Genomic DNA, 57671 nt, shown 5'->3' with positions numbered 1-57671 from the left:
CCAGTCTGGCGTCGTCGAGGGCTTGATCCACGAATACTCGCTGTCCAGCCAGGAAGGCGTGGCGCTGATGTGCCTGGCCGAAGCGCTGCTGCGCATCCCTGATCGCGCCACGCGCGATGCGCTGATCCGCGACAAGATCGGCATCGGCGATTGGGAGGCGCATCTGGGGCACAGCCGTTCGATGTTCGTCAATGCCGCCACCTGGGGCCTGCTGATCACCGGCCGCCTGACAGCGACCAGCAGCGGCAGGTCGCTGTCGGGTGCACTGACCAAGCTGATCGCCAAAGGCGGTGAGCCGCTGATCCGCAAGGGCGTCGATATCGCCATGCGCATGATGGGCGAGCAGTTCGTGTCGGGCCAGACCATTGCCGAAGCGCTGGCTAATAGCCGGAAGTGGGAAGCGCAGGGTTTCCGGTATTCCTACGACATGCTGGGCGAGGCGGCGACCACAGCCGCGGATGCCCAACGTTATTACGTTGATTACGAACAGGCGATCCATGCCATCGGCAAGGCTGCGGCCAGGCGCGGTATCTATGAAGGCCCCGGTATTTCGGTGAAGCTTTCGGCGCTGCATCCGCGTTACAACCGCGCCAATCTGGAGCGCGTGAAGGCCGAGTTGCTGCCACGCCTTAAGGCGCTCACTCTGCTGGCGCGGCGCTATGATATCGGCCTCAATATCGATGCCGAGGAGGCAGATCGTCTCGAAATCTCGCTCGACCTGCTGGAAAGCCTGTGCTTCGACCCGGATCTGGCCGGCTGGAACGGCATCGGCTTTGTCGTGCAGGCCTATCAGAAGCGCGCACCCTTCGTACTCGACTGGATCATCGATCTAGCCCGCCGCAGTGATCATCGCCTGATGGTGCGTCTGGTGAAGGGTGCCTATTGGGACAGCGAGATCAAGCGCGCCCAAGTCGATGGCCTGGAAGGATTCCCGGTCTATACGCGGAAAGTCCATACCGATGTGTCGTATCTGGCCTGTGCCCGCAAGCTGCTGGCGGTACCCGATGCGGTCTATCCGCAATTCGCCACCCATAATGCGCAGACACTCAGCACTATCCATGCGATGGCGGGCGAGAACTATTATACCGGCCAGTATGAGTTTCAGTGCCTGCATGGCATGGGCGAACCGCTGTATGAAGAGGTCGTCGGTCGCGAAAAACTGAATCGACCCTGCCGCATCTACGCCCCGGTCGGCACGCATGAAACCCTGCTGGCCTATCTGGTACGTCGCCTGCTGGAAAACGGTGCCAACACCTCCTTCGTCAACCAGATCGCCGATCAGGCGATTTCTCTCGACAGCCTGATTGCGGACCCGGTCGAAACGGCCATGGCGATCCAGCCGCTGGGCGCGCCACATCCGAAAATCTCCCTGCCGCGCGACATGCTGGGCAAGCGCCGCAACTCTGCCGGCATCGATCTTTCCAACGAACAGCGTCTCGCATCATTGTCTGCCGCGCTGCTGTCGAGTGCCGATCACAGCTGGCGTGCGGTGCCACTGCTGGCGGACGGTGCCGCGGAAGAGGGGGATGCGCAGGTGGTGCGCAATCCGGCCAACCGCAGCGATATCGTCGGGTATGTGATCCCGGCCAGCAATACGCTGGTGACACTGGCAGTGGATGGCGCTGTGGCCGCGGCACCGATCTGGCATGCCACGCCGCCGGCCGAACGCGCGCAATGCCTGTTGCGTGCCGCCGATCTGCTGGAAGCGCGTATGCCACAGCTGCTCGGCCTGATCGTGCGTGAAGCCGGCAAGTCGCTGCCCAATGCCATCGGCGAGGTGCGCGAAGCCATCGACTTCCTGCGCTACTATGCCGAAAGCGTGGCGCATGATTTTTCCAATGACACGCACCGCCCACTCGGGCCTGTGGTTTGCATCAGCCCGTGGAATTTCCCGCTGGCGATCTTCACAGGCCAGGTGGCGGCGGCGCTGGCCGCGGGCAATGTCGTGCTGGCCAAGCCGGCGGAAGAAACGCCGCTGATCGCTGCCCAGGCCGTGCAAATCCTGCGTGAGGCAGGGATACCGGCCGGTGCCGTGCAGCTGCTGCCCGGTGATGGCCGCGTGGGTGCCGCATTGGTGGGGGATACTCGTATCCGTGGCGTGCTGTTCACCGGTTCCACCGAAGTGGCGCGCCTGATCCAGAAACAGCTGGCGTCACGGCTCACGCCCGATGGCAAGCCGATCCCGCTGATTGCCGAAACCGGCGGTCTCAATGCCATGATCGTCGACTCTTCTGCGCTGCCTGAGCAGGTGGTGGCTGATGTGCTGGCCTCGGCTTTCGACTCTGCCGGTCAGCGTTGCTCGGCTTTGCGCATTCTGTGCCTACAGGACGATATCGCCGACCATGTGCTGACCATGCTGAAGGGCGCCATGGCCGAACTCGCCATTGGTTCGCCGGATCGCCTCTCGGTCGATGTCGGCCCGGTGATCACCGCTGCTGCGCAGCAGTCGATACTGGGTCATATCGAGACGATGCGTGGTCGCAAATGCCGCATCGAACAGCTCGCCCTGCCGCCGCAGGCCCGTCATGGCACTTTCGTCCCGCCGACCCTGATCGAGCTGGCCAAGGTTTCCGACCTGAAAGCGGAAGTCTTCGGTCCGGTGCTGCATGTTGTGCGCTATCGCCGCGAGGATCTCGACGCGCTGATCGGCCAGATCAATGCCTCGGGTTACGGCCTGACCTTCGGCCTGCACAGCCGTATCGACGAAACCATCGCCCATGTCACCCAGACGGTCGAAGCGGGCAACCTTTATGTGAACCGCAATATCATCGGCGCCGTGGTGGGCGTGCAGCCCTTCGGCGGTCATGGCCTTTCGGGTACTGGGCCCAAGGCCGGCGGCCCGTTGTATCTGCGTCGCCTCCTGGCGGCGGCGCCCGCCGTGACCGGACTGGCAGGTAAGAGCATGAAGGATTCTGCTGACAACCAGGGTGCGGCCGGGTATCTCGCCTGGCTGATCGGCAAGGGCTATGCGGATGAGGCGCGTCGTTGCCAGGAGTATGTCGCCCGCAGTCCATTTGGCTTTGCCCGCGAACTACCTGGCTCGGTGGGTGAGCGCAATGTCTATGCGCTGTTGCCGCGCGGTGGCGTGCGCTGTGTGGCGCGGTCGTTGTCTGGCCTGCTGCAGCAGGTGGGTGCCGCTTTCGCCACCGGCAATAATGTCCTTCTGACCGAAGGCACGCCCTTTGCCGATATCTTCGATAGCCTGCCTGACGATCTGCGTGCACGGATCAGCATCGATAACAGCAACACCGATGTTGCAGTCGTGTTGTTCGAAGGCGATGGCGATGCCTTGAGCCGGCTGGCGCAGACTCTGGCCGGACATGCGTCGCCGCTGCTGCCGATCTTCAGCGTGTCGGGCAGTTCGGTTTCGACCAACGACGATTATCCGCTCGAATGGCTGGTAACCGAACGCACGGTCAGCACCAACACCACCGCGGCGGGTGGTAATGCCAGCCTGATGAGCGTGGGGTGATATTCTAACGCTTCACGTTTCATGATTAATATTCATTAAAAATCGAATTCATATCATTTGATTCAGGTATCGATCTTTTCGCATCCTGCCTCTCCAGGTAGGAACGCCGATGACAGTCCATCCAACAATCGCGCCGCCGCATCCCGATCCGCGGCTGCCCGCGTTTCGTCTGCCGTCCGGCAGTTGCGACACCCATTGCCATATCTTCGGGCCCAACAGCCTGTACCCTTATGTGCCGGAGCGGCCCTACACGCCGCCCGATGCGCCGCTGGCGATGTTCAAGGCGCTGCATGCCAGGCTGGGCGTCGAGCGTGCCGTCATCGTCAATGCGACGCCGCATGGGCGCGACAACCGTGTCGTCACCGATGCGATCGCACAGAGCAACGGCCGCTACAAGGGCATCGCCAATGTCGATGAAAGCTTCAGCGATGCAGAACTGGCGGCACTGAACACCGCTGGTATCAAGGGCTGCCGCTTCACCTTTTTGCCGCGTCTCGGCGCCTTGCCCGACATGGATGCCTTCGGCCGCATCCTGCGCCGCATCGCGCCGCTGGACTGGCATGTCGATCTCTATCTGCCGGTGACGGGACTGGAACCCTTCCTGCCGATCCTGGCCGACCTGCCGGTGTCTTACGTGATCGATCATATGGGCGTGCCCGATGCGGCGGCCGGCCTTGACCAGTCGGGGTTCCAGACATTGCTGCGGCTGTTCGAACGCGACCGGAAATGCTGGGTCAAACTGACCTGCCCCGAGCGGGTTACCGCCACCGGCGCGCCGTTCCACGATGCCGCGCCGTTTGCGCGCCGCCTGATCGAGATCGATGCGGATCGCGTGCTCTGGGGCACCGACTGGCCGCATCCCAATGTGACGCTGATGCCCGACGACGGCGACCTGGTCGATCTGGTGCCGCTGTTCGCGCCGACAGCGGAGCTGCAGCGCAAGCTGCTGGTCGACAACCCGACGCGGCTGTTCGGCTTCACGGTCTGACTCATAAAAAAACATCGGAGCGAAACGCATGATCCGGAAAGCGGCTGTCATCCTCGGGTTACTCGCCACCGCCATCGGTGCGGCACAGGCGGAAACCTATCCCAGCCGTCCGATCCGCGTGACGGTACCGTTTGGCGCTGGCGGTGTGGCCGATATCACCGTGCGGCTTGTCACCGAGAAGATGGGTGACAAGCTGGGCCAGCGTTTTGTCATTGAGAACCTGCCTGGCGCCGGCGGCGGCCTGGCCGCCCAGCGTGCGCTGGCGGCGCCGGCCGATGGCTATACGCTGGCACTGTTCAGCAACGGCACGGCGGTCAGCGTGCCGCTATTCAAGAGCCTGCCTTTCGATCCGGTGAAGGATTTCGTGCCGATCTCCACCATGGGCACCTTCGATTTCGTACTGGCCGGCAATGGCGCGGCGGCCTATCGCGGCTTAGGCGATTTCATCAAGGCGGCGCAGGCCAAGCCGGGCACCCTGAATATTGGCACCATCAATGTCGGCAGCACGCAGCATCTCTCTGGCCTGCTGTTCGCCAGCGAGGCCAAGATCAAGGTGGTGATGGTGCCCTTCCGCGCCACGCCTGATGCCCTGGTCGGTCTGCTGCGCAACGATGTCGATCTGGTGATCGACTCCTATGCCTCATTGAAATCTGGGTTGGACGACAAGCGCCTGATTGCGTTGGCCACCTCGGGTGCCGCGCGGTCCGAGCTGCTGCCGCAGACGGCTACCGTGGCCGAGCAGGGCGTGCGCGGCTACGACGTCACGTCTTGGAATGCTTTGTTCGCTCGCGCTGGAACGCCGGCCGAGGGGGTGGCGCTGCTGAACAGGACCATGCGCGAGGTTCTGACCGACGATGGGCTGAAGAAGCGTCTGCTGGAACTGGGCATCGAGGCCAAGGCCAGTACGCCAGAGGAACTGGGCAAGCGGCTGAAGGATGATATCGCGCGGTGGTCTGTGGTGATCGACTCAGCCGGTGTGCCGAAACAGTAACGTGGAAGAGGAGTGGGCGATGCAGGATAGCATCCGCTGCATGATGATGCGGGGCGGCACCTCGAAGGGGGCCTATTTTCTCGCCGAGGACCTGCCGGCCGATATCGCAGTACGCGATCGCATCCTGCTGCAGGTGATGGGCTCGCCCGATGCGCGCCAGGTCGATGGCATCGGTGGCGCCCATCCGCTGACCAGCAAGGTGGCGATCGTATCGCGCTCCAGTGACCCGGCCTGCGACATCGATTTTCTGTTCTGCCAGGTCAGTGTGAGCGAGCCGGTGGTGGATACGACGCCGAACTGCGGTAACATCCTGGCCGGCGTGGCGCCCTTTGCCATTGAGCGCGGCCTGATCAAGGCCGGCAGTCCGGAAACCCGGGTCAAAGTGAAGACCATCAACACCGGTACGATTGCCGATATCCTGGTGCAGACGCCGGATGGCAGCGTTGTTTATGGCGGCGATGCGCACATCGACGGGGTGCCCGGCACGGCGGCGCCGGTTGCCATAGATTTCCTGGATGCAGCAGGCTCGGTTTGCGGCAGCTTGCTGCCAACCGGCAACACGGTAGACCGCGTTGCCGGCGTGGATGTCACATTGATCGACAATGGCATGCCGGTCATTGTGCTGCGCGCCGATGCGGTGGGTCGCACCGGCTACGAGCCGCGCGACCAGCTCGACAAGGACGTGACGCTGAAGGCACGGCTGGAGGAGATTCGCCTTGCCGCCGGACCCTTGATGAACCTGGGTGATGTGTCGAAACGCGTGGTGCCCAAGATTGCGTTGGTGGCGCCACCGCAGATGGCTGGTGGCCATCTGTGCACCCGCAGCTTCATCCCGCATGAGTGCCACGCCTCGATCGGTGTTTTCGCCGCCGTGACAGTGGCCACCGCCTGCGTGCTGCCTGGCTCGCCGGCGGCCAGTGTCGCGCGGATTCCCGTCGGCCCGGTAAAGGTGATGTCGGTAGAGCATCCGACCGGCGAATTCACCGTGCGGCTCGAAGTGGATGAGAGCGGCAACCAGCCGGTGATTACCCGCGCCGGCCTGCTGCGCACGGCGCGCGCCCTGTTCGACGGCCGCGTCTTCCTGCGCGGCGCCGCGTAAATCAAGCAGTGAGGAGAGTATTGCATGGCTGAGAAAACAGGTCTCGTCGTCACGGCCCATCCGGGCGATTTCGTCTGGCGCGCCGGCGGCGCCATCGCACTGCATGTGAAGCAGGGCTATCGCGTCAAGATTGTCTGCCTGGCCTATGGCGAGCGCGGCGAGAGCCAGTGGGCCTGGAAGAAGGCCGGGGTGAAGCTGGAGGACGTGAAGGCGCAGCGCCGCGAGGAATCGCAGAAGGCCGCCGAGGTTCTGGGTGCTGAGATCGAATTCTTCGATGCCGGCGATTATCCGCTGCGCCAGACCGACGAGATGCTGGATCGGCTGGTCGATATCTACCGCGAAGTGAAGCCGAAATTCGTGCTGACCCATGCGCTGGAGGATCCATATAACTTCGACCATCCGCTGGCCGCGCATATCGCGCAGGAGGCCCGCATCATCGCCCAGGCTGCCGGCCACAAGCCCGATCCCGAGCGTGCCTATACCGCGCCGCCGGTCTTCCTGTTCGAGCCGCACCAGCCCGAGCAGTGCAATTTCAAACCGCAGGTAATCCTGAATATCGATGAGGTCTGGGAGACCAAATACAAGGCCTTCCAGATTCTCGCCGCGCAGAAGCACCTGTGGGAATACTACTCGCGCGTCGCGCTCAACCGCGGCATGCAGGGCGGCCGCAATGCCGGCATCGCTATGACCTATGGCGAGGCCTATCAGCGGCTGTTCCCCGCCGTCGTGAGTACGCTGTCATGAAACCGGTCGTCGTCCGCAACATTCCGCGCGTCGATCAGGCCACGGTGGATGTGCTGGCCGGGCTGGGTGTTTCCACCAGCCACGAGGCCTCGAGCCGTTCTCCCAACCTGATGAAGACCTATATGCGACCGATCTGGCCGGGCGCGCAGGTGGCCGGCAATGCGGTCACCGTGCTGGCGCAGCCAGGCGACAACTGGATGCTGCATGTGGCCGTCGAGCAGTGCCAGAAGGGTGACATCCTTGTGGTGGCCTGCACGACGGAGAACAGCGACGGCATGTTCGGCGACCTGCTGGCGACGTCGCTCAAGGCCAGGGGCGTGGTCGGCCTCGTGATCGATGCCGGCTGCCGCGATGTGAAGACGCTGCGCGAGATGGGTTTCCCGGTCTGGTCAAAGGCGATCAATGCGCGCGGCACCGTCAAGGCGACGCTGGGTAGCGTGAATGTGCCGGTGGTCTGCGCCGGGGCCCCGGTCAATCCCGGTGATGTCGTCGTGGCCGATGACGACGGCGTGGCGGTCATCCCGGCCGCCGATGCCGCGACGGTCGCCAAGGCCGGTCAGGCCCGCGAAGCCAACGAAGGCGAAAAGCGCGCAAAACTGGCCTCGGGCGTGCTGGGCCTCGATATGTACAAGATGCGCGAGGGACTGGCGGCTGCCGGACTGGTCTATGTCGATCATCCCTACAAGGGGAACTGACGTCATGACCAATCATCCACGTATTGCCTTCATCGGTTTCGGCGAGGCCGCGCAGGCTTTCACCAGGGGGTGGCGCAATGAGGCGATGCCCTGTTCGGTCACGGCCTACGATCTGTTGCTAGACGATCCGGCCCGGGCCGAGGGTAAGCGGCGCGAGTGTGCAGTGCTGGGCGTGACGGTGGCCGTAAGCGCCACGGCTGCAGCGGAATCCGCCGATATCGTGATCTCGGCCGTGACCGCCGACCAGGTGATGCAGGCGGCCGCCAGCATTCTGCCCGCAATACGGCCCGGCCTGCTGTTTCTCGACATCAATTCGGCCGCCCCGTTCCGTAAGACGGCGGCCGCCCTGTCGTTGGCCGAAGGCGGTGTCGAAACAGTTGATGTCGCGGTGATGGCGCCGGTTTATCCGAAACTGCACAAGACGCCGCTGCTGCTCAGCGGCGCGGGTGCGGCCAGGGTGGCGCCGATTCTGACCGCGCTGGGCATGGACCTGGAAGTGGTGTCAGATGAGCCGGGCGATGCCTCCACCGTGAAGATGGTGCGCAGTATTGCAATCAAGGGCATCGAAAGTGTTGTGATGGAATGCATGGTTGCCGCCGTAAAGCTCGGCGTCGAGGGCCGCGTGGTGCCGTCAATCAGCGATTATCTGTCGAAAAAGGATTTCGCCGCGCTGGCCAATCATGTCATGGAGCGTGTGGTGGTGCATGGGAAACGTCGCGCCGCCGAGATGCGCGAGGTGGTCGATACGCTGGAAGCTGCTGGTCTGAGTCATTTCATGCCGGCGGCGACAGCGGCGCATCAACAGTGGGTTGCCGATCTCGACCTTGCCTCACGCTTTGCCGGTCCAGTGCCAAAAGACGGACGCGCCATCGCTGCTGCCCTGCTGGTGCGGCAGACGGCACAGTCTTAAACTCTTCGCTGTTCCTTTTATCAACGGTTCCACGCCATGGCCCGCATCATCGGCTCGATCGCTACCTCGCACACGCCCACCATCGGATTCGCGCATGACTGGAAAACGAAGGATGATCCGGTCTGGGGTCCGATTTTCACGGCCTATGAACCGATCCGCGACTGGATCGCCGACCGGAAGCCCGATGTGTTCTTCGTGATCTACAACGATCACATCACGTCCTTCTTTTTTGACCATTATTCGGCCTTCGCACTCGGCATCGGCAACGAATACAAGGTTGCCGATGAAGGCGGCGGTTCCCGTGACCTGCCACCGGTCGGCGGCCATGCGGCGCTGGCGCAACATATCGGCGCTTCGCTAATGGCCGATGAATTCGATATGTCGTTTTTCCAGAACCGCGCGCTGGACCACGGCTGCTTCTCGCCGCTGTCCATGCTGATGGAGCACAAGACCGGCTGGCCGGTGCCGATCATCCCGCTGCAGGTTGGCGTGCTGCAGTTCCCCATTCCGAGCGCGCTGCGCTGCTGGAAGCTGGGGCAGGCGCTGCGTCGCGCTATTGAGAGCTATCCGGAAGACCTGAAGGTCGCGATCCTGGCTACCGGTGGGCTGTCGCATCAGGTGCATGGCGAACGTGCCGGCTTCAACAACATCGACTGGGATATGGAATTCCTGGAATTGTTCGAGAAGAATCCGCAGAAACTGACGCAGATGACCCATGCCGAATATGCCACCCTGGGCGGCATGGAAGGCTCGGAAGTGATCATGTGGCTTATCATGCGTGGCGCCATGAACGAGAAGGTCAGAAAGCTGCACCAGACCCATTACCTGCCGTCCATGACGAGCATTGCCACGGCGATCTACGAGAACGCGGAAGATATCATACCGTCGCAGGAGGCCGTCGCCGCCCAGCGCACCCATATCGATCGCCAGATGGCGGGTGCAGAAAAGCTGGAAGGCACTTACCCCTACACATTACAGCGCAGCGTGAAGGCGCATCGCATCAACCGGTTTTTGCACGACCTGATCATCCCGGCCCATCGCGAGGCTTTTCTGGCCGATGCCGATGCGGCTTTTGAAAAGGCGGGCCTGTCGGTGGAGGAGCGTGACTTGATCCGGCGACGCGACTGGCGTGGCCTGATCCACTATGGCGCAATTTTCTTTGTGCTGGAAAAGCTCGGTGCGGTGACGGGCATCTCTAATCTGCATATCTATGCCGCCATGCGCGGCGAGACGCTTGAGGATTTCCAGAAGACCCGCAATGCGCCGGGTGCCCTATATTCTGTTGCCGGCAAGAGCGCTGGGGCGCAGAGCTGGGACAAGCCGGCCAAGACATAAGCGCCCGGCGATGCTAAACAGGATGCCATACGGGGCAATGAGACGCCTGAAGCGGAACGCCGATGCGGATTGATTTTCTGGGCCTTGAGGCCTTTCTTAGCATTGCCGATCACGGGAGCTTCCATCGTGCTGCCGCGAATCTGAATCTTTCGCAGACAGCCCTCAGCCATCGCATGAAAAAGCTGGAGGATGATCTCGGCGTCAAACTGCTGACCCGCACCACGCGGCATGTGGCGCTTACCCCGGCAGGTGTCGAACTCTTGCCCAATGCCCGTCGCCTGATGGCAGATATCTCTGCGTCTTTCGATGAACTCCGGCAGCAGGGGCGGGCGAGGCAGGAAAAGCTGGTGATCGGTTGCCTGCCCACCATTGCGGTGCATTATCTGCCGCCGTTACTGGGCCAGCTACGCAAGACCTTTCCCGACCTGAATATTCGCGTGCTCGACAACTCCAAGTCGGAGATCGCGGAGAAGGTGCATAGCGGCGAGGCTGAATTTGGCATCACGATTGTCGCCGCCGACCGTTGGGACCTCGAAATCACGCCGCTGATGAAGGAGCCCTTTATGTTGATCTGCGCCACCGCTCATCCACTGGCGACGCAGAAATCGGTTAGCTGGTCATCCCTGCAGGGCGAACCGCTGGTCAGGGTCAGTACCCAGACCGGCAATCGCCAGCTGATCGACGACGCGTTGGGCGCCCGGCGTGAGGAAATGACCTGGCGGTATGAGGTCCAGCATGTGGTCAGTGCCATTGGACTGGTGCGTGCCGGCCTGGGTCTGGCGGTGGTGCCGCAACTGGCCGTCAATGTAGCGGATTCGCCCGGCGTGGTCGCCGTACCGCTGCGGAATCCCACCATTTCGCGCACGCTGGGTGTCGTGGCGCGTCGCGGTGTGCCGCTGTCACCCGCCGCTGATACTCTGCTCGCGCTGCTGCGCAAGCATGTCAAAGCTACGGCATAACTTCGGCATTTCGATTCGGCCGGTTCGGTCGATGACCGCAACGAAACCTCTGTCCGCTTCCATATCCCATTCCTGAAACGTACCGATGAGGAGCGATGCCGTCTAAGGCATCACGCTGCCTGCGGCTTGACCGCTGGCTCCGCTCAGCATGCTTCATCTTTGACCATAATGCGGCGCAGCATGAGACTGTCGGCCCTGTGGACAAGAAATCTGTTGACCATCCTGCAATCCCCCTATTGTATTATCAATGTAACAATTGAGGGATTCGGGCCGCGTGCCGATGATCGCCATCCGGGATGTCAGTAAAGTCTTCGTGGCTCGCGGCTGCGAAGTGTCGGCATTGCTGCCAACCTCGCTGGATATCGAAGCTGGTTCCTTCGTTTCCTTTGTCGGCCCAAGTGGTTGCGGCAAGTCAACCCTGCTCAATATGATCGCCGGCATTGTTGAGCCGACGGGCGGAAACCTGATCCATGACGGTCGGGCTGTCAGCGGCATCAACACCCATGTTGGCTACATGACCCAGGCCGACAGTCTGCTGCCCTGGCGCACGGCAGAGGAAAATGTTGCTTTTCCCCTGCATCTGCGCGGCTTCTCGAAGGCGGAGGCCGAAGCCAGAGTCACGAAGATGCTGGATATGGTCGGTCTCGACGGTTTCCGCAGGCATTTCCCGTCGGAACTGTCGGGCGGCATGCGCAAGCGTGTCGCGCTTGCCCAGGTGCTGGCCTATGACCCCGGCACGCTGCTGATGGACGAACCCTTCGGGGCGCTCGATGCGCAGTTGAAGCTGGTGATGCAGGGCGAGTTGAGCCGAATCTGGGAAGAAACCCGCAAAACCATTGTCTTTGTAACGCACGATCTTGCCGAGGCCATTGCGCTGTCGGATCGGGTGGTGATTTTCAGTGGCCGCCCCGGGCGTATTAAGGCGATCAAGTCCATCGACCTGCCCCGGCCGCGGGATGTGTTCAAGCTGCAGTTCGATCCGGATTTCCGCGCGCTTTACAACGAATTGTGGGACGCGCTGGCGCCCGAAATTGTCGCGGCGGGTCGCGCATGAGCAGCGATACGGCCAACAAGCCATTCGATGCCGGCGAAATCCGCAAGGCACCCGGACATTCTGCGCCCGGGTATTTCGTCCGTGCCGCCGAACGGGCAGAGCGCGCGCGGCGATGGGGCATACGGATCGGTCAGGTTGCCGTTGGCATTGCCATCCTGGCGCTCTGGCAGTTTGCATCCGGCCGGCTGATCGATCCCTTTTTCATATCTTCGCCGTTGGAAGTTGCCGTGAAGCTATGGCTTTGGCTGCGCAACGGAACACTGGCCAATGCCTTCTCCTACACCATGCAGGCCATGGCAGCCGGTTTCGTCATCGGCAGCACAACCGGCTTCTTCATCGGGTTTCTGCTCGGGCGATCGGATACCACCGCGCGGCTTTTTGACCCTTATATCACGGCGATCTACTGCCTGCCCAAGATTGCGCTGGCGCCGCTTTTGATCATGTGGTTCGGCATCGGCATCGAAAGCAAGATCGCGATGTCGGCTCTGATCGTATTCTTCCTGGTTTTTCTCAATACCTTCGCCGGCGTACGCGATGTCAGTTCGATTCATATCAATGCCGCGCGCATCATGGGCGCCAACAGCTGGCAACTCTTGCGCCATGTGATTTTCCCTTCGGCGGCCGCCTGGGTTCTCACCGGCCTGAAGGTCTCGGTGCCCTATGCCCTGATCGGCGCGGTGGTGGGCGAATTGATTTCTTCCAATCGCGGCATCGGCTTCCTGATCGGGCAGGCGTCCGGACTTTTCGATACGGCGGGAGTTTTTGCCGGTCTGGTGGTTCTGGCGGTAACCGGCATTGCCCTGAATAGTGGCCTCAAGGCCTTGGAAAACCATCTGCTGCGCTGGCGTGAAGCGAAATGACGGCCATGGTTTTATCTGAAGAGGACCGGAATGGCGTATGACCTGAAGATTGTTGGCGGCACGATTATCGATGGCACCGGGGCGCCGGGCTACCGCGGCGATGTCGGGATCAAGGATGGTCGTGTTGTTGCCCTGGGCGATGCGCCTGATGCGGCCAACCGTACGATCGATGCCGACGGTTTGGTGGTCTCTCCCGGGTTTGTCGACATTCACACGCATTATGACGCCCAGGTCTTCTGGGATCCGATGCTGACGATTTCCCCCTGGCACGGCGTTACCAGTGTGGTGATGGGAAGCTGCGGGTTCGGCATTGCACCGACGCGCCCCAAGGATCGGAGCCTGATCCTGCGCACGCTTGAGCGCGTCGAGGCAATGCCTCTGGATGCTCTTGAAGCCGCGCTGGGCGATGACTGGCCGTTTGTGACCTTCCCGGAGTATCTCACAGCGCTTGAGCAGCGCGGCACGGCAATCAATGTCGGCGTCATGATCGGACACACCCCGACCCGCCTTTATGTGATGGGCGAGGAAGCCGTGGAACGCGCGGCTACCCCCGACGAGATTCGGCAGATGCAGGATATCGTACGGGAAGGGATGCAGGCCGGCGCCATTGCCTTCGCCACGTCGGTCTCGCGTATCCATATCGGCTTCGACGGCAAGCCAATTCCCAGTCGTCTGGCTGAATTCGATGAACTGAAGGCCCTGGCGCGTGCCGTTGGCGAAGCCGGCAGCGGCGTGATTCACTTCAACGGCGCGCGTGAACCGTTGTTCGACCAGTATCTGGCCATGCATGAAGAAAGTGGCCGCCCGGTCTGCTGGACAGCCCTGTTGTCGGGGCAACTCGGTCCCGGACGGCATCGCGAAAGCCTGGCGCGCACCAGTCAGTTGCTGGCCGAAGGCAAGCCAATCTATCCCCAGGTCGCCTGCCGGCCGATTGTCAGTGAGTTCGACTTCCGCTCGCCGGTGGTTTTCGACACCTGGAGCCTGTTCAAGCCGGTGCGCGTCGCCAAAAGCGAGGCCGAGCTGCTGGCCATTTATAAGGATGCGGCCTTCCGCCACCAGTTTCGTGAAGAGGTGGCGGGCCGCGGCGGCCGGGATAGCGATTTCTCCGGCGGCAAGGACGAAGGCGAGATGCGCCGCGCTTCCTGGAAACTGACCGAGATCAGTTTTTGCGAAGAACATCCTGAACTGGTCGGCCGCAAGCTGGAGGATGTTGCCGCTGAGAAGGGGGTATCCCCTGTCGATCTGATTCTCGACCTGGCCGTGGACAGCAATCTGCGCACCCGTTTCCGTATGCCGCTGGTCAATTTCCAGGAAGACGAAGTGGAAGAACTGCTACGCGATCCCAACACCGTGGTGGGACTCGGCGATGGCGGCGCGCATCTCTCGCAGCTCTGCGATGCCTGTTATGCGACGCATCTGCTCGGCCACTGGGTGCGGGAGAAGAAGTCGTTCAGCCTGGAGCGTGGTGTGCATATGCTGACCGGGCGCACCGCGGCGATTTTTGGTATCACCGATCGTGGCCTGCTCGCCGTCGGGAAGCCGGCCGATGTTGTGGTCTTCGATCCAGCGACCATCGGTGCCGGCCCGCTTGAGCGCGTTTATGACCTGCCTGCCGGCGCAGATCGACTGATATCCCGGGCCTCAGGCATTCATACCGTCATTGTCAACGGCACGGTGCTGCCGCCGCCAGGGGAAGACATGCCGGCTGGCGTCAGGCTGCCGGGCCAGGTGCTGCGCAGCGCACCGGCCGTCAGTTGAATCGGATTTAACGGAGGAGGGGATCATGGAAGGTATCGAGCGTAGGGCGTTTCTGCAGGGCGTTGCGTCGGTCGGCTTCATCGGCAGCCTCGGTATGCCGGCTTTCGGTCAGACCGGCCTGGCGGCATCGAGCTTGCGCTCGAATGCCAAATCCTTCCTCTGGGGCGCGGAAGATTTCGCGCAGGGGACCGGCCTGTTCAGCAAGGCCGGCCTGAAGCTCGAACTGGCGGCAACCAATCGTGGCGTCAATCAGGATGCGCTGATCGGCGGCGCCGCCGATATCCTGCTGGGTGCGCCGACGCAGAATATGCGTGTCCAGATCCGGCGCCAGCCGGTCAAAATGATCTGTGGCTGGGTCAATAAATTTGCCTCCAACGTCGTGATCAAGAAAGAGATTGCCGACAAGGCCGGCATCACCGAAGCTTCGCCGCCGGAAAAGAAGGCTGCGGTTCTGCGTGGCCTGAAAATCGGCACCACGGGTGCGGGCGGCGGGCCGGATCAGCTGGCCCGCTATTTCCTGCGCCTGGCCAAGATCGATGCGGATCGGGACGCAACTCTGGTTCCGATCCAGGGCGGTGTTTCGCCAACCCTGGCCGCGTTCGAACGCGGCACCATTGATGGCTTTGTGCTGTCGTCACCCGCTTCCGATATGGCGGTATCGAAGTTCGGTGCCGTCTATCTGTTTAATATGGTGACCAATCCGCCGCCGGAATTGAAGGACTACCTCTACATCACGGCCAGCGTCAGCGAGAAGACGATCAAGGACAAGCCGAACGAGCTTACGGCCTACTGCAAGGGCATCGCCATGGCGCTGAAGGGTGTCGACAGCGATCCGGCAGGTTTCAAGGCCTTTGCCAAGGAATACTTCGCCGATATGGATCCGGCCCTGTTTGAAGTGGCCTTTGCCAACAATGTCGGCATGTACATGAAAACGCCGGTTCCGACCAAAGCCCAGTTCGATCTGAATCTGGACTTCCTGGACAACGAGCTGAAGACGCTGAGTCAGCCTGGCATTCCCGCGGGCTTCAAGTTCGAGGATTCCTACGATCTGCGGTTTGTCGAATCCGCGATGCGCGGGCTCTGAAGCGAACCCGGGCAAAGGGCGAGGCAATCGGCATGAGCAGGAAAAATACGGTGATGGTGGATGAGCGGCTGCCGACGCCGCTCTACCACCAGATATTCCTGATTCTGCGTGGCCAGATTGTTGAAGGCCGGCTGTCGGCCGGCATGCAGGTGCCGGGCGAAGAGGAGCTGGCGCGGCAGTTCAACGTGTCGCGCATCACGGCGCGACGCGCTCTGGCCGAATTGGCCGCCGAGGGGCTGGTTACCCGCGGTCGCGGTCGGGGCACCCATGTCATGGCGCGCAAGAATGAACCGCCACCGGTCCATGGCGGCGTTGAAGGTCTGATCGAGAATCTGATGGCTATGGGTCTCAAGACCCAGGTGGCTTTGCTCGATTTCGGCTATGAACCGGCGGCCCCGGATGTCGCCGCCGCACTGCAGGTCGCGCCTGGCGAGGAAGTACAGCGCGCGGTGCGCGTGCGTTCGCTGGCCGATGGCCCATTCTCGCATCTCACCACTTATGTGCCGGCTGATATCGGTCGGAAATTCGGCCGCAAGGAAATGGCACGGGAGCCGCTTCTGGCCCTGCTGGAGCGCTCGGGCGTGGTGATCGGCAGTGCGGACCAGACATTGTCAGCCACTCTGGCCGATACCCGGGTGGCGCCGCTGCTCAAGACCTCGATCGGCGCGCCGTTGCTGCGCATCAACCGCATCGTGCATGACAGTCATGGGCGCCCGGTCGAATACATCATCGGATTGTATCGTCCGGATCGCTATCAGTTTCGCATGAGCCTCGACCGCGTGCGCGGCGAGGATCGCAATACTTGGTCGGCCAGCGTGGCGCCGGCGACCGGGGAAACCAGGTCTGCGCCACGATCCAGAAACAGGGAGAAGAAGTCATGATCAAGACACCACGCGTATCCCGCCGTCTGTTCCTCGCCGGAACGGCTGCAACCGCCGGCATCGCCGGCTTTCCTGCCATCTTGAAAGCGCAACCGCGCACCCTGAAGGTTGGTGTTCTGCATCCCGTCACCGGCCCACTGGCTCCCTCGGGTCAGCAGTGCCGTCTCGGGGCCAAGCTGGCGATCGACACGATCAATGCCAACGGCGGCATTGCCTCGCTGGGCGGCGCCAAGATCGAACCGATCTATGCCGACGCCCAGTCCCAGGCGGCTGTCGGCGCCGCTGAAGTCGAGAAGCTGAACGAAATGGGCGTGGCGGCGATTATCGGCCCGTTCGCCTCGGGTATCGCGCTGACCACGACCCAGGCTGCGGCCAAGCACAATATTCCCCACATCGTCGATGTCGGCGTGGTTGACCAGGTGGTCACGCGCGGCCTGACCAATACCTTCCGCTTCGGCCCCGGCCTGAGCAAGATCGTCGACAGTGCCATGGAAAATCTGGTCGCCATGAACAACCAGGCCGGCAAGCCGGCCAAGACGGTGATGATCGTCCATGAGGAATCGGCCTTCGGCGCTGGCATGGCCAAGACCCTGAACGACAAGTTGCCGGGTATGGGTTTCGAGGTGCTCGAGACCATCGCCCACGCCAATCCGACGCGCGACTTCAACAACATCGCTCTGAAGATCAAGGGCCGTAACCCAGACCTGCTGATTCCCTCGAATTACTACAACGAATTCGTGCTGCTGGCCCGCACGCTGCGTCAGCAGAAGGTGCGGCCGAAGGCGATCTACTCGATTCTCGGCGGCGCGGCCTCGCAGTACCGGTTCGTGCAGGAATTCCCGGAAGCGGCCGAGTTCATCATGGACTGCAATCACTGGTTCGATCCGCGTAACCCAGTGGCTTTGGAACTGAAGAAGAAGGTCGAGGCGGAGAAGCAGTTCTTCTCCTATGAAGTCTTCCTCAACCACGAATGCATACGCCTTCTGGTCGATGCGGTCGAGCGGGCGGCTTCCACCGACCGCGCCGCCATCACCCAGGCGCTGGCGGCTTCGGGCTGGTCGAACCATTTCATGCCTTACGGGCCGACCAAGTTCGTCAACGGCCAGAACGAAGGCGCGGCCCCGGTCAACACCCAGATCCTGCAGAAGGATATCAAGGTGATCTTCCCCAAGGACTTCGCCAACGCCAAGCCGGTCTTCCCGGCGCCGAAGCTCTAATCGTCCATCCGATGCGGGGCCGGTTCGCCGGCCCCGCATATTCTCCTGCGTGACTTTATGCTTGAAATCTCGATTCTGCTGCCGGCAATCCTGAACGGCCTCACCACCGGTGCGGTATACGCTCTGATCGCGCTCGGCCTCACGCTGATCTACGGCGTGCTGCATATCATCAATTTCGCTCATGGCGCCTTGCTGATGCTTGCCATGTATGGCGTCTTTTTCCTGCACGCGGCGCTGGGTATCGATCCCTATCTGGCGTTACCGGTGATGGCACTGGCTTTGTTCGGCATCGGCTATGGCCTACAGCGGTTTGTCATCGGTCGCGCCAGTCACGGTAAGGACGAGAATATCCTGCTGGTGACCCTTGGCCTGTCGGTCGTGATCGAGAATCTGGCCCTGTATTTCTGGACATCCGATACAAGGACCATCGAGACGCCATATTCCTTCGAGGTGATCGATTTCGGTATCGCCTTTATTTCGGTGCCAAAGGCCGTGGCCCTGCTCGGTGCCCTGGTGGTGGGGGCGCTGTTGTGGCTGCTGATCACCCGCACTGACCTGGGACGGGCTATCCGTGCGATCGCCAAAGAACGTCAGGGCGCACGTCTGGTCGGCGTCAATGTCGACCATATCTTTGCCATGTCGTTCGGCATCGGTTGTGCCTGCCTGGGTGTTGCGGCCTGCCTGCTGCTGCCCAGCTTCTATGTCAGTCCGCAGGTCGGCCATGCCTTCGTGCTGGTTGCCTTCACGGTTGTGGTGCTGGGTGGCATGGGCAGTTTCGTCGGCGCGCTGCTGGGCGGGCTGATCATCGGCGTGACGGAAAGCCTGGGCGGTCTGTTCCTTGGCGAAAGCCTGGGACAGCTTGGTATTTTCCTCATCTTCATCATCGTGCTGCTGTTCCGGCCTAACGGCCTGCTCGGGCAGAAGGCATAACCCATGCGCAGCCTGACCATTATCATTCTCTTCCTTGTCATCCTGCTGCCGCTGCCGCTGGTCGTGAAATCCGATTTCTGGATCACCTGGGTGACGCTGGCATTGTTCTATGCCTGGCTCGGCCAGGCCTGGAACCTGCTTGGCGGTTATGGCGGTCAGTTCTCCTTCGGCCATGCGCTGTTCTTTGGCACCGGCGCCTATTGCACGGCCGTGCTGCAGATTCAGTTCGGACTGAATGCCTGGGTCGGCTTTACCTTTGCCGCGGTCACGGCCGGAATCGTCGGTGCCGCGACCGGCTGGCTGGTTTTCCGTTACGGTTTACGTGGCTCGTATTTCGCGTTGGTCACACTGGCCTTCGCCGAAGTCTTCCGCATTCTGGCCAACACCTTCGCTTTCACTGGCGCGGGTGTTGGCCTGCTGGTGCCGCTCAAGCCCGGTTTCGCCAGTCTGCAGTTCGATACCAAGGCTGGATTCTTCTGGCTGCTGCTGGCCCTGGTCGGGATCGGCCTGCTGATTACCTGGTGGCTGGAGCATTCCCGCTTCGGTGCCCGGCTGATCGCGGTGCGGGAAAACGAGGATGCGGCCCGCGCGGTCGGTGTCGATCCGTTCACGACCAAGCTGCTGGCGATCATGCTGTCCGGTGCCATGGCCGGTATCGGCGGCGCCGTCTATGTCCAGCTGTTCCTCTATATCGATCCCAATATCGCCTATGGGCCCGCCATGTCGGTCGAGGCATTGCTGGTGCCGATCATCGGGGGGCTGGGCACCGTATTCGGGCCTGTTCTGGGCGCTTTCGGTCTGCACGCCATTGCTGAAATCGGTCGTGGTGCTTTCGGCGATGCACCCGGGCTCAATCTGGTGCTCTATGGCGTATTGCTGGTGCTGATGGTGCTCTTCCTGCCCAATGGCCTGTTCGGCCTCGGCCGGATCAGCCTGCGTCGCCTGTTCAAGCGGGGCACCCATGCTTGAGATTACGCATCTGTCCAAGCGGTTCGGCGGCCTGGTTGCCACCAACGATGTCAGCTTCACGGTGCCTGCCGGTTCCATCACGGCGCTGATCGGCCCGAATGGGGCCGGCAAAACCACGATCTTTGCCCAGATATCGGGTTTTCACCGCCCCGATGCCGGTGAAATCCGGTTTGAGGGCCAGTCGTTGCTGGGGCTGACACCGGAACGGATCTGCAGTCTTGGCGTGACCCGCACGTTTCAGATCGTCCAGCCCTTCGCCGGGCTCAATGTGCGGGAGAATATTGCGGTTGGTGCGCATCTGCATCGACCCCGTCGGCGCGATGCGCTGGATCATGCCGAGGCAATTGCGCAGCAGGTGGGACTGGCCGAGCAGATCGATAAGCCGGCTGCCGCGCTCACTATTGCCGGCCGCAAGCGGCTGGAACTGGCCAAAGCTCTGGCCACAGACCCGAAGCTGCTGCTGCTGGACGAAGTGATGGCCGGTCTGAACCCTGCCGAGATCGACGCTATCCTGCCGGTGATCCGGCGTATCCGCGATGCCGGCGTTACCATCCTGTTGATCGAGCATGTGATGCGGGCCGTCATGAACCTGTCGGATCGGGCTTTTGTGCTCAACAACGGGGTCCTGATTGCCGAAGGATCTCCGGCCGAGGTTGCCGCCGATCCGAAGGTGATCGAGGCTTATCTCGGTCACGGTGCAGCAGCGCGCATCGCCGCGCAGCAGGCGGAGACGCATCATGCTTGAGATCAGGGATGTGCATGCCGGTTATGGCGAGGTTGAGGTCCTGCGCGGCATCAATCTTTCCGTCCAGCGCGGCGAGATCGTGGCCTTGCTGGGCGCCAACGGCGTCGGCAAATCCACGCTGAACAACAACCTGTCCGGTATCTACCGGCCCAGCGCCGGGCAGATCCGTTTCCTCGATCGTAACATTGCCGGTGCCGGGTCGGATGATATTGTCGCCGCGGGCCTGATCCAGGTGCCGGAAGGCCGCCGTGTCTTCCCGAACCTGACCGTGCGCGAGAATCTTGAACTCGGCAGCTACCGTCGCGGCAAGGCACGGCGGACACAGAATCTGGAACGCGTCTATCAGGTCTTTCCCCGCCTGCGCGAACGCATGGGGCAGGCGGCCGGCACCCTGTCGGGCGGCGAGCAGCAGATGCTGGCGATCGGCCGTGGCCTGATGGCGGAACCGGAACTGCTGATCCTGGACGAGCCATCGCTTGGCCTGTCGCCGCTGCTGGTGGAAGAGATGTTTGCCCTGATTCAGCAACTGAATGGTGAGGGGCTGACCATCCTGCTCGTCGAGCAGAATGTGGTGCAGTCTCTGGCCATCGCGCATCGGGCTTTTGTTCTGGAGCATGGCGTCATCGCCCTGTCCGGCGCTGCCGCCGACCTGTTGAACGATCCGGGGCTGAAAGCCTCGTATCTGGGAATTTAGGATATGAGAAATCCCGCTCTATCGACTGTCCAGATTCATATTTCAGAGGAGGCGCGCGCATGAGCAGTTTGCGCGAACGTCTGCGGCGTGGCGATATCGTTGTCGCCCCCGGCGTCTATGACGGGCTCAGTGCCCTGGTGGCCACGCAGGCCGGCTTCGACACCCTGTATCTCTCCGGTGCCAGTATCGCCTATACGCGCTTCGGCCGCTCCGATATCGGCCTGGTCTCGATGACCGAGGTCGCCGATACCCTCGGGGCGATCTGCGAGCGGGTGGAGACCGCTATCATGGTCGATGCCGATACCGGCTTCGGCAATGCGCTCAACGTGCAGCGGACTGTGAAGCTGTTCGAGCGCAACGGCGCCAGCGCCATCCAGCTTGAGGACCAGGCCGCACCGAAGCGCTGTGGTCACCTCGATGGCAAGACACTGGTTTCGGCTTCCGAGATGGTCGGCAAGATCAAGGCGGCACTCGATGCGCGTGTCTCGGACCAGACTCTGATTGCGGCCCGTACCGATGCCATCGCGGTGGAAGGATTCGATGCGGCGATGGAGCGTGCCAGCCGGTATATCGAGGCCGGCTGTGACATCCTGTTCATCGAAGCGCCGCAGAACACCGCAGAGATGCGCAGCATCACCAGCCGCTATGGCAACAGCGTGCCGCTGATGGCGAATATGGTGGAAGGCGGCAAGACGCCGCTGCTCAGTTCTGCCGAACTGGCCGAGATCGGCTATCGCCTGGCGATTTTCCCCGGTGGCCTGACGCGTGCGCTCGCTCATTGCATGACGGCGTATTTCGCCTCGCTGAAACAGCATGGCACAACGGCGCCATTCCGGGATCGCATGCTGGATTTCAATGCGCTGAACACCCTGATCGGCACCCCGGAACTGCTGGCGCAGGGCCAGACCTACGACGCCGTCAATTTCGAGAAGCGGAAGTGAGCGTCCAACCCACAGCCGGTATGGCTTTTCCTGTTTCCGTGACGGTCCTGGTGATCGGTGCGGGTGCCTGTGGCCTGACCGCGGCGCTGGCGGCGCATGATGCCGGTGCAGAGGTTCTGGTGCTCGAGCGCGACCCATCGCCCAGCGGCTCGACGGCGATGTCGTCGGGGATGATCCCGGCTGCCGGCACGCGCCTGCAGGCCGCGCGCGGCGTGCCGGATACGCCTGCCATCATGGCGGCCGATGTCCAGAAGAAGGCGCATGGCGAAAACGATCCCGCCATGGTGCAGGAGATCTGCGCAGCCTCCGGTCCCACGGTGGACTGGTTGATCGATACGCATAAGGTGCCGCTGACCCTGGTGGAAGGCTTTCTCTATCCCGGTCACAGCCACACCCGCATGCATGCGCCGGCTTCGCGCAGTGGCGCCGATCTGGTCGGCGGTCTGCTGGCAGCGGCTAATGCTGCTGGGATCGATGTGGTCTGCGATGCCACAGTGACCACACTCTATGCCGATCCCGATGGCCGCGTGCGTGGCGTGGCCTTTGCGCGGCCCGATGGTGCGGTAGAAACCATCGGCTGCGACACGCTGGTGCTGGCCTGCTCGGGCTTCGGCGGCAATGGCGAGCTGCTGCAGCGGCATATCCCGGAGATCGCTGCGGCACAGTATTACGGTCATACCGGCAATCGTGGCGATGCCCTGCACTGGGGCGAGCAGCTGGGTGCGGCGACGAAGAATCTGGGTGCCTATCAGGGCCATGGGTCGCTGGCGATGCCGCATGCGATCCTGATCACCTGGGCGCTGATGATGGAAGGCGGCTTCCAGGTCAACGCCGAAGGCCGGCGCTTTTCCAGCGAGCATGACGGCTATTCCGAACAGGCGATGCGCGTGATCGCGCAGCCCGGCGGCTTCGCCTGGAATATCTACGATGCCCGCCTGCACAGACTTGGACAGGATTTTGAGGATTACCGCGATGCCGTCAGCGGCGGTGCGGTGAAAAGCGCCGATGACATCGGCGGCCTGGCGGCGGCCTGCAGCCTGCCGGCGGATGCGCTGGCGGCCACGCTGGACGAGACCCGGGCACTGGCACGCGGCGAGGGCCAGGATTCCTTCGGTCGCGATTTTAGCGGCAAGCCTGCGCTGGCCGCACCTTTCTATGCGGTCAAGGTGACCGGTGCGCTGTTCCACACCCAGGGCGGCCTTGCCATCGACACGGCCGCGCGGGTGCTGCGTGCTGATGGGTCGTTCCTGCCAAACCTGTTCGCCGGCGGCGGTGCTGCCTGCGGCATCTCGGGGCAGGGACGCGACGGCTATCTCTCCGGCAACGGCCTGCTCGCTGCCGTTATCCTCGGCGCCAAGGCGGGTGCCGGTGCCGCGGCATTGTCCAAGGAGTCCTGATCATGCCTGTCGTCCGCGTCACCCTGATCGAAGGCTACAGCGATGATGTGCGTGGCCGGCTGCTGCAGGGTTACAGCGAGGTCACGCGCACGGTGCTGGAGGCCATCCCCGATGGCATCACCACCTTTGTCGAAGAGGTGAAGCAGACCAGTTATCGTCGCGGCAACCAGGAAAAGCACCCGAAGGCACCACCGCCGCCGCCCGAACAGATCGTGCGCAGCTTTCTGTCAGCCATGGAACAGCGCGATCTTGCTGCAGCCACGGCCTTGCTGGCCGATGGGTTTTCCATGGTGTTCCCCGGCGATAAGCGCTTCGGCAGGCTGGATGAGTTGCTGGCCTGGGCCGCGCCGCGTTATCGCCGCATCGCCAAGGTCTATACGCGCTTCGATACCGTGCCGGGCATGGAGAATGCCGTTGTCTATTGCTACGGCACGCTCGAGGGCGAGCGGCCCGATGGCAAACCGTTCAGCGGTGTGCGCTTCATCGATCGTTTCACGGTGAAGGCCGGCCGTCTGGTGGATCAGCAGGTCTGGAACGATCTGGCCGAGACTGGCGGCTGAGCGCAATTCCGGGCATGTCTCGGAATGCATGGATTGCTTCGTCTATATTCTGGGGAGCGCGGGAAAGGGCGGACCGCGCACCTATGTGGGCTGGACCACCGGTCTCGACCAGCGGCTGGCCCGTCATAACGCCGGCACCGGCGCTCGCTCGACGCGGGGCCGGGTCTGGCTGCTGTTGTATGCCGAGCGCCACGATACCCGCAACGCCGCCATGAGCCGGGAATGGCATCTCAAGCGCGACCGTGTCTTCCGTCGCCAGCTGCTGCAGGACTGCGTCGGGCTTCTGAACCTTTAAGCGGTTGATTTTAGTGGAAATAATAATATTGCGGAAAGAACAAAATAGGAATATTATTAGGATAATTATCTCTACAGAGGGTGTCGATGCTGGCCTGCCATGACAGTTGCCTGCCCACGGCGGTGCAACAGGAGGTTTATGACCACCTGATGCAGCCGGGCTGGCAGTTCGGCTGGAAATCCGATCCGGTCTCCGACCGCTTCTCGTTCTGGCACAAGCATTTTGCCGGTGCCCTGATACCAGGGGACGAGGCTGCCGGACCAGGACTGGCCGAACGCGACTGCGCGGGTGATCTGGCCATTACCGCACCGCCGCTGCATCGACTCTGGCTGACGCTGGCTGCCACCATTCTGAATGGACACAGGCTGGTGCGGTGCTACGCCAATGGCCATGCCTTCGGCAGCGAGGGGACAGTACATATCGACACCCGATCCGAAACCGGACGAACCTCGATTTACTATCCGCATCTCGCCTGGGAGCCGAACTGGGGCGGCGAGACCGTATTCTTCAATGCCGATCGCAGCGATATCATTGCGGCGGTTTATCCCCGGCCCAATCGCCTGCTCACCTTTGCCGGCGCCATTCCCCATGTGGCGCGGGGCGTCAGCCGCTTGTGCCCGCAGATGCGCGTGACGCTCATGTTCAAGACCGAACAGATCGTCGCGTCTGGCATCAATACTGCATAGAAACAGGGGAGACGGCAGGAGATAGTCTGATGGTGCTGTATACGCCGCCGGTTGCGGTCCGTGAGTTGCCGGTTATCGATCTTGGAAACGCGTCGGAGGAGGCTGCGCGGATTGCGCAGCAGATTCGTCGCGCCTGCTGCGACACAGGATTTTTCTATATTGCCGGCCATGGCATACCGCAGGGCCTGGTCGAATCCCAGTTTTCCCGCGCTCGGCAGTTCTTTGCTTTGCCTGCGGAAGAAAAGGCAGCACTGCACATGTCGCGCTCGCGCAGTTTTGCCGGTTACGAGCCGATGGCGGGACAGACGCTCGATGCGGAGTCGCCCCCGGATCTGAAGGAAGGCTTTTACTACACGGCCGAACTGCCGCCCGATGATCCTTATGTCCAGGCCGGTATCCGCGGGTATGGTGGCAACCAGTGGCCACAGGCGACAGCGGGTTTCGAAGCCGATGCATTCCGCGCGCAGATGCTGGCCTATCACGCGGCAATGCGTGATCTTGGCGACCGCCTGCTGGGTCTGCTGGCGCTCTCGCTCGATTTGCCGGCGGACTATTTCATGCCGATGTATCGCCGTGCCAATGCGGTCGTCCGTCTGCTGCATTACCCGCCGCAGCCAGAAACCGCACGACGCAACCAGCTTGGCGCAGGTGCCCATACCGATTGGGGCGGCACCACGCTGCTGCTGCAGGATAATGCCGGCGGTCTGGAGGTGCAGAATGCGGCCGGCGACTGGATCATGGCGCCGCCGATCTCCGGCACATTTGTCGTCAATCTGGGTGATCTGGTACAGCGCTGGACCAACGATCTGTATCGCTCGAACATGCATCGCGTGCTGAATCGGCGCAGCGACGGGCCGTCGCGGGATCGCTATTCGGTGCCGTTCTTCTACACGCCGGATCATTATGCCCGCATCGAATGTCTGCCGGGCTGCAGCGACGCCGGGCGTCCGCCGAAGCACCCACCCTGCCTGGCCGGCGAGCATATGATGGAGATGTTCAATCGCAGCTACGGTCGTAAGGCGGGATGAGCATGGCTGTCGCGCGCCTGTCCTATATCAATCTGTTTGCCCGCGACATTGTCGCGCTCTCGGCCTTTTATGCAGAGCTGTTCGGCTTCACCGAGATCGCGGCCCATCGCTCGCCGATTTATCGCTGCCTGGATGCCAACGGGCTGGAGCTGGGCTTCAATGCCCATGAGGCTTATGCGCTGCTGAATCTGTCGGATCGCCAGCCGGCGACGGCAGACGCGGTGCCGCTGGGGGCCTATTTCACGGTCGAGCTTGCATCCGCTGATGCAGTCGATGCCGCCGCTGCGGAGTGTCTGCGTCTGGGTGGCGCCGTGCTCAAGTCACCGTATCTGACCTATTATAATGCCCGTCAGGCGGTGCTTGCCGATCCGGAAGGCAATGTGTTCCGCATCAATCACCGCATCGGGCCACGCACGCCCTATGACGATCTGCCGGTGGAGCAGCGGCCGGTCAAACGCTGAGTCTCGCTGCGCTGGCCACGGATTTGTCGTGGCTTTGTCGCGGCCGCGCCACGCTTGCAACCCCATATGGATGTGGTCCGGCCGGTATGCCGGCTGGTGCACGTATAACACGAATGATGGAGAGGAACCCATGAAGCGCATATTCGCTACAGCGTCCGCCATGGCATTCGCCCTTGCGGTTCCGGGTCTGGTCCTGGCTCAGGAGAAAACACCCGGGACTCTCATGGATACGGAGCCGGTAAAGCCGGCCGCATCCGACACGATGGCGCCGATCCCCGGCACCGGCACAGCTGAGGTAAAGGGCAACAAGTTGATCGGCGCCGATGTGAAGAACGGCGCCAATGAAAAGATCGGTGACGTCAACGAAGTGCTCGTGACCACCGATGGCAAGGTCAATGCCGTGATCGTTTCGATTGGTGGCTTTCTTGGCATCGGCGACCGCAAGGTCGTGATGCCATGGGAGCAGTTGCGATTCAGCAGCGAAGGGAGTCAGCTCGTGGTCGTGACCAACGCGACCAAGGAAACGCTGAAGACCATGCCGGAATACCAGGATCCGGCGCGCGCCTCGTCGCAGCAGCCGGCGCGCGTACCCATGGGTAGCGGAGCAGGCGGCAGCGGTACGACGGGTACCGGTGGCGGCGGCATTGGCGGGATGGGCGGCGACACCTCGCGGCCGATCCGTCCGGCGCCCAGTACGTCGGACTAAAGTCTGGAAAAGAAAGCCCGTCCGGCGGCTGGCCGGACGGGCAAGTGGTACTGGCGGGGGGAAAGACGTCAGCAGGTTTCGTTGTTGAACAGCGAAACGGCCTGCCGGGCAGCGTAATTGGTGGTCAGCGCCGTCATGGCGCCGGTGCGGCCATAACCGCTGCCAAGCTGGCTCTGCTTGGTCGCGCCGCGGATAATGGCATCGAGCAGCTTCTTGTTGGCGTCGCGGGCGGTGCGCACCACGATCTCGTTGCGATAGCCGACCTTCTGCATGTCGGCCAACAGGTTTTCCAGCTTCTTGCGCTCGGCTTCGGGCGCATTGCGCAGGGCTTCGGGATTCTGGTTCAGCACCTTCTGCTTTTCACGCAGCAGGCCGGCGATGACGCGTTTCTGTTCGCTGGTGCGGTCCAACTGGTCATAGGCAAACCGCTCAAGCATGGCGGTCTCTTCCTGCATGACGTCTTTCAGTTGGATGACCAGGTCGCTGAGTTCGGCAATGGTGGGCAGGACGGCGCCGTCACCCTGATTGTCGACCACCCGGGGTGCCGTTGAAATACCCAGGCGCTGGGCAGCGCGGTCGCTCAAAGGCTGGGGGCGGCGTGGCGGTTGCGGCGGCTGCTTGTTGATCATGACTGGGCCTCCTGCATCTTCAGCATCTGGCCATACACCATATCGGCGATGCCGATGCCGCGGCCCTTGGCCATGGCGCGACCGTACTGGTCGTTCAGGAAGGACTTCCAGGTGCCTTCGGCACTGCCGCCACCGGTCAGGGTGTCGGTCTTCACGCCGGCCGACATGGATTCGAAGACCTGGGTGAGGAAGAAGGCTTCGAAATCTTCCGCAGTCTTGCGGACGTCGGCCTTGGTCTTGGACTTGAAGTTGTCGCTGCCCACACGATCGGCGCGGGCCTGGTCGATGGCGAAATTGTTGATGGCGGGCGAGGCGGAGATGCTGGACATGTCACATCACCTGGATTTCGGCCTGCAGCGCGCCAGCGGCCTTGATCGCCTGCAGGATGGTGATCATGTCGCGCGGGCCGACGCCAAGGGCATTGAGACCGTCGACCAGTTCCTGCAGCGATACGCCGCGCTTCAGGATGCCGAGGCGGCGATCCGCCTGTTCGTCGACCTGGATGTCTGTGCGCGGCACCACCACGGTGGAGGCGCCGCCGCCGATCTGGCCGGCCTGGCCGGCCGTGCCGGTGCCGGGAACGGCCTGGGTGATGGTGTCGAACACGAAGTTGCCATTGGCATCGCGCACCGGTTCGCCGTTCGGGCCGATGCGCGGCACCTGCACGGTGCCGGTGGCGGCCGAGGTGCCGGCGATGCCGGCGACGCTGGTCGGACCAGGCGCAAAGGGATTGGGCTGCGATACCTGCGCGGTCTCGGTGATGCGGACGGTGAGCGAGCCCTGGGCGATGGCAACGGTATCGATGCGCACATTCGGACCCATCACGATGGTGCCGGAGCGCTCGTCGATGATGACGCGGGCCATCTGGTCGGTTTCGACCTGCAGCTGCTCGACCTCGGTCATGAAGCCGATGATGTCGCGGCGGAAGCGATCCGGGATGTCGATATGCACGGTGGTCGGATCCAGCGCGCGGGCGGTCGGCACGCCGGCCAGCGTCGAAACGGCCTGGCTGATGCGGCGGGCGGTGGTGAGATCGGGGTTCTTCAGTGCCAGGCGCAGCACCGGCAGCGAGGCGAGCTCGAAGCCGACCTCGCGCTCCACGATGGCGCCATTGGCGATGCGGCCGGCGGTGGGCACGCCGCGGGTGATCTGGGCGGCGGCGCCCTGGGCCTTGAAACCGGAAACGGCAATCGCGCCCTGGGCCACACCGTAGACTTCGCCATCGGCGCCGAGCAGCGGGGTGACCAGCAGCGTACCGCCCTGCAGGCTCTTGGCATCGCCCATGGTCGAGACAGTGACGTCGATGCGGCTGCCATGGCGGGCGAACGGCGGCAGCGAGGCGGTGACCATCACGGCGGCCAGGTTGTTGGTGCGGTAGGTGCCGGCGTCGCGGATGTTGACGCCGAAACGCTCCAGCATCGCCGCCAGGCTCTGCTTGGTGAAGGGGGCGTTGGTCAGGCTGTCGCCGGTGCCGTCCAGGCCGACCACCAGGCCGTAACCGACCAGCATATTGTCGCGGATGCCTTCGAAATCGGCGATATCCTTGATACGCGAGCCGGCCTGGGCCTGAGTGGCCACGATCAGCATCATCAGGGGCAGCGCCAGCGCCAGCCGCAGCATGGTGCGCAGGGTCAGGGGGCGGGTCTTCTTGGCAGCGAAGCGGATCATCTCGCGTCTTCCTCAACTCGTGACCGGTCGCCGGGACCGGTTCTCTCGTGCCGAATAATGCGATTGTCGTGCCAAGGGTAATGGCATTGATTTTATTTGGATTTTCGGCCAGGTTCGGGTGCCATGCGGCAAAAAATGCCGGCTTTACCCGGCCAGTCTTATCGGGCACCATGGCGCGAGTTAAGAGATTGCAATTCCATGAGCATCGATAAAGTCAAAGGCCCGGGCGGCATCGCGCCGGGCGGCCCTAAGCGTTCGACCGGCACCAGTGCGGCCGGAGGGCCCAGTTTTGCCAGCATGCTGAAGGGGGCGGAGAAGCCCGCCGGTCAGGTCGGGCAGGCGGCTCCGGTGACGGCCCTCGACGCCATGCTGACCATCCAGGCAGTCGACGAACAGGGCGGCGGGCGGCAGAACCGCCAGCGCGCCTTCCGGCGCGGCTCGACCCTGCTGGAAAAACTCGACGAAATCCGCCATGGCCTGCTCACCGGCAGCATCCCGGCCGCCCGTCTCCAGACGCTGGCACAGACCCTGCGGGCCGAGAAGATGAGCGTCGAAGACCCTCAGCTGGCCGAAGTCCTGGCCGAGATCGAGCTGCGCTGCGAGGTCGAATTGGCCAAGTTGGGCCTGTAGAAATCAGTCCGGACTCGGACGTTTCATAATTATTTCAAGAAATCAAAGGCTTCTGGCTTTTTCGACAGCCTTGCTCCCGGGCGGGCCGATTCATATACTCCCGCGCGCCGCGGCTTAGGGTATCGGAGTCGCTGCGGCGCCTGGAGGGTCTCTTACATGGGTATCCAATTGAAGGCGAATTATAAGCCGACCGAGAGTGAGTCCTTCATGAACCCGCGCATGAAGGAATACTTCCGCCGCAAGCTGCTGGCCTGGAAGGAAGAAATTCTGCGGGAATCGAACCAGACCTTGCAGCATCTGCAGGAAGACACCGCGCAGGAGCCGGATATCGCCGATCGGGCCTCGACCGAGACGGACCGCTCGCTGGAGCTGCGGACGCGTGATCGTCAGCGCAAGCTGATCTCCAAGATCGACGCCGCAATGAAGCGGATCGACGACGGGACCTATGGCTACTGCGAAGAGACCGGCGAACCGATCTCGCTCAAGCGTCTGGAAGCCCGTCCGATTGCCACGCTGTCGATCGAGGCGCAGGAACGCCACGAGCGTCGGGAGCGGACCCATCGCGACGACATGTAGTCTGTCGTCTTCGTCCAAAACACGAAAAGGCCGGTCTTCTGACCGGCCTTTTGCGTTTCCATAAGCCCCTGGCGTTTTGCCGCGGTCCGCATCCTGCGGTCCTGACGCACGTTCTGGCGCGCCCGAATTTCGGGCGGGGCTGGATCCCTTCCGACTTAGAAGGGGAAGATGATGTCGTAGACCTGCTGACCCCAGCGCGCCTGCTGCACATCGGTCAGCTGACCGCGGCCGCCGTAGGAGATGCGCGCTTCGGCCATCTGGGTATGGGTGATGGTGTTGGTGGCGGTGATGTCTTCCGGCCGCACGATGCCCTGGATCAGCAGTTCACGGACTTCATTGTTCACCCGCATTTCCTGACGGCCCTGCACCACCAGGTTGCCGTTCGGCAGCACCTGGGTCACCAGGGCAGCTACGCTCAGGACGATCTGCTCCTGACGGTTGACCTGGCCCTGGCCCTGGACCTGCGAGGCCGAGTTCACGCCAACCGCATTCTCGGGATCGATGTTGTTGAACACCTTGTTCAGGGCCGAAGGCGCGCCGGCGCCCGTGGTCACAGCGCCGGCAACGAGGCCGGCCTCCATGCCGAGGAAGTTCGGAATGCCGGCGGTTTCGCTGTTGGCCCGCGAGGTCGACGTGTTGTTCTGCAGCTGGGCGCGTTCCTGGATATTGACCTTCACAGTCATGATGTCGCCCACCTTGGTGGCGCGCGGATCCTTGAAGAACTGGCGCGCACCCGGCCGCCACAGCGAGTTGGCATGGCGCGGTGTCACTTCCGGCGCCGGCATCGGCAGGCTGACCGGGCGGTAATCGCGGGCTTCGGTCGGATTATCGATCCTGCTCATGTCCGGGGCTTTGCCGATATCGGCAAGGCGGCCGAGATTGCCGCAGGCACCCAGCGTCACGGCGAGGCCGGTTACAGCGGCGACACGCAGCATGGCGGCGAAAGGAGCGGGTTTGGTCTGGCGGATCATGACAATGGTCCTTCTAAGCACAGTCAAATCAGTTCGAGGCAATGACGCGGGCAGCAGTCAGAACCTGCACCTGGTTGGCGGCGATCACCGTCGCCTGTACGGTCTTCTTGCTCTGCACGTTCATCACCTGGATCACATCGCCGATGCTGCCGGCTTCCAGCGCGCGACCGGTGGTGGTCAGCGTCATGCCCGGGCCCTGGGCCACCATGGTGACGAGGCCGTTCTTGGTGATGGCTTCCGGCCTGCCGACATCGGCAGAGCGGATCGGGCTGCCGGCATTCAGCGGACGGCGCGGGCTCTGGCCGATCAGATCGTCCACGCGGTCGATATAGCCGCCGCCGTAGCGGCCGGCTGGCACACGCAGCCATTCGATGTCGTTGCGGTCGATGGTCTGGCCGACATTGATGCGGTTCTTCAGCACCGGGATGGCCTCCACCGACTGGGCGCGGCCACTGACCTTGATCGCCTCGCCGCCGCCATGGATGCCGATGGCGGCATAGAAGCGGCCGCTGCGCGCATCGAAGGAGAAGCTGTCGAACCGCAACACGGCAGCGGCGGTGGCCGGAACTTCCAGTTCGTTGCCGGTACCATGGAAACTGATTTCCACCGGCTGGCCACCATTGCGCTGCTGCACCATGTCGGCGATCCGCTTGCCGATCTCGCGTTCGCCGATGATGCGGGCGCTGGCGACGGCGATCTGGGTCTGTGCCGGCGCGACCGCCGGGATCGCTGCCGCGGTGAGGGCGGCGGCGGCAAAGCCGGCGAGGGTCAGAGTGCGAAGCGGGGTCATGATGATCTCCTGAACTATGCGTCTGGCCGATTACCGGAGGCGGCCGGCGGTCTGCAGCATTTCGTCCGAAGCCGTGATCACTTTCGAATTCATTTCGTAAGCGCGCTGCGCCGTGATCAGGTTGGTGATTTCCTGCACCGGGTTGACGTTCGAAGTTTCGACATAGCCCTGGCGCAGGACGCCGAAGCCTGCGGCATTCGGATTGCCCACCGTGGGCTGGCCCGAGGCCGGCGTTTCGAGATAGAGATTGTCGCCGGTCGACTCGAGGCCGGCGTCATTGATGAAGGTGGCGAGCTGGATCTGGCCCAGCTGCTGCGGCTGCGCCTGGCCGGCGATGCGGGCCTCGACAATGCCGGTGGCGTCGATGCTGACCGCCAGCGACCCCTGCGGCACGGTGATGCCCGGCTGCAGCTGATAACCGTCGACCGTGACGATCTGGCCCTGGCCATCGACCTGGAACGAACCGGCGCGGGTATATGCGGTTTCACCCGACGGCAGCGTGATCTGGAAATAGCCCTTGCCGCTGATGGCGAGATCGTAAGAGTTGCCGGTGGTGGTCAGGTTGCCCTGCTCATGGATGCGGTAGACACCCGCCGTGCGCACGCCGACACCGATCTGGACACCGGTGGGCACGATGGTGTTGGCATCCGACGAGGTCGAACCCGGCCGGCGCATGTTCTGATAGAGCAGATCCTGGAATTCAGCGCGCTGGCGCTTGAATGCCGTCGTGCTCATGTTGGCGATGTTATTCGAGATAACTTCGACATTGAGCTGCTGGGCCATCATGCCGGTGGCGCCGGTGCTGAGCGAACGCATGTTAGGTCTCCTGGTCCGTCAATCGTTTAGTTCGTGCGACCGAGGCGCTGGATGGCCTGCTTCAGCCGATCATGCTCGCCGTCGATCAAGTTCTGGGTGGACTGGTACTGCCGGGTCAGCTCGATCATGTTGGTCATCTCGAGGATCGGCTCGACATTCGATGCTTCCAGCATGCCCTGCAGCATGGTGCTGGCGGTACCCGCGGCCTTCGGCTGCTGGGTGGTGACGTAAAGGCCCTGCGCCGTCTTGCGCAGTTCCTGTTCGCTGTCGAAGGTGACCAGGTCGATCTTGGCGATCTGCTGCTGGCCGATATTGAGGGTGCCGTCGACGGACATCGTGGGCGTGCCGCCCAGGCCGTCGTTCGGCAGGATGATTTCACGGTCGCGGTTATCGAGCACCGGATGGCCACCGCTGGTTACGAGTCGGCGGTCGGCGTCCAGGCGCAGGTGGCCGTCGCGGGTGTAGCGGCGGCCCTGGGGGGTATCCACGGTCAGGTAGCCGTTGCCGCTGATGGCGAAGTCATAGGTGTTGCCGGTCTGCTCCAGCTTGCCGGCGCGGAAGTCGCGCAGCACGCCGAAGTCATTGACAAAGCTAACCTTTTCTTTCTGGTTCGGGCCCTTTAGGTATTCCTCGAACAGCACCCGCTCGCCCTTGTAGGCGTTCGAATTCATGTTCGCCAGATTGTTGGCGATGGCATCCATCTCTCGACGCATCGAGGACAGACGGGACAGGCCGATATAGGTCGCGTTTTCCATGGCACCAAACTCGTGGTTGGTCGTTTGCTGCCAAGGGTGTTGCAGGCAGCGTGCCAACAGAATTTTTGCCGGAAAACGGCCGTTAAAATCGTAAAACCTGGCCGCTGGGCGATTTCTGACCCCCACCGCCGGCCCGCGACCCGGCAAAAACTGCCGGGCGGTGATAAAGTATTAACGGTGGGCCCTTACCAATGGCATCTGGAGCGAACCGGCCACAGCCGGATTCTGGGGCCAGGGATGTGCCGGCATGAGTGACGAGACTGAAGGCGAAGTTGACGGCGAAGGCGAAGGCCATGCCCCCAAGAAAAAGGGCAAGCGCGCCATTGTGATCATTGGTGCGGTGGTGGCGCTGCTGCTGCTCGTGGGTGGTGGCGGTGCGGCCTATTTCTTCCTTTTCGCCAACAAGCATGAGGAAGCCGAGGTCAAACCCGAGGTGCCGAAGGTCACGGTCTTCTACGACCTGCCCGACATCCTGGTGAACCTGAACTCGACCGGCCGTCAGGCCTCTTATCTGAAGCTGAAGGTGGCGCTGGAGCATAACGAGCCGCTGTCGACGCCCAAGCTGAACGAGTTGCTGCCGCGCGTGGTCGATAATTTCCAGATTTACCTGCGTGAACTGCGACCGGACGATCTGGTTGGCTCGGCCGGCCTGTACCGTTTGAAGGAAGAACTGCTGATCCGGGTCAACCAGGCCGTGGCACCGATCAAGATCAACGACGTTCTCTTTAAAGAGATGCTGATCCAGTGACCAAGCGAGACAGTCATGGCGGATAATACCGAAGACGGCGCGGAATGGGCTGGCGGCGCAGGCGATGACGGCGGCGGGTCGACCCGCATCCTGAATCAGGACGAAATCGACAGCCTTCTTGGTTTTGACGCCAGCGTCGAGGAAGACGCCGACAAAGCCGGCATTCGCGCCATCATCAACAGTGCGCTCGTTTCCTACGAGCGCCTGCCGATGCTCGAGGTGGTGTTCGACCGCCTGGTGCGTCTGATGACCACCTCCTTGCGTAACTTCACGTCCGACAACGTGGAAGTCTCGCTCGACAATATTACGTCGATCCGTTTCGGCGACTACCTGAACTCGATCCCGTTGCCGGCCATCCTCAGCGTCTTCCGCGCGGTGGAGTGGGACAACTACGGCCTGCTCACCGTCGACAGCTCGCTCATCTATTCTATCGTCGACGTGCTGCTCGGTGGTCGCCGCGGCACGGCGGCGATGCGTATCGAAGGTCGTCCGTATACGACCATCGAACGTAACCTGGTCGAGCGCATGGTCAACGTCGTGCTCGACGACATGCGCGCCGCCTTCGAGCCGCTGGCGCCGGTCAACTTCTCTTACGATCGCATCGAGACCAACCCGCGCTTCGCCACCATCGCCCGGCCGGCCAATGCGGCAATTCTTGCCCGCCTGCGCGTCGACATGGAAGATCGCGGCGGCCGTCTCGAGCTGCTGCTGCCCTATGCCACCCTGGAGCCGGTCCGCGAACTGCTGCTCCAGATGTTCATGGGCGAAAAGTTCGGCCGTGACTCGATCTGGGAAAACCACTTGGCCACCGAGCTGTGGTCGACCGATGTCGAGATCGAAGCCGTGCTCGATGAGCAGGTGATGACGCTGGGCCAGGTGATGGCACTGGAAGTCGGCAAGACCATCATGTTCAACGCCACCCCGGAATCGGTGGTAATGATGCGTTGCGGCGGCATTCCGATGGTCGAGGGCCGCATGGGCCGCATGGGCAATAATATCGCGGTCAAGATCGACCGCACGCTGAAAAGTTTGGGAGGTGTGGGATGACGCTGACCCTGATCGTTGAGCTTGTTGTTGCTGTTCTGCTGGTCATCACGCTCACCATTTCGTTGGTGCTGAACCGCCGCCTGGGCAACCTGCGTGCGAACCAGGACGAGATGCGCCGCCTGATCGGCGATTTCGACAAGGCGCTGGTCAAGGCGCGCCAGGGCATGACCGAACTAAAGACGGCATCGGCCGCCGCCGACACCTCGCATGAAGAGCGCATGAAGCAGGCTAAGACTCTGCGCGACGAACTCGGCTTCATGGTCGAGACCGCCGACCGTCTGGCCGATCGTCTGGCCGGCGAAGCCACCAACACGCGCGGCTTGCGTCAGGAACGGGCGCAGGAGCGCAGCCAGGATCTGGGCGTCGCCCGCGATGGCGACATGCTGGCCAGCAAGATCGTGCCGCCGCGGCCGCAGGCACCGGTGACGCCGTTCCCGGCCAAGAAGGCGCCGGCCAATGGTGCGCCGGTCGGCGGTGCCAAGGATTTCAAGATCGAGCCGCGCTCGGAGGCCGAGCGTGAGTTGCTGATGGCCCTGAGGCAGGCGCGATGACGATTGCCGCGCGGCAGCCGGCGATGCCGGCTTCGCCTCCGACCGCGCGCCGGTCGCTGGCGGGCCGCGTGCGGATTCTGCCGCTGACGATTCTGGCGGTGGCCTTGCTGCTCGGCCTGAAGATCGGCGCCTTGTGGCAGGGGCGGGCCGAACTGTTTGTCACCGGCGCTGGCGCCCAGCAGGGCAATCAGCCGGCCGCCGGCCAGCCGACGCAGCTGACGCCGCAGGCGCAACAGACCCAGCAGGCGCCGCAGCAGCTCGCCCAGGCGCCGGCGCAGCCGGCGGCCAATGCGCCATCCTCGACGGCCGTGCCGCAGTCGGCGCCATCGACCCGCGCCGGATCATCCAGCGTGCAGTCGCTGGCAGATCGCGATCCCACCACCTTCACCCGGGCGGAAGTGGAGTTGCTGGCCAATCTGGCCCAGCGCCGCGAGCAGCTCGAGCAGCGGGCGCGCGAGATCGATCTGCGCGAAAGCCTGCTCGGCGCGGCGGAAAAGCGGATTGACGACCGGTTGGCCGAGCTGAAGAAGCTGGAAGCCAGCATCAAACAGATCGTGCAGCAGTACGACAAGCAGGAAGAGCAGAACCTGCAGGGCCTGGTGAAGGTCTACGAGAATATGAAGCCGAAGGATGCCGCGCGCATTTTCGAGAAGCTGGAACCGAACATCCTGCTCGGCGTGGTCGAGCGTATGAAAGAGGCCAAGCTGGCGCTGGTGCTGGCGGATATGAGTCCGCAGACCGCCCAGGATCTCACGGTGCGACTGGCGACGCGCAAACAGATTCCGCCCAGCGTGCGCAGCGGCGCCGAAATCCAGCTGCAGAATCCTGCACCGCCGGCACCGGTATCGGCACCGGCAGCCGCAGCACCGGCGGCGCCTGCCGCGGCCGCGCCGGCCCGCCGCCCGGGGGCGGGTGGCTGAAAGCAGGGTTAATTATGGGTTAACTGCATGATGTATTTGGGGAAACCCGGTCTTGTGGGTTTCCCTGCACATGTTAAAATCCAAGTGAAATATCGTTACAGGCGGGACCAGAATCGGTTCTGCGCACCACCATCATCACTGCCGCAGGAGGCGAGCAAGGATGTCCATAGATCTCAGCGTTCTGATTTCAGGTACCTCGACCACAGCGGCGACCATGTCGCCGATGGCGATGTACAAGAAGCTGCAGAAACTCGCCGAAGAAAACAAGACCGCCGCAGAACCCGACGCCGCCCAGGAAGCGGCGAAGGCGAAGATGCGCGAGATGAACAACGCGGCGATCCGCGTGCGCAACAATCAGTATCGCGACACCAACGCCCAGGTCGTCAACGACGCGACCTATTACAAGAATCGCATCAAGACGGCGACCACCGCCACCGAGCTGGTGAACGACGACCGCTTCCTCAAGGTGCTGGCCACCGCCAACGGCTTCGACGACATGTACCTGCATGATCGCCAGCGTCTGCGCGATGTGCTGCTCAGCGACCTGAACGATCCCGCCTCGCGCGCCCGCACGGGGACGCTGCGCGATCTGGAGCTGGCGAAGAAATACAATTTCGGCGCCCCCGGCGATCAGCTCGACGTTGACGGCAACACCGTCGGCCTGGATACGGAGGGCCGCATCGTCAACGACGCAACGGTCGACGCGCCGCTTTCTGCGGGTCTGGCCAAGATCCGCAACCTGATCGTCGACCTGAACGGCAAGGCCCAGGTCACCAAGAATTCCAAGGATCCGGCCGACGACGGCAAGCTGATCTTCGGCGCGGATTCGGGCGACCGCGACATCAACATCTACAAGTCGAAGTCGCAGAAGGCCATCCTGCCCGAAGAGCAGGCGCCGAAGCCGACCCTTTCGGTGAACTATTACGAATTCGCCGGCGACGACTTCGACAAGTTCCGCTCACGCAAGGATGTGCAGCGCGAGATCGATTATTACAAAGAGAACATCAAGGACATCAAATCGGTCGACGATTTCTTCAATGACTCGCGGCTGGTGAAATTCGTCCTGTCGTCCTTCGATCTCGAGAGCGAGGCCGTCTATCCGGGCAAGATCCGCAAGATTCTGGAAAGCGACCTGAGCGACCCGGATTCGCTGGCCAACCGCTTCCAGGATGTGCGCTTCAAGAAGATGACCGAGCTGCTGCAGATCAACTTCCTCAAGGAAGGCAAGCTGAAGCTCGAATCCACCACGCTCGACCTGACCCGTCAGTACGAGCGCGTGGCGTATGAGAAGCATCTGGACGAGCAGGCGCCCGGCGTGCGCGCCGCCATCGAATTCGAGCGCCGCGTCAAGGATGTGACGCAGACGGTGCAGCTGCTGGGCGACAGCGTCATGCGCGACGTGGTGCTGGTCGGCAACAATATTCCGAAGGAACTCGCCTATCAGGAAGTCGATGCCCAGATCACGGCGCTGGAAAAGCGGATCGACGTCAAGGCGCTGACCAGCGACAAGGCCGAGATCGACAAGCTGGTGACGCGGTATCTGACCTTCAAGGGTACTGAAGGCACCACCGGCAGCGGCAACAGCTATCTGCTCGACCTGTTCGGCTGATTCCCCTTTTTCACGGTCGCGTGTAAAGTCGACGGCATGGCCGTCGATCTCTCGTCCTTTCCTGTTCTCGTTGTCGACGATCACCGCACCATGCTGGCCATTATTGCCAAGCAGTTGCGCGATCTGGGTTTCGGCATGGTCGATACCGCCGGTGACCCGGTCTCCGCACTGACCATGCTGCGGCGCCAGCGCTATCGCCTGGTGCTGTCGGACTGGAACATGGAGCCGATGGACGGGATTGCCTTTCTGCATACGCTGCGCGGCGATCCGGATTATGCCCAGGTGCCCTTCATCCTGATCACGGCCGAGGCACGGCCGGAGAACGTGCTGCAGGCGCGGCGGCTGGGCGTCGATGGCTATCTGGTCAAACCCTTCGATGCGGCCGGCCTGCGGGCGAAGCTCACGGCCGCCATCGGTCCGTTCTGAAATCCGCCACGCCGGCCCCGACGGGACCGGCATTTGCGCCGATCTTGCCGAAAGAACAATCTGTTAATGATATCGCCTTATCCTGCCAGACTCCTATAATCGCACGTATCAATGGGCGATTCTGGGCAGCTCGAAGACTGGATTGAGGTTGGTGCAGACAGGGACCATGGCTGATCGTCGCGATAGTCCGACCGCGACCCCGGACGTGGCGCTGGGGCAGGGCAGCCGGCTGGCTGTGCTGCGCCGTCTTGCCATGGCGGGGACGGCCGCGCTCGCGCTGCTGGCGCTGGGTGGCACCGCGCTGCGGGCGCAGACCCTGCCGCAGAACAATGCCGCTCCGGTCGGGCAGAGCCAGCCCCAGGCTGCACCGGCGCCCGCTGCACAGCCTGCCGCCGCGGCCGTGCGCCTGCGCGCTGGCGAGCATCCGACCTATACCCGCCTGGTGTTCGACTGGCTCGAGAAGGTCGAGTACAGCCTGAATACCGAAGGACGGCAGGCGGCCTTGCGCTTTGATCGCGCCGCGCCCATCGATCTCGGCCGTCTGGCGCAGTTCCCGCCGCGCAATGTCAGCGCCCTGGCCGCGCGCACCGATGGCGGTGCCAGCATCGTCAGTTTCGGCATTCCGGAAGGCGCGGCGATCAAGGCCTGGCGCGACGGCAACAAGGTGGTGCTGGATATCACCCCGGCTGCCGATGCCAAGGCCGCAGACGCGAAACCGGTCGAACAGAAGCCGGCGCCTGCGCAGCCGCCTGCGCAAACAGCCGCACAGGCGGCGAAGCCCGCCGATCCGAAACCCGCAATGCCGCCTGCCGCGCCGGCTGCAACTCCCCAGCCTGTCGTCCCGCCCCAGCCGGCTGCACCGCCGGTCGCCACCGCGCCGCGTCCCGGCACGGCTGCGCCGCAGACCAACACACCGCCGGCCAGTGCCGCAGCTCCTGCCGCTCAGCCGCCGCGCGACCAGCCAACGCTGGCCAATAGCGGTTTGCCCGCTGCCGCCCCGGTGGCCGGTGTGCAGACCGCGCCGCTGGGCACCTTCATGCCGGCGCCGCCGGTTGGCCCGCAGCGCGGCGAACCGCTGGTGCCTTCGGTGGATTCCAGCCGCACCGGCCCGCTGCTGAATTTCCCTTGGAGCCGGCCGGTCGCCGCCGCCGCCTTTATGCGCAACGGCAATCTCTGGCTGGTCTTCGACCGTGCTGCATCGGTCGATCTGCGTCCGATCACCACCCGCGACTGGGGCGGCGCCATCAACAGCATCGAGCAGCTGCCGGTGCCCGGCGTGACCGTGCTGCGGCTGCAGGTGCCGAGCGGCACCACGGCCAGCTTCACCCGCCGCAACACCGGCTGGCAGATCAGCATCAACACCATCCAGCCCGAACAGCTGGTGCCCAAGGATGTGGCGCCCGCTGACGACGCGGTGCCGGCGCGCGACCGACCACAGGAAATCGACGTTCGCCGTCAGCTGGATGCCGATGGCGGCGCTAAGCTGTTCTTTGCCGCCAACGATCCGTCGCCGCAGCTGGTCATCCCCGATCCGGATACCGGCGACAGCCTGACGGTGGTGCCGTTTGCCGGCGCCAATGGCGGTGTTTCAGGACGCCGCGATTTCATCGAACTGAGCGTGCTGCACAGCTTCCAGGGCTTCGCGGTGGAGCCGCATGCCGACAATCTGGTCATCAACCGTTTTCCGCGCGGCATCGAGATGGGCACGCCGAATGGCCTGTCGCTTTCGGCGCCGCGTGGTGCCGATCCGAAGAGCGGCGCGACGGAGATCCTGCTGTTCGGCGATTGGCGCAAGGTCGACGGCAAGACCTATAACGAACAGGAAGAGGTGCTGCAGCGCCGGTTGGCGCTGAGCCCGCTGAGTCAGCGCCAGAATGCGCGTATTGCGCTCGCGCAGTTCTATGCCGCCAGCGACATGCAACCGGAAACGCTGGGCGTGCTGGCCCGGGCCCGCGCCGAACAGCCCGATCTGGAGCGCGACAAGCTGTATCGCGCCCTGCGCGGCATCGCCTATATGAAACTGGGCCGCACCGCCGATGCGGCCAACGATCTGGATTCGAAGATTTTCGACGACGATCCGGATGTGCTCGCCTATCGCGGCATGCTCGCGGCCGAACGCGACGATTGGCCGGCGGCGCGCCGCAGCTTCTCGCTGGCCGGTGCGGCGGTTGCCAAATTCCCGCCCGATCTGCGCGCACAGCTGCGTCTCACCATGGCGCGGTCCTGGCTGGCTGGCGGCGATGTGGCGGCGGCGACGGCCGAACTGCGGGCGCTGGAAGGGGACAGCCTGACCCGCGGCCAGGCGGCGGAAGGCAATTACATCCGCGGCCTGCTGGCCGATGCGACCAACAAGCCGGAAGAGGCGATCCGCTATTTCGACCTTGCCTCGGGCAGCGGCGACCGGCGCGCGCGCGCGCTGGCCGAATACGCCAAGACCGACATGATGTTCGCCCGCAAACTGATCAACGTGCCGCAGGCGATCGAACGCCTGGATGGCCTGCGGTTCGCCTGGCGCGGCGGCCCGTTCGAATTCAACCTGCTGCGCCGCCTGGGCGAGCTGCAATTCTCGATCGGCGACCTGCGCAGCGGCATTACCACCTTCCGCCAGCTGGTGAAGTATTTCCCGCGCTCGCCCGAGATGCCGCTGCTGACCCGGCAGATGAGCGATGAATTCACCAAGCTGTTCCTTGATGGCGGCGCCCAGGCGCTGCCGCCGCTGAATGCACTGGCGCTCTATTACGATTATCGTGAGTTGACGCCGCCAGGTCCGGAAGGCGACGAGATTATCAGCAAGCTGGCGGATCGCCTGGTCTCGGTCGACCTGCTCAACCGTGCCGCAGAATTGCTGGAGCATCAGATCCAGTATCGCCTGCGTGGCGAGGAGCGGGCTAGGACCGGGGCGCGGCTGGCGGTTGTCTATCTGCTGGACCGCAATCCCGATGCGGCACTGAAGTCGCTGCAGATCACCCAGGCCGCCAATCTGTCGCTGCCGGTGCAGCAGGAGCGCAAGCAGCTGGAAGCGCGCGCCCTCGGCGATCTCGACCGTTTCCCCGAAGCGCTCAACCTGATCGCCCAGGATCCCAGCCCGGAGGCGCGCGCGCTGCGCTCCGACCTGCACTGGCGTGCCAAGGACTGGACGGCGTTTTCGCGCGTCGTCAGCCAGATGCTGGGCAATCGCAATGCCGATCCCGCGCCGCTGCTGGCCGATGAGCGCAAGCAGGTGATGCAGCTGGCCGTGGCCTATTCACTGAGCAATGATACGGCGGCGCTGGATGACGTGCGTCGCAAATACGAGGCAAAGTTCCGCGACACGCCCGATGCCGCCACCTTCGCTGCGGTTTCCAGCACGCTGACCCGTGCCGCCGGCGATCCGCGCGAACTGGCTGCGGCCATCGCCCAGATCGGCCAGTACGAGGCCTTCATGAGCCGCTACCGCGAACGCGTGGCCAAGGGCGGCCTCAGCGCCATCAACTAGGATCTTGGAAATGCGGGAGCGGCGGCCGGCTGGCCGCCGTCATCTGGCGACGAAGCTTTCCACCAGCGCCGCGCAGACCAGGTTCCAGCCGTCCACCAGCACGAAAAAGATCAGCTTGAACGGCAGTGAGATCATCACCGGCGGCAGCATCATCATGCCCATCGACATCAGCACCGATGCCACCACCATGTCGACCACGATAAAGGGAATGAACAGCAGGAAGCCGATCTCGAAGGCGCGCTTCAGTTCGCTGATCATGAAGGCGGGGATCAGCACGCGCAGCGGGATGGCGTCGGGACTGGCGGGCGGCGGCAGCTTGGCAAAGCCGGTGAACAGCGCCAGGTCCTTTTCGCGAACCTGGCCGCGCATGAACTCATGGAATGGCGCCATCGAACGGTCGAAGGCGGCGCGTTCGTCGATCTGTTCCTCGATCAGCGGCTGGATGCCATCGTTATAGGCGCGTTCCATATACGGCTGCATGATGAAGAAGGTGAGGAACAGCGCCAGGCTGACCATCACGGTATTGGGCGGCGTGCCCTGGGTGCCGAGCGCACTGCGCAGCACCGACAGCACCACGACGATCCGCACGAAGCTGGTCATCACCACCAGGATGGATGGCGCCAGCGCCAGCACCGTGGTCATCAGCACGAGCTGAACCACGCGGCCGGTCAGCGAGCCACCCTGGCCCATGTCGATATTGACCGACTGCGCCAGCAGCGACGACGGCATCAGCAGCAGGATGGCGGCGAGACCAAGGCCGGCCGTGACGGGCAGCAGGCGCCGGATCGCGGAAAGGCGGATCGCGGGAAGAATGGACATCAGCGGTCCCGGCCGGGGACGCGCAGCGTGGGCCAGCCGGCGCTGTCGGTCGGCGGTTGCTGCGGCGGCTGCGGCGGCTGCGTTGGATCGGTGGCGCGACGGCGCGGCTGCGCCGGATCGGCGGGCGGCGGGGCCGGGATACCGGTCTCGATTACAACGTCGCCGTGATTGCCCAGCAGCAGCAGATGTTCGGTATCGTCGCGGCGCACCAGCACCAGGCGGCGGTTGCCATCGACCACGGCGCTTTCGATCACGCCGATCCGCTGGCCCGGCCGCATCTTGCCCAGCCGGCTGCCGCCGGACAGCGCGCGCGCGCCGAACCAGAACAGCCCGAGCAGCAGCAGCAGGGCGCCAAAGGCGATCACGACTTGAGTGGGATTGATGCTGTCCATCTGCGATCCGTAAATTGCGCGCTACTCTGTAAGCCGGTCCCGAGTCGGGTCAAGCTGCCTTGCCGGCGCGGCGGTTCAGCCGCCGGGAGCCTTGCCCTGGGTGCGGTAGATGTAGCTGAGGATCTCGGCCACGGCGGCAAAGGCTTCCAGCGGGATCAGGGCGTCGAGGTCCAGCTTGGCCAGGATTTCCACCAGGTCGGCGTCCTGGCGGATGGTGATGCCGTTATCCAGGGCGATTCTGATGATCTGGTCGGCGATATGGCCCTCGCCGGTGGCCACCACCCGGGGGGCGTCCTCCATCTCCGGCTCGTAACGCAGCGCCACCGCCCGGGAACGGGGCGGTTTTTCAGGCTTTTTTACGGGCTTGTCGGGCACGGGCAGGTCCGGGTTGGGAAGCGCTGCGGCATCCTACCACGGTTGCCGGTTAACAGAATCTTCACGACTCAGGACCACTCTGCGACCCACGGATAAAGGCTTGTCTTCTGGCCGCCGGAACCCGTTCCGGCCGCAGGGTTTGTGTAGAGATGGATCTCGACAAGATTGGCATTCTGAAGGCGATCACCCGGCGCATGGACTGGCTGGGCGAGCGCCAGCGCGTGCTGTCGGAAAACATCGCCAATGCCGACACGCCGAACTACAAGCCCAAGGATCTGAAGGCGGTCAGCTTTGGCGAGCTGGTGCGCGGCAACCAGCTGAGCGCCAGCGGTAGCGGCGGTTCGGCCGGTACGGCAGCGACCCAGCCCGGCCATTTCCGCGGTCTGGCCGGTCGCGGCAGCGATAACTGGAAGGCCACTCGCGCTCAGGGCAATTACGAGACGGCGCCGAACGGCAATGCCGTCAACCTGGAACAGCAGATGATGAGCGTTGCTGAAACCCAGGGCGACCATAATATGATGACCAACCTGTACCGCAAACAGGTCGGCATGCTGCGCAAGGCGCTGAGCAGTCCGCGTTAAGGCAGGCAGAGGACAAGACGCATGGAACTCAAGAATTCTATGAAGATTTCCGCTTCGGGCATGCGTGCCCAGGGCGAGCGTCTGAAGACCATTGCGGAAAACCTGGCCAATACGGACTCGCTGGGCAAGACGCCGGGTGCCGATCCCTATCGCCGCAAGACCGTGAATTTCAAGTCCGAGCTCGACCGCGCGCTCGGCGCCAATATGGTCAAGGCGCAGAAGCCGGTGGCCGACCGCTCGGATTTCGAGCTCAAATACGATCCCGGCCATCCGGCGGCCAATGCCGATGGCTATGTGAAGATGCCCAACGTGAAATCGGTCATCGAAATGGCCGATATGCGCGAGGCGCAGCGCACCTACGAAGCGAACCTGAACGCAGTCGACTCGGCCAAGCAGATGCTGACCCGGACCATCGACCTGCTGCGCAACTGATAACGGCTGGCAAGGGAGATCGCATCCATGGTTGATTTTCGGATTGGCGGCAGTATTCCCGGCCTCAACCCCGCGCTGGGCGTTGGCGATGTCAGCAAGGTCAAGTCGGGTGGCGGCTTCGGCGAGATGCTGGGCGAAGCGCTGCAGGGCGCCCTCGACTCCAACAAGGCGGCGGAAGCGACCTCGGCCAAGGCGGTCGCCGGCAAGGCCGATGTCACCGATGTGGTGACGGCCGTGACCAATGCCGAACTGGCCCTGGATACCGTGGTGGCGGTGCGCGACAAGGTGATCAGCGCCTACCAGGAAATCATTCGCATGCCGATCTGAGGCTGCGCTCGCCGGCCTGTCCGGCGGATGCTGACATCATCTTCAGTGGACGGCTGGGCCTTTGCCGACAATTCGGTATTATCGGCGGCGGAGACCGAATCGATGACGCCCGTCGAAGTCACAGACATTATGCGCGATGCCATCTGGGTGTTGCTGAAGGTATCGGGGCCTGCCCTGATCGTCAGCCTGGTGGTCGGCATTATCATTTCGCTGCTGCAGACGCTGACCCAGCTGCAGGAGCCGACCCTGACCTTCGTGCCGAAAATCCTGGCGATCTTTGCCACGCTGATCATCACCATGCCGTTCATGATCGGCACCATGGTGACCTTCATGGAACAGCTGGCGCAGCGCATCGCTGGCCTGGAATAGCGGGGCCGGGCCGTGCTGCAGGATATCGCCGCCGGAAACGTCTACGTTTTTCTTCTTCTCTTTGCCCGTCTGGGCTCAGCCATGATGTCGCTGCCCGGCGTGGGCGAAAGCTCGGTTCCCGGCCGGGCCCGGCTTAGTCTCGCGCTGCTGACGGCCGGGCTTGCCGTGCCGGTCCTGGGGCCGACCCTGCCGCCGCTGCCGGCCCAGCCGCTGCAGCTGGCCTTCCTCATTATCACCGAAGTCGGTTTCGGCCTGGCGCTCGGTCTGATCGCCCGCCTGATCGTCTTCACCCTCAATGTCGCCGGCACGGTGATCGCCATGCAGGCTGGCCTGTCGGCGGCCACCTTCTTCGATCCGACGCAAGGGCAGCAGAATGTGCTGGTCTCCAGCGCCTTGGTGTTCTTCGGCATCGCCCTGATCTTCGCCACCGACCTGCATCTGCTCTGCCTGCAGGCGGCCTATGACAGCTACACCCTGTTCCCGCCGATGCGGGCGCCATCGTTTGGCGATTTCGCCAATGTCGCCACGCGGCTGATCGACAGCGGCTTCGCGCTGGGCATCAAGATGGCGGCGCCCTTCATCGTCTACGGCATCATCTTCAACGTCGCTCTTGGCCTGCTCAACCGCCTGATGCCGCAGCTGCAGATCTTTTTCATCATGCAGGCGCCGCAGATCGCCATGTCGCTGGTGGTGCTTGGCCTGTCGCTGAGTGCGATCGGGATCGTGTTCACCACGCGCTTCGAGGAACAGATGTCGCAGTTCCTCGTGCCACGCTAGGAGGAAGGGCATGTCGGAAGACGCTGACCCAGAATCCAAAACCGAAGACCCTTCCGGGAAACGCTTAGGCGAGGCGGCCAAGAAGGGCAATGTGGCCAAGTCGATGGAAATCGGCTTCTGGTTCACCTTCCTGGCCGCGGCGATCGTGCTGTGGATGCTGGCCGCGCCGCTGTCCAAGAAGATCATGGGCGCGACCCTGGTGTTTTTCGAGCAGCCACACCTGATTCCCATCGATCCCAGCCATCTCGACAATCTGGCGGTGGACCTGATGATCGAAGTGGGGATGGCGCTGTCGCCGGTCCTTGCCGTCTTCGTGATTTTCAGCCTGGTGAGCAGCATCATCCAGAATCCACCGCAGATCAGCGTCGAGAAGCTGCAGCCCGATTTTTCCAGGCTGTCGCTCTCTGCCGGTCTCAAGCGGCTGATCTCGCTCAACTCGGTGGTCGAGTTCGTCAAGAACATCGTCAAGATCGTCATCATCGGCTCGATCCTGATGACGATCCTGATGCCTGAACTCGACTCCCTCGAGACATTGATCGATCTGGATATCTCGATCCTGCTGGAGCTTTGCCTCAAGATCGTGCTGAAGGTCATCGGGGCGCTGCTCGGCATCATGACCATCGTCGCTGCCGCCGACTATGCCTATCAGAAATACAACTATATCAAGCAGCTCCGCATGACCAAGCAGGAGGTCAAGGAGGAGTACAAGGAGCAGGAAGGCGATCCGCTGATCAAGGCCAAGCTGCGGCAGTTGCGCATGCAGCGCGTGCGCGGCCGCATGATGGCGGCGGTGCCGCAGGCCAGCGTCGTGGTCACCAACCCGACCCACTATGCCGTGGCGTTGTCCTATGACTCCGAGAAGACCGATGCGCCCCGCGTGGTGGCCAAGGGCACCGATCTGATTGCGCGGCGCATCCGCGAGATCGCCACCGAGAACAAGGTGCCGATCGTCGAGAATCCGCCGCTGGCGCGCGCCCTGTTCAAGACCGAGCTGGATCACGAAATTCCGGTCGACCATTTCCGCGCCGTGGCCGAGATCATCTCCTACGTCATGCGTCTCAAGGACGGCATCGAGGCGAAATACGAACCCAAGGTCGAGACGGTCGAATAGCATGGGCCGATCGTCATGACATTGTCTTTCGCCTCCCTGATCGGCACGCCGCGACGGCGCACGGCCTGGCTGCTGGCCGAGGCCAGCCCGTTTGCCCGCGCCATCACCCGCGGCCATGATCTGCTCGTCGCCAATACCGCCTATCGCGTGCTGGCGGCGCGGCTGGAGCGCGATGGCGCCACCGCTCCCGAACAGCTGCTCGGCGCCGAACTCGGCAATGCCGAAACCATCGCCCGGCTGCGGGCCCTGCTGCCGTTGGGGCGGGCCGTGCAGGAGGATGTGCAGATCGCGGTCGGCGAGGGCGTGCTGTCGCTGCGCGTCACGGCGATGCAGGCGCCGGAGCGGCGCAACTGGGTGATCTGGGATATCCAGGAAGTGGCGGACAGTGCGGCGGCCCTGGTGGCCGTCCGGCAGCAGCGCGACGAGCTGGCCGCCTTTATCGACAACGCGCCGGTCGGGTTGTATTCCGCCGCAGCCGACGGACGCTTCCTGTTTGCGAACCGCACCTTCGCGGCCTGGCTCGGCGTGCTGCCCGAGCAATTGGTGGGCAGCGATATCATGCTGGCCGATGTGCTCTATCACGGCGAAGGCCGCGAGAACGAGGCGATGACGCCCGACTGGCTTGGCGGCGAGGCCAAGCTCAAACCCTTGGCCGGCGGCGAGGGCGGCGGTTCGACCGCCGGCGCCGGCGGCTTCCGCCTGGTCAGCGTCAGCCAGAGTTCGGTCTCCGATACCGATGGCAATCCGCTGCGCTACAGCGCGGTGGTGCATGATCTGGGGCTTGAGCTGCGCCAGCGTGGCACGCTGCGTCCCGTCGAAGCCGAGTTCCGCCGTTTCTTCGACCAGGCGCCGATCGGCATCCTGGTGCTGGATGGCACCGGCACCATCCGCGAGGCCAATGCCGCCTTTGCCATGCTCTGCGGTCGCGACGACTGGCTCGGCCAGCGTCTCGCGGCCCTTGTGCGCGAGGAGGATGCGCTGTCGCTGACCCGCCATCTGATGGCGCTGCGGCGCGGCGAAACCTTCAGTCGGGCGCTGGAAGTGCGGCTGGCCGGCCCGCGCGAGCGCGTGGTGGAGGTCTTCGCCGCATCTTCGGCCGAGCGCGACGATGGCCAGTCAGCCCAGCTGGTCTATCTGGTCGACACCACCGAGCAGCGCAGCCTGCAGAGCCAGTTCCATCAAAGCCAGAAGATGCAGGCGGTGGGGCAGCTCGCCGGCGGCATCGCCCATGACTTCAATAACCTGCTCACCGCGATGATCGGCTTCTGCGACCTGCTGCTGCAGCGGCACCAGCCCGGCGACCAGTCCTTCGCCGATGTCATGCAGATCAAGCAGAATGCCAGCCGCGCCGCCAACCTGGTTCGTCAGTTGCTGGCGTTCTCGCGCCAGCAGACCTTGGTGCCCAAGGTGCTGGACGTCACCGACGTGCTGGCCGACCTGCGCAACCTGATCGGCCGCCTGATCGGCGAGACCATCACGCTCAACATCATCCACGGCCGCGATCTCGGTCTGGTCAAGGTCGATCAGGGCCAGCTCGAACAGGTCATCATCAATCTCGCGGTGAATGCGCGCGATGCGATGGTCGAGGGCGGCGAACTGCGCGTGCGCACCATGAACCATATGGTCGAGCAGGCGACGCCGCTGGGCACCGAGACCATCCCGCCCGGCGATTATGTGCTGATCGAGGTGACCGACAGCGGTCACGGCATCGCGCCCGAGCATATGGTGAAGATCTTCGATCCCTTCTTCACCACCAAGGCGGTGGGCGCCGGCACCGGCCTCGGTCTCTCTACCGTCTATGGCATCATCAAGCAGACCGGTGGGTTCATTCATGTCGAGAGCGCGCCGGACGAAGGCGCCTGCTTCCGCCTTTATCTGCCGCGCTACCGGCCGACCACCGACGAACTGAGCGCCAGCCGTGAAGACATCCGGCCCGATACCCGCGATCTCACCGGCCAGGGCCTGGTATTGCTGGTGGAAGACGAGGATGCGGTGCGCGCCTTTGCCGCCCGGGCGCTCCGCAACAAGGGCTACACCGTGATCGAGGCGGCGTCGGGCGACCAGGCGCTGGCCCTGCCGGCGGAACAGCTCGACCGGGTGGAACTGCTGATTTCGGACGTGGTGATGCCCGGCCTGGACGGTCCAAGCCTGGCGGCGCAGCTGCGGACCCGCCGCCCGGATTTGAAAATTCTGTTTATCTCCGGTTACGCCGAAGACAGCTTGCGCAACAACATGGCGAAATCGCCCCATGTGAACTTCCTGCCCAAGCCCTTTTCGCTCAGTCAGTTGGCCGGCAAGGTCAAGGAAGTGATGGACGGGGGAAGTTGAGGCCAATCTCTGGCTGTACCCGGGCCGTCGGGATGGTCCGGAGCGTGCCGTCTGGCCCATCGTCCCGGCATAGATCGCATCCGGACTGATTCTGGATATTTCTTCGAGTTTCTAAGAATTTATTGGATTTTCCCGCCGTCCGGAGCGAGGCTCTGCCGGACAGAATCGTCGCAGGATCGCGGCGCAAAAAGCGCAGCCTGTTGTCGGCATAATTTTAGCCGGCGCTCAGGCTCTGGGAGAGATTTTCGAAGTGACCAGTGTTGGCCTCTATCCGACAACGCAAATCGCGGGTCTGTCTGCGACCGCGATCCGGGGGCTGACCACGACCGACATCCAGTCGCTCAAATCGACCCAGATCGCCGCGCTGTCCCAGACCGGCATTGCCACGCTGGATACCACGCAGGTCGATGCGCTGCTGAGCAAGCAGATCAAAGCCCTCACGGCGGCGCAGCTGGGCTATTTCAGCACCTCCCAGCTCGTCTTCGATGCCGCGCAGCTCGCCGTTCTCTCGGGCACGCAACTGCAGGCCCTCAGCACGACCAACCTCAATCATCTCGACACCACACAGATCCGGTCGCTGAGCACCACCCAGATTCGGACCCTGACGACGACGCAGATCGCGGGTCTGCGACCCAGTGATATCGGGGAACTGACAGCCACGCAGATCGGGAGCCTGACCGGCACCCAGGTGGCGGCACTCCAGACCAGCGATCTGAATGCCTTCAGCACCGGGCAGATCCAGGCGCTGACGGCCGGGCATATCCGGGCCTTGAGCACCACGCAGGTCGCGTCGCTGACATCGACGGCCGTCGGCAACCTGAATGCGACGCAGGCAAGAAACCTGACCACCACGCAGATCGGCGTGCTGAATGCGGCGCAGGTCGGCGCGTTGACTGGCCCGGCGCTTTCCGGACTGTCGACGGTTCAGTTGCAATCGCTGAGCACAACCAATCTGAACGCGCTCGACACGACGCAGACGCGGGCGTTGACCACGACGCAGGTGAAGGCGCTGACCGCAGCGCAGATCGCGGGTCTGCGGACAACGGATATCGGCGAGCTGAACACGACGCAGCTGAAGGTGCTGACGGGAACGCAGTTACGGGCGTTGAGCACAACCAACCTGAATGCGCTTGATGCCACGCAGAGCCAGGTGCTGACGACCAGCCAGATCTCCGCGTTGACCGCGACCCAGATCGCCGCGCTTGATACGACCGACGTTGCCGATTTGACATCGACGCAGGTCCGGGCTCTGACCGTCGCGCAGGTGGCCGCGCTCGGCACCGCCGACCTGAATGCCTTCAATACCACGCAGTTGCAGGCGCTCACGGCGACGCAGGTGCGGGCCCTGACCACGGCGCAGATCGCATCCCTGGCGACCACGGCGATCAATCTCCTGAATGCGACGCAGGTAAAGGGGCTGACTTCGACGCAGATCGGACGGCTGTCCGAATCCCAGGTCGGTGCCCTGACCGTGACCGCAATCACCGGGCTGACGGCGCCGCAGCTGCGCGCTCTGAGCACCACCAACCTGAATGCGTTCAATACCGCGCAGGTGCAGGCTCTGACGACAGGGCAGGTGCGGAGCCTGACGACGACCCAGGTCGCGAGCCTGCGGGCGGCCGATGCCGGCGAGCTGACGAACACGCAGATATGGGCGCTGACGGCGGCGCAGTTGCGCGCGCTGAGCACAACCGGCCTGAACGCTTTCAGCACCACGCAGGTGCAGGCGCTGACCGCGGCGCAGGTGAGGGGACTGACGACGACGCAGGTCGCGGGTCTGCGGTCCGGGGATATCGGCGAGCTGAACGCGACGCAGGTCAAGGCGCTGACCACGGCGCAGTTGCGTTCGCTGAGCACCACCAACCTGAACGCGCTCGATACGACGCAGGCGCAGGCATTGACTGCGGCGCAGGTAAAGGGCCTGACGACGACGCAGATCGCGGATCTGCGGTCCGGCGATATCGCCGAACTGGCCACGGCGCAGGTGCAGGCGCTGGCCACGGCGCAGGTGCGCGCGCTGAGCACGACCAACCTGAACGCACTCGGCACGGCGCAGACACAGGCATTGACTGCGGCGCAGGTAAAGGGTCTGACAACCACGCAGGTCGCGGGTCTGCGCTCCAGCGACATCGATGAACTGACCACGACGCAGGTCAAGGCGCTGACCACCACGCAATTACGGTCGGTGGGGACAGCCAGCCTGAACGCGTTCGACACCACGCAGACCCAGGTGCTGACGGCGGCGCAGGTGAAGGGGCTGACGACCACGCAGATCGCGGGGTTGGACACCACGGATATCGGCGAATTCACCACGACGCAGATCAAGAGCCTGACCACCACGCAGGTGGCGGCATTCGATCCGGCCGATGTGAACGGCCTGACCACCGCCCAGTTGCAGGCCCTGGCAACGACGCAGGTCAAGGCGCTGAGTTTAACGCAGCTGGGCGCATTCAGCGCAACGCAGGTCAAGGCGCTGACGACGGCGCAGCTCTCCGCGCTGACCACGGCGCAGCGCAATGCCCTGGGCACGGCGACCATCGCCACCCTGACCACGACGCAGCTCCGGGCGCTGACCACCACGCAGATCGCCTCGCTGACTGAAACGCAGGTCGGCACCCTGACCTCGACGTCACTTTCGGCCCTCGCTCCGACCCAGGTCGCCGCCTTGACCACCGCGGCGCTGAACGCCCTGAGCGCCAGCCAGGTGCAGGCTCTGACCGCAGAGCAGATTTCCGCCCTGACCACGACGCAGATCGCGGGCCTGCGCGGCGCCGATGTTGCCGAATTCACCACGACGCAGATCAGGAGTCTGACCGCCACCCAGGTGGCGGCATTCGAGCTGGCCGATCTGAATGCCCTGACCACAGGTCAGGTCGGGGCGCTGGCGCCGACACAGCTGACGGCCCTGGGCACGGCGGCCGTGGCGGCCTTGTCCAGTACGCAGGTGGCGGCGCTGACCACCACGGTGCTGAATGCCCTGAGTCCGACGCAGCTGCGGGCGCTGACGACAGCACAGGTTTCCGCCCTGACCACGACACAGGTCGGGTCGCTCGATACAACGGCCATATCCGGCCTGAGCACGACGCAGCTCAAAGCCTTGGGGACGACGCAGATTGCGGCGCTGAACGAAAGCCAGATCGGCGCGCTGGCGCCGACGGCGATTGCAGCCCTTGCCACCACCCAGGTGGCGGCCCTGACCACCGCCGCAGTGAACGCGCTGTCGACGACACAGGCGCAGGCGCTGACGGCGGAACAGGTGGCGGCGCTGACCGCGACGCAGATTGCGGGTCTGGCGGGCGCTGATATCGCCGAACTCGGCACGACGCAGCTGCGCGCCCTGACGACGGCGCAGGTTTCCGCACTGAGCACGACGCAGATCGGGTCGCTTGATACAACCGCCATCGCCAGCCTGAGCACGACGCAACTGAGGGCCCTGAGCGCGACGCAGATCGCGGCGCTGGACGAAAGCCAGGTCGGTGCTCTGGCGCCGACGGCACTGGCGGCTCTGTCCACGACCCAGGTGGCGGCCCTGACCACCGCCGCCCTGGATGCGCTGTCGACAACGCAGGCGCAGGCGCTGACGGCGACGCAGGTGGCGGCGCTGGGTACGGCGCAGATCGCCGGCCTGCGCAGCACCGATATCGGTGAACTGAGTACGACACAGCTCAGGGCGCTGACCGCGACCCAGATCGCGGCCCTGAATGAAACCCAGATCGGCGGTCTTGCTCCCACATCCCTGACGGCCTTCGCCACCACACAGGTGACGGCCCTGACCACGACGGCGCTGAATGCGCTGTCCACGACGCAGGCGCAGGCGCTGACGGCGGAGCAGGTTTCCGCGCTGACCACCACGCAGATCGCCGGCCTGCGCGGCACCGATATCGGCGAACTGAGCACGACACAGCTGCGGGCGCTGACCGTGACGCAGATCGCGGCTTTGAATGAAAGTCAGGTCAGTGCCCTGGCGCCGACGGCCCTGGCAGCGCTCGCCACCACGCAGGTGGCGGCCCTGACCACCACCGCCCTGAATGTCCTGTCGACGACGCAGACGCAGGCCCTGACAGCAGAACAGATTTCCGCGCTGACCACAGCGCAGATCGCCGGCCTGCGCACCACCGATATCGGTGAGCTGGAGACCGCGCAGATCCAGGCGTTGTCGACGACGCAGGTTGCGGCGCTGAGCATGGCGCAGCTGGATGCGCTGTCAACGACGCAGCTGCAGGCGCTGACGGCGGAGCAGGTTTCCGCGCTGAGCGCGACCCAGGTCGGGTCGCTCGATACAACCGCCATCGCCGGCCTGATCACGACGCAGCTCCAGGCCTTGAGCACCACGCAGATCGCGGCGCTGACGGCAACCCAGGTCGGCGCGCTGGCGCCGACGGCGCTGGCGGCGCTCGCCACCACGCAGGTGGCGGCGTTGAGCATAGCGGCTCTGAATGCCCTGTCGACGATACAGACGCAGGCGCTGACGGAAACCCAGGTTGCCGCGCTGAGCACGACGCAGATTGCCGGCCTGCGCACCACCGATATCGGCGAACTGGACACCATCCAGGTGCAGGCGCTGACGGCGACGCAGCTGGCGGCGCTGGGCACCGCCAATCTGAACGCCCTGAACACCAGCCAGGCGCAGGCGCTGACGGCAGAGCAGGTAGGGGCGCTGAGCACCACGCAGATCGCGAACCTGCAGGCTGCCGATATCGGCGAGCTGGGTACCACGCAGATCAGGGCGCTGACCACGACGCAGATCGGGGTGTTGAGCACCACGCAGGTCCGAGCACTCGATGCAACCGCCATCGCCAGCCTGAGCACGACACAGCTCAAGGGGCTGGGCACGACGCAGATCGCGGCGCTGACGGAAACCCAGGTTGGTGCGCTGCTCCCGACGGCGCTGGCGGCGCTCGCCACCACGCAGGTGGCAGCCTTGACCACGACGGCGCTGAATGCGCTGTCCACAACGCAGGTCCAGGCGCTGACGGTGGAGCAGGTGGCAGCGCTGACCACGGCGCAGATCACGGGCCTGCGCACCACCGATATCGCCGAACTCGGCACCACGCAGATCCGGGGCCTGACCGCGGCACAGGTCGCGGCGCTGAGCACCACCAGCCTGAATAGCCTGGACACGACGCAGGCCCAGGTGCTGACGGCGGAGCAGGTGGCGGCGCTGACCACGACGCAGATCGCCGGCCTGCGCAGCACCGATATCGCCGAACTCAGCATCACGCAGATCCGGGGCCTGACCACGGTACAGGTTGCGGCGCTGACGGAAACCCAGGTCGGCGCCCTGACTCCGACGGCGCTGGCGGCGCTGGCCACCACGCAGGTGGCGGCCCTGAGCACGGCGGCCCTGAATGCCCTGTCGACGGCGCAGGTGCAGGCGCTGACGGAAACGCAGGTTTCCGCGCTGACCACGACGCAGATCGCCGGCCTGCGCACCACCGATATTGCCGAGCTGGGCAGCACGCAGATCCGGGGCCTGACGGCGACGCAGGTTTCGGCGCTGAGCAGCGCTAATCTGAATGCCTTCGACACGACCCAGGCCCAGGCGCTGAGCACCGCGCAGATCGCGGTGCTGAGCACGACGCAGATCGCCGGCCTGCGTAGCACCGATATTGCCGAACTCGGCACCACGCAGCTCCGGGCGCTGACCACCGCCCAGGTCGCGACACTGAATGAAACCCAGGTCGGCGCCCTGACCCCGACGGCGCTGGCGGCCCTTGCCACCACGCAGGTGGCGGCGCTCAGCACGACGGCGCTGAACGCCCTGAACGCCAACCAGGCGCAGGCGCTGACGACGGCGCAGATTGCCGCACTCAGCACCACGCAGATCGCGGGTCTGCGGACCACCGATATCGGTGAACTGACCGCCACGCAGGTGGCGGCCCTGACCACGGCACAGATCGCGGCCCTGAGCACCACCAGCCTGAATGCCTTCGACGCGACACAGGCCCAGGCCCTGAGCACCACGCAGATCGTGGCCCTGACCACCACGCAGATCGCCGGTCTGCGCAGCACCGACATCGCCGAACTGGGCACGACGCAGCTCAGGGGCCTGACCACGGCGCAGGTCGCGACACTGAATGAAACCCAGGTCGGCGCCCTGACCCCGACGGCGCTGGCGGCCCTTGCCGCCACGCAGGTGGCGGCGCTGAGCACGACGGCGCTGAATGCCCTGAATACCAGCCAGGTCCAGGCCCTGACGGCGACGCAGGTTGCCGCGCTGAGCACGACGCAGATCGCGGGCCTGCGCACCACTGATATCGCCGAACTGGGCACGACGCAGATCAAGGGGCTGACGGCCGCGCAGCTCGCCGTGCTGGGCACCGCCAACCTGAACGCGCTGTCGACAACGCAGGCCCAGGCCTTGACGACAGAGCAGATTGCCGCGCTGAGCACGACGCAGATCGCCGGCCTGCGCACCACCGATATCGCCGAGCTTGGCACGACGCAGATCAAGGGGCTGACGGCCACGCAGCTCGCCGTGCTGAGCACCACCAGCCTGAATGCCTTCGACACGACGCAGGCGCAGGCGCTGACGGAGACGCAGGTTTCCGCGCTGAACACCACGCAGGTCGCCAGCCTGCGCACCACCGATATCGGCGAGTTCGGCACGACGCAGATCAAGGGTCTGACGGCCGCGCAGCTCGCCGTGCTCAGCACCACCAGCCTGAATGCTCTGACGACGACGCAGGCGCAGGCGCTGACCGAGACCCAGATCGCGGCGCTGAGCACCACCCAGATCGCCGGCCTGCGCACCACCGATATCGCCGAGCTGGGCACGACGCAGATCCGGGGCCTGACGGCTGCGCAGCTTGCCGTGCTCAGCACCACCAACCTGAATGCGCTCAACACGACCCAGTCCCAGGCGCTGACGGCGACCCAGGTTGCCGCGCTGAGCACCACCCAGATCGCCAGCCTGCGTACCACCGATATCGCCGAGCTGGGCACGACGCAGATCCGGGGCCTCACCGCCGCGCAGCTTGCCGTGCTGAGCACCACCAGCCTGAATGCATTGTCGACGACGCAGGCGCAGGCGCTGACCGAGACCCAGATCGCGGCGCTGAGCACCACCCAGATCGCCGGCCTGCGCACC

Annotated in this window: 54 protein-coding genes (1 of these 54 running past the window's edge); 44 read left to right on the top strand and 10 right to left on the bottom strand. The window is 63.7% G+C overall.

Translation table 11 applies throughout. The annotated features are described in order from the left end of the window. The 27 genes from putA to AC1ROB_RS15340 all read left to right on the top strand — a co-directional run. Positions 1–3472, top strand: the 3' portion of a protein-coding gene (putA, locus tag AC1ROB_RS15470; RefSeq protein ID WP_492970234.1) for a trifunctional transcriptional regulator/proline dehydrogenase/L-glutamate gamma-semialdehyde dehydrogenase. 413 nt of this gene lie to the left of the window's left edge; 3472 of the gene's 3885 nt are visible here — the last part of the coding sequence; its start codon lies off the left edge, out of view; the stop codon is at positions 3470–3472. A gap of 109 nt (positions 3473–3581) precedes the next feature. Continuing rightward, a complete protein-coding gene (locus AC1ROB_RS15465; protein ID WP_492970235.1) occupies positions 3582–4460 on the top strand; it encodes an amidohydrolase family protein in 879 nt (292 codons plus the stop codon). 28 nt (positions 4461–4488) lie between these two features. Beyond that, the gene (locus AC1ROB_RS15460; RefSeq protein WP_492970236.1) at positions 4489–5451 is read left to right on the top strand and encodes a Bug family tripartite tricarboxylate transporter substrate binding protein; all 963 of its coding nucleotides are present in this window, start codon (positions 4489–4491) and stop codon (positions 5449–5451) included. Positions 5452–5470: 19 nt separating this feature from the next. Next, the gene (locus AC1ROB_RS15455; RefSeq protein ID WP_492970237.1) at positions 5471–6550 is read left to right on the top strand and encodes a 4-oxalomesaconate tautomerase; all 1080 of its coding nucleotides are present in this window, start codon (positions 5471–5473) and stop codon (positions 6548–6550) included. A gap of 24 nt (positions 6551–6574) precedes the next feature. Further along, on the top strand, positions 6575–7294 hold the full coding sequence (locus AC1ROB_RS15450; protein WP_492970238.1) for a PIG-L deacetylase family protein: 720 nt from the start codon (positions 6575–6577) through the stop codon (positions 7292–7294). Next, positions 7291–7989, top strand: coding sequence for a 4-carboxy-4-hydroxy-2-oxoadipate aldolase/oxaloacetate decarboxylase (locus AC1ROB_RS15445; RefSeq protein ID WP_492970239.1), 699 nt, complete (start codon positions 7291–7293; stop codon positions 7987–7989). The genes AC1ROB_RS15450 and AC1ROB_RS15445 overlap by 4 nt, the downstream gene beginning before the upstream one ends. A 4-nt stretch (positions 7990–7993) precedes the next feature. Next, positions 7994–8899: a DUF1932 domain-containing protein gene (locus tag AC1ROB_RS15440; RefSeq protein WP_492970240.1), complete on the top strand. Its 906-nt coding sequence runs from the start codon at positions 7994–7996 to the stop codon at positions 8897–8899. A gap of 36 nt (positions 8900–8935) precedes the next feature. Continuing rightward, complete coding sequence (locus AC1ROB_RS15435; protein WP_492970241.1) at positions 8936–10234, top strand: gallate dioxygenase; 1299 nt, start codon at positions 8936–8938, stop codon at positions 10232–10234. A 62-nt stretch (positions 10235–10296) separates the two neighbouring features. Next, a complete protein-coding gene (locus AC1ROB_RS15430) occupies positions 10297–11193 on the top strand; it encodes a LysR family transcriptional regulator (RefSeq protein ID WP_492970242.1) in 897 nt (298 codons plus the stop codon). 280 nt (positions 11194–11473) lie between these two features. Beyond that, positions 11474–12247 carry an ABC transporter ATP-binding protein gene (locus AC1ROB_RS15425; protein WP_492970763.1) on the top strand — a complete coding sequence of 258 codons (774 nt, stop codon included), beginning with the start codon at positions 11474–11476 and terminating at the stop codon, positions 12245–12247. After that, positions 12244–13107: an ABC transporter permease gene (locus AC1ROB_RS15420; RefSeq protein WP_492970243.1), complete on the top strand. Its 864-nt coding sequence runs from the start codon at positions 12244–12246 to the stop codon at positions 13105–13107. The genes AC1ROB_RS15425 and AC1ROB_RS15420 overlap by 4 nt, the downstream gene beginning before the upstream one ends. Positions 13108–13137: 30 nt before the next feature. Further along, a complete protein-coding gene (locus AC1ROB_RS15415) occupies positions 13138–14865 on the top strand; it encodes an N-acyl-D-amino-acid deacylase family protein (RefSeq protein ID WP_492970244.1) in 1728 nt (575 codons plus the stop codon). Positions 14866–14890: 25 nt separating this feature from the next. Continuing rightward, entirely contained in the window at positions 14891–15949 is a 1059-nt protein-coding gene (locus tag AC1ROB_RS15410) for an ABC transporter substrate-binding protein (RefSeq protein WP_492970245.1), read from the top strand. Positions 15950–15981: 32 nt separating this feature from the next. Continuing rightward, on the top strand, positions 15982–16830 hold the full coding sequence (locus AC1ROB_RS15405) for a GntR family transcriptional regulator (protein WP_492970246.1): 849 nt from the start codon (positions 15982–15984) through the stop codon (positions 16828–16830). Beyond that, a complete protein-coding gene (locus AC1ROB_RS15400; protein ID WP_492970247.1) occupies positions 16827–18047 on the top strand; it encodes an ABC transporter substrate-binding protein in 1221 nt (406 codons plus the stop codon). Before AC1ROB_RS15405 ends, AC1ROB_RS15400 begins: the two co-directional genes overlap by 4 nt. Positions 18048–18104: 57 nt before the next feature. Then, complete coding sequence (locus AC1ROB_RS15395; protein WP_492970248.1) at positions 18105–18977, top strand: branched-chain amino acid ABC transporter permease; 873 nt, start codon at positions 18105–18107, stop codon at positions 18975–18977. A gap of 3 nt (positions 18978–18980) precedes the next feature. Then, positions 18981–19946 (top strand): branched-chain amino acid ABC transporter permease, encoded by a 966-nt coding sequence (locus tag AC1ROB_RS15390; protein WP_492970249.1) that lies wholly within the window; start codon positions 18981–18983, stop codon positions 19944–19946. Then, on the top strand, positions 19939–20691 hold the full coding sequence (locus AC1ROB_RS15385) for an ABC transporter ATP-binding protein (protein WP_492970250.1): 753 nt from the start codon (positions 19939–19941) through the stop codon (positions 20689–20691). Before AC1ROB_RS15390 ends, AC1ROB_RS15385 begins: the two co-directional genes overlap by 8 nt. Then, a complete protein-coding gene (locus AC1ROB_RS15380) occupies positions 20684–21385 on the top strand; it encodes an ABC transporter ATP-binding protein (protein ID WP_492970251.1) in 702 nt (233 codons plus the stop codon). The genes AC1ROB_RS15385 and AC1ROB_RS15380 overlap by 8 nt, the downstream gene beginning before the upstream one ends. A 59-nt stretch (positions 21386–21444) precedes the next feature. After that, on the top strand, positions 21445–22326 hold the full coding sequence (locus AC1ROB_RS15375; protein WP_492970252.1) for an isocitrate lyase/PEP mutase family protein: 882 nt from the start codon (positions 21445–21447) through the stop codon (positions 22324–22326). Then, positions 22323–23723 (top strand): FAD-dependent oxidoreductase, encoded by a 1401-nt coding sequence (locus tag AC1ROB_RS15370; RefSeq protein WP_492970253.1) that lies wholly within the window; start codon positions 22323–22325, stop codon positions 23721–23723. The genes AC1ROB_RS15375 and AC1ROB_RS15370 overlap by 4 nt, the downstream gene beginning before the upstream one ends. A 2-nt stretch (positions 23724–23725) precedes the next feature. After that, positions 23726–24283, top strand: coding sequence for a DUF4440 domain-containing protein (locus AC1ROB_RS15365; protein ID WP_492970254.1), 558 nt, complete (start codon positions 23726–23728; stop codon positions 24281–24283). A 28-nt stretch (positions 24284–24311) separates the two neighbouring features. Continuing rightward, entirely contained in the window at positions 24312–24578 is a 267-nt protein-coding gene (locus AC1ROB_RS15360) for a GIY-YIG nuclease family protein (protein ID WP_492970255.1), read from the top strand. A gap of 86 nt (positions 24579–24664) precedes the next feature. After that, positions 24665–25264, top strand: a complete 600-nt coding sequence (locus tag AC1ROB_RS15355; RefSeq protein ID WP_492970256.1) for a hypothetical protein — start codon at positions 24665–24667, stop codon at positions 25262–25264. 29 nt (positions 25265–25293) lie between these two features. Further along, positions 25294–26292, top strand: coding sequence for an isopenicillin N synthase family dioxygenase (locus tag AC1ROB_RS15350; protein ID WP_492970257.1), 999 nt, complete (start codon positions 25294–25296; stop codon positions 26290–26292). Positions 26293–26294: 2 nt separating this feature from the next. Beyond that, entirely contained in the window at positions 26295–26753 is a 459-nt protein-coding gene (locus tag AC1ROB_RS15345) for a VOC family protein (protein WP_492970258.1), read from the top strand. Between the two features lie 130 nt (positions 26754–26883). Continuing rightward, positions 26884–27459, top strand: a complete 576-nt coding sequence (locus AC1ROB_RS15340; RefSeq protein WP_492970259.1) for a PRC-barrel domain-containing protein — start codon at positions 26884–26886, stop codon at positions 27457–27459. A gap of 68 nt (positions 27460–27527) precedes the next feature. Here the strand turns inward: AC1ROB_RS15340 and AC1ROB_RS15335 are convergent, their stop codons facing one another. Genes AC1ROB_RS15335 through AC1ROB_RS15325 form a run of 3 tightly spaced genes read right to left on the bottom strand, consistent with a single transcriptional unit; the run spans position 27528 to position 29756 of the window. Further along, a complete protein-coding gene (locus AC1ROB_RS15335) occupies positions 27528–28088 on the bottom strand; it encodes a hypothetical protein (RefSeq protein ID WP_492970260.1) in 561 nt (186 codons plus the stop codon). Continuing rightward, on the bottom strand, positions 28085–28417 hold the full coding sequence (locus AC1ROB_RS15330; RefSeq protein WP_492970261.1) for a rod-binding protein: 333 nt from the start codon (positions 28415–28417) through the stop codon (positions 28085–28087). Before AC1ROB_RS15330 ends, AC1ROB_RS15335 begins: the two co-directional genes overlap by 4 nt. A gap of 1 nt (position 28418) precedes the next feature. Continuing rightward, positions 28419–29756, bottom strand: coding sequence for a flagellar basal body P-ring protein FlgI (locus AC1ROB_RS15325; RefSeq protein ID WP_492970262.1), 1338 nt, complete (start codon positions 29754–29756; stop codon positions 28419–28421). Between the two features lie 198 nt (positions 29757–29954). Between AC1ROB_RS15325 and AC1ROB_RS15320 the strand changes: the two genes are divergently transcribed. After that, positions 29955–30386 carry a flagellar assembly protein FliX gene (locus AC1ROB_RS15320; protein ID WP_492970263.1) on the top strand — a complete coding sequence of 144 codons (432 nt, stop codon included), beginning with the start codon at positions 29955–29957 and terminating at the stop codon, positions 30384–30386. 156 nt (positions 30387–30542) lie between these two features. Beyond that, a complete protein-coding gene (dksA, locus tag AC1ROB_RS15315) occupies positions 30543–30962 on the top strand; it encodes an RNA polymerase-binding protein DksA (protein WP_492970264.1) in 420 nt (139 codons plus the stop codon). A gap of 155 nt (positions 30963–31117) precedes the next feature. Here the strand turns inward: dksA and flgH are convergent, their stop codons facing one another. From flgH to flgF, 4 genes are read right to left on the bottom strand one after another with little or no spacing between them, the layout of a single operon-like run. Beyond that, a complete protein-coding gene (gene flgH / locus AC1ROB_RS15310; RefSeq protein WP_492970265.1) occupies positions 31118–31933 on the bottom strand; it encodes a flagellar basal body L-ring protein FlgH in 816 nt (271 codons plus the stop codon). Positions 31934–31961: 28 nt separating this feature from the next. After that, positions 31962–32723: a flagellar basal body P-ring formation chaperone FlgA gene (flgA, locus tag AC1ROB_RS15305; protein WP_492970266.1), complete on the bottom strand. Its 762-nt coding sequence runs from the start codon at positions 32721–32723 to the stop codon at positions 31962–31964. Between the two features lie 30 nt (positions 32724–32753). Next, entirely contained in the window at positions 32754–33539 is a 786-nt protein-coding gene (flgG, locus tag AC1ROB_RS15300) for a flagellar basal-body rod protein FlgG (RefSeq protein WP_492970267.1), read from the bottom strand. A gap of 26 nt (positions 33540–33565) precedes the next feature. After that, complete coding sequence (flgF, locus tag AC1ROB_RS15295; RefSeq protein ID WP_492970268.1) at positions 33566–34294, bottom strand: flagellar basal-body rod protein FlgF; 729 nt, start codon at positions 34292–34294, stop codon at positions 33566–33568. A gap of 247 nt (positions 34295–34541) precedes the next feature. Here flgF and AC1ROB_RS15290 point away from each other — a divergent pair, with 247 nt between their 5' ends. The 7 genes from AC1ROB_RS15290 (at position 34542) to AC1ROB_RS15260 (ending at position 43070) form a co-directional block, all read left to right on the top strand. Further along, positions 34542–35042, top strand: a complete 501-nt coding sequence (locus AC1ROB_RS15290; protein WP_492970269.1) for a flagellar basal body-associated FliL family protein — start codon at positions 34542–34544, stop codon at positions 35040–35042. 15 nt (positions 35043–35057) lie between these two features. After that, on the top strand, positions 35058–36089 hold the full coding sequence (fliM, locus tag AC1ROB_RS15285) for a flagellar motor switch protein FliM (RefSeq protein WP_492970270.1): 1032 nt from the start codon (positions 35058–35060) through the stop codon (positions 36087–36089). Then, a complete protein-coding gene (locus AC1ROB_RS15280) occupies positions 36086–36640 on the top strand; it encodes a DUF6468 domain-containing protein (protein ID WP_492970271.1) in 555 nt (184 codons plus the stop codon). The genes fliM and AC1ROB_RS15280 overlap by 4 nt, the downstream gene beginning before the upstream one ends. Continuing rightward, positions 36637–37560 (top strand): MotE family protein, encoded by a 924-nt coding sequence (locus tag AC1ROB_RS15275; protein ID WP_492970272.1) that lies wholly within the window; start codon positions 36637–36639, stop codon positions 37558–37560. The genes AC1ROB_RS15280 and AC1ROB_RS15275 overlap by 4 nt, the downstream gene beginning before the upstream one ends. A 160-nt stretch (positions 37561–37720) precedes the next feature. Then, complete coding sequence (locus tag AC1ROB_RS15270; RefSeq protein WP_492970273.1) at positions 37721–39169, top strand: DUF1217 domain-containing protein; 1449 nt, start codon at positions 37721–37723, stop codon at positions 39167–39169. 36 nt (positions 39170–39205) lie between these two features. Next, the gene (locus tag AC1ROB_RS15265; protein ID WP_492970274.1) at positions 39206–39595 is read left to right on the top strand and encodes a response regulator; all 390 of its coding nucleotides are present in this window, start codon (positions 39206–39208) and stop codon (positions 39593–39595) included. Between the two features lie 166 nt (positions 39596–39761). Next, entirely contained in the window at positions 39762–43070 is a 3309-nt protein-coding gene (locus tag AC1ROB_RS15260) for a tetratricopeptide repeat protein (RefSeq protein WP_492970275.1), read from the top strand. Positions 43071–43109: 39 nt separating this feature from the next. Here the strand turns inward: AC1ROB_RS15260 and fliP are convergent, their stop codons facing one another. The 3 genes from fliP to AC1ROB_RS15245 form a co-directional block, all read right to left on the bottom strand. Continuing rightward, positions 43110–43889, bottom strand: coding sequence for a flagellar type III secretion system pore protein FliP (fliP, locus tag AC1ROB_RS15255; RefSeq protein WP_492970276.1), 780 nt, complete (start codon positions 43887–43889; stop codon positions 43110–43112). Then, a complete protein-coding gene (locus tag AC1ROB_RS15250) occupies positions 43889–44281 on the bottom strand; it encodes a flagellar biosynthetic protein FliO (protein ID WP_492970277.1) in 393 nt (130 codons plus the stop codon). The genes fliP and AC1ROB_RS15250 overlap by 1 nt, the downstream gene beginning before the upstream one ends. 75 nt (positions 44282–44356) lie before the next feature. Then, positions 44357–44656: an EscU/YscU/HrcU family type III secretion system export apparatus switch protein gene (locus AC1ROB_RS15245; RefSeq protein WP_492970278.1), complete on the bottom strand. Its 300-nt coding sequence runs from the start codon at positions 44654–44656 to the stop codon at positions 44357–44359. A gap of 149 nt (positions 44657–44805) precedes the next feature. Here AC1ROB_RS15245 and flgB point away from each other — a divergent pair, with 149 nt between their 5' ends. The 8 genes from flgB to AC1ROB_RS15205 all read left to right on the top strand — a co-directional run. Then, positions 44806–45237 carry a flagellar basal body rod protein FlgB gene (gene flgB / locus AC1ROB_RS15240; protein WP_492970279.1) on the top strand — a complete coding sequence of 144 codons (432 nt, stop codon included), beginning with the start codon at positions 44806–44808 and terminating at the stop codon, positions 45235–45237. A 21-nt stretch (positions 45238–45258) separates the two neighbouring features. After that, positions 45259–45669 (top strand): flagellar basal body rod protein FlgC, encoded by a 411-nt coding sequence (gene flgC / locus AC1ROB_RS15235; RefSeq protein ID WP_492970280.1) that lies wholly within the window; start codon positions 45259–45261, stop codon positions 45667–45669. Between the two features lie 27 nt (positions 45670–45696). Further along, a complete protein-coding gene (fliE, locus tag AC1ROB_RS15230) occupies positions 45697–45996 on the top strand; it encodes a flagellar hook-basal body complex protein FliE (RefSeq protein ID WP_492970281.1) in 300 nt (99 codons plus the stop codon). 102 nt (positions 45997–46098) lie between these two features. After that, a complete protein-coding gene (fliQ, locus tag AC1ROB_RS15225) occupies positions 46099–46365 on the top strand; it encodes a flagellar biosynthesis protein FliQ (protein WP_492970282.1) in 267 nt (88 codons plus the stop codon). Positions 46366–46377: 12 nt separating this feature from the next. Continuing rightward, entirely contained in the window at positions 46378–47142 is a 765-nt protein-coding gene (gene fliR, locus AC1ROB_RS15220) for a flagellar biosynthetic protein FliR (protein ID WP_492970283.1), read from the top strand. 10 nt (positions 47143–47152) lie between these two features. After that, on the top strand, positions 47153–48253 hold the full coding sequence (flhB, locus tag AC1ROB_RS15215; protein WP_492970284.1) for a flagellar biosynthesis protein FlhB: 1101 nt from the start codon (positions 47153–47155) through the stop codon (positions 48251–48253). 15 nt (positions 48254–48268) lie between these two features. Beyond that, positions 48269–50581: an ATP-binding protein gene (locus AC1ROB_RS15210; protein ID WP_492970285.1), complete on the top strand. Its 2313-nt coding sequence runs from the start codon at positions 48269–48271 to the stop codon at positions 50579–50581. A 250-nt stretch (positions 50582–50831) separates the two neighbouring features. Further along, positions 50832–57671 (top strand): beta strand repeat-containing protein (locus tag AC1ROB_RS15205; RefSeq protein WP_493031488.1); only part of this gene is annotated, 6840 nt, incomplete at its 3' end.

This window comes from Ferrovibrio sp. GW821-FHT12F09, from assembly GCF_058806775.1.
Note: the sequence above shows the minus strand (reverse complement) of the source record. Positions and strands in the feature narration are given on the sequence as shown.

Coding starts and splice junctions, on each gene's coding strand:
- AC1ROB_RS15365 (WP_492970254.1), top strand. CDS start 23,726: ATGCCTGTCGTCCGCGTCACCCTGATCGAAGGCTACAGCGATGATGTG.
- AC1ROB_RS15350 (WP_492970257.1), top strand. CDS start 25,294: ATGGTGCTGTATACGCCGCCGGTTGCGGTCCGTGAGTTGCCGGTTATC.
- AC1ROB_RS15455 (WP_492970237.1), top strand. CDS start 5,471: ATGCAGGATAGCATCCGCTGCATGATGATGCGGGGCGGCACCTCGAAG.
- AC1ROB_RS15405 (WP_492970246.1), top strand. CDS start 15,982: ATGAGCAGGAAAAATACGGTGATGGTGGATGAGCGGCTGCCGACGCCG.
- AC1ROB_RS15375 (WP_492970252.1), top strand. CDS start 21,445: ATGAGCAGTTTGCGCGAACGTCTGCGGCGTGGCGATATCGTTGTCGCC.
- AC1ROB_RS15325 (WP_492970262.1), bottom strand. CDS start 29,756: ATGATCCGCTTCGCTGCCAAGAAGACCCGCCCCCTGACCCTGCGCACC.
- AC1ROB_RS15390 (WP_492970249.1), top strand. CDS start 18,981: ATGCGCAGCCTGACCATTATCATTCTCTTCCTTGTCATCCTGCTGCCG.
- flgA (WP_492970266.1), bottom strand. CDS start 32,723: ATGACCCCGCTTCGCACTCTGACCCTCGCCGGCTTTGCCGCCGCCGCC.
- fliM (WP_492970270.1), top strand. CDS start 35,058: ATGGCGGATAATACCGAAGACGGCGCGGAATGGGCTGGCGGCGCAGGC.
- flgH (WP_492970265.1), bottom strand. CDS start 31,933: ATGATCCGCCAGACCAAACCCGCTCCTTTCGCCGCCATGCTGCGTGTC.
- AC1ROB_RS15380 (WP_492970251.1), top strand. CDS start 20,684: ATGCTTGAGATCAGGGATGTGCATGCCGGTTATGGCGAGGTTGAGGTC.
- fliQ (WP_492970282.1), top strand. CDS start 46,099: ATGACGCCCGTCGAAGTCACAGACATTATGCGCGATGCCATCTGGGTG.
- AC1ROB_RS15330 (WP_492970261.1), bottom strand. CDS start 28,417: ATGTCCAGCATCTCCGCCTCGCCCGCCATCAACAATTTCGCCATCGAC.
- AC1ROB_RS15280 (WP_492970271.1), top strand. CDS start 36,086: ATGACGCTGACCCTGATCGTTGAGCTTGTTGTTGCTGTTCTGCTGGTC.
- dksA (WP_492970264.1), top strand. CDS start 30,543: ATGGGTATCCAATTGAAGGCGAATTATAAGCCGACCGAGAGTGAGTCC.
- AC1ROB_RS15355 (WP_492970256.1), top strand. CDS start 24,665: ATGCTGGCCTGCCATGACAGTTGCCTGCCCACGGCGGTGCAACAGGAG.
- AC1ROB_RS15260 (WP_492970275.1), top strand. CDS start 39,762: ATGGCTGATCGTCGCGATAGTCCGACCGCGACCCCGGACGTGGCGCTG.
- AC1ROB_RS15270 (WP_492970273.1), top strand. CDS start 37,721: ATGTCCATAGATCTCAGCGTTCTGATTTCAGGTACCTCGACCACAGCG.
- flgC (WP_492970280.1), top strand. CDS start 45,259: ATGGAACTCAAGAATTCTATGAAGATTTCCGCTTCGGGCATGCGTGCC.
- AC1ROB_RS15460 (WP_492970236.1), top strand. CDS start 4,489: ATGATCCGGAAAGCGGCTGTCATCCTCGGGTTACTCGCCACCGCCATC.
- AC1ROB_RS15400 (WP_492970247.1), top strand. CDS start 16,827: ATGATCAAGACACCACGCGTATCCCGCCGTCTGTTCCTCGCCGGAACG.
- AC1ROB_RS15345 (WP_492970258.1), top strand. CDS start 26,295: ATGGCTGTCGCGCGCCTGTCCTATATCAATCTGTTTGCCCGCGACATT.
- AC1ROB_RS15335 (WP_492970260.1), bottom strand. CDS start 28,088: ATGATCAACAAGCAGCCGCCGCAACCGCCACGCCGCCCCCAGCCTTTG.
- AC1ROB_RS15290 (WP_492970269.1), top strand. CDS start 34,542: ATGAGTGACGAGACTGAAGGCGAAGTTGACGGCGAAGGCGAAGGCCAT.
- fliE (WP_492970281.1), top strand. CDS start 45,697: ATGGTTGATTTTCGGATTGGCGGCAGTATTCCCGGCCTCAACCCCGCG.
- fliP (WP_492970276.1), bottom strand. CDS start 43,889: ATGTCCATTCTTCCCGCGATCCGCCTTTCCGCGATCCGGCGCCTGCTG.
- AC1ROB_RS15465 (WP_492970235.1), top strand. CDS start 3,582: ATGACAGTCCATCCAACAATCGCGCCGCCGCATCCCGATCCGCGGCTG.
- AC1ROB_RS15420 (WP_492970243.1), top strand. CDS start 12,244: ATGAGCAGCGATACGGCCAACAAGCCATTCGATGCCGGCGAAATCCGC.
- flgB (WP_492970279.1), top strand. CDS start 44,806: ATGGATCTCGACAAGATTGGCATTCTGAAGGCGATCACCCGGCGCATG.
- flhB (WP_492970284.1), top strand. CDS start 47,153: ATGTCGGAAGACGCTGACCCAGAATCCAAAACCGAAGACCCTTCCGGG.
- AC1ROB_RS15415 (WP_492970244.1), top strand. CDS start 13,138: ATGGCGTATGACCTGAAGATTGTTGGCGGCACGATTATCGATGGCACC.
- flgF (WP_492970268.1), bottom strand. CDS start 34,294: ATGGAAAACGCGACCTATATCGGCCTGTCCCGTCTGTCCTCGATGCGT.
- AC1ROB_RS15265 (WP_492970274.1), top strand. CDS start 39,206: ATGGCCGTCGATCTCTCGTCCTTTCCTGTTCTCGTTGTCGACGATCAC.
- AC1ROB_RS15360 (WP_492970255.1), top strand. CDS start 24,312: ATGGATTGCTTCGTCTATATTCTGGGGAGCGCGGGAAAGGGCGGACCG.
- AC1ROB_RS15250 (WP_492970277.1), bottom strand. CDS start 44,281: ATGGACAGCATCAATCCCACTCAAGTCGTGATCGCCTTTGGCGCCCTG.
- AC1ROB_RS15275 (WP_492970272.1), top strand. CDS start 36,637: ATGACGATTGCCGCGCGGCAGCCGGCGATGCCGGCTTCGCCTCCGACC.
- AC1ROB_RS15440 (WP_492970240.1), top strand. CDS start 7,994: ATGACCAATCATCCACGTATTGCCTTCATCGGTTTCGGCGAGGCCGCG.
- AC1ROB_RS15425 (WP_492970763.1), top strand. CDS start 11,474: ATGATCGCCATCCGGGATGTCAGTAAAGTCTTCGTGGCTCGCGGCTGC.
- AC1ROB_RS15385 (WP_492970250.1), top strand. CDS start 19,939: ATGCTTGAGATTACGCATCTGTCCAAGCGGTTCGGCGGCCTGGTTGCC.
- AC1ROB_RS15395 (WP_492970248.1), top strand. CDS start 18,105: ATGCTTGAAATCTCGATTCTGCTGCCGGCAATCCTGAACGGCCTCACC.
- flgG (WP_492970267.1), bottom strand. CDS start 33,539: ATGCGTTCGCTCAGCACCGGCGCCACCGGCATGATGGCCCAGCAGCTC.
- AC1ROB_RS15435 (WP_492970241.1), top strand. CDS start 8,936: ATGGCCCGCATCATCGGCTCGATCGCTACCTCGCACACGCCCACCATC.
- AC1ROB_RS15450 (WP_492970238.1), top strand. CDS start 6,575: ATGGCTGAGAAAACAGGTCTCGTCGTCACGGCCCATCCGGGCGATTTC.
- AC1ROB_RS15210 (WP_492970285.1), top strand. CDS start 48,269: ATGACATTGTCTTTCGCCTCCCTGATCGGCACGCCGCGACGGCGCACG.
- AC1ROB_RS15320 (WP_492970263.1), top strand. CDS start 29,955: ATGAGCATCGATAAAGTCAAAGGCCCGGGCGGCATCGCGCCGGGCGGC.
- AC1ROB_RS15340 (WP_492970259.1), top strand. CDS start 26,884: ATGAAGCGCATATTCGCTACAGCGTCCGCCATGGCATTCGCCCTTGCG.
- AC1ROB_RS15430 (WP_492970242.1), top strand. CDS start 10,297: ATGCGGATTGATTTTCTGGGCCTTGAGGCCTTTCTTAGCATTGCCGAT.
- AC1ROB_RS15410 (WP_492970245.1), top strand. CDS start 14,891: ATGGAAGGTATCGAGCGTAGGGCGTTTCTGCAGGGCGTTGCGTCGGTC.
- AC1ROB_RS15445 (WP_492970239.1), top strand. CDS start 7,291: ATGAAACCGGTCGTCGTCCGCAACATTCCGCGCGTCGATCAGGCCACG.